We start from the raw sequence: 56,444 nt of genomic DNA, 5'->3' as shown, positions 1-56,444 counted from the left end.
GAAACTTCTTTCCGCTTGGCGAAATTTTGCCTCGGCCACAAAGTCGGATTGTGGATGGTCATCCACTAAACTCGCCAAAACAGCTTCCGACTTATCTGTATCGCCATCCAACGCGTGTGCTTTAGCCAGCTGATACAGGAGTTGATCGCGCGCTTGAACATCGTCAGTGTCGCTTGCACCTTGCTCTGTGTTAGCAATCAGTTCTTGGTACAAACCAATGGCTCGATCAAAAAACCGACCGGCCACTTCGCTGGCCAACATCATCTCTTGGGCCCTTTGCATTTCAAGATCCGCAAGGCGAATGCGAATTTGTCGCTGGGTGCGGGGGTCTTCCGTCACCTCCAATGCCTTTTGATAGCTGTCAGCTACTTGTGCCAATTGTACTTCTGGCACGGGGTAACTCACGTCCGGCAGTCGTGCAGGTTCTAAGGCATTTAGTTTTGGCGATGTATCAAGGGGCTCATCCGGCATAAAACTACAGGCGCCAAGACTGCAGGCCAAAGTGACACTCAAGATCAACTGTCTGCTTGGGCGCATCATGATTCCTGCGCCCTCAGCGCGGCATCCAACAGGCGAGCAATCGCAAGTCGTGTTTGCGCAAGGTATGATTTCAAGTGTTGCCTCTGCTGCTTAAGTGCTGCCAGTAGTTCTTGGCGAAGCGCTCCTTCAGCACGGCTAATGGCCCGCTCAACACGGGCGTTGTGCTCATCAATGGCTAGGCTCTTTTGATCGAGCTTATCAAGCCAAGGGAGAATATCAGGTGCTTCGGTCAGTACCTTGTCGATGGTTTGTTTTCGCTCTCCCAAACTCAACAAGGCTTGATCCAGACCACGAAGGTGTTTTTTCGCCATCCAAACTTGTTCGCTGTAAGTTTCACTGGCTCGCCAAAGTAAGATTCCGCGATAACGTTGGTAGGCTTCCTCCTCATAACTCACCGATTCACCCGCCGCCTTCAATGTCTCAATATTGCCACGAGCGCGATCCAAGATCTCGAGAAGTTCTGCGGTTTCGCCGCTGGCTAACGCAAGATAGTCTTTCTTCGCCAGTATGTTTTCCAGCTGTTTCTGTTTCTCATCACGCTCCAGCGTGAGTGTTTGTTGACGCTGGTCGACACCCAAGGTTTGCAGGCTGTCACGCTGTGCCAAACGTTGCTGTGAGCGCTCGTTCACCAGCGCTTTGTACAAAGCAATTTTTTCTCGCCATGTGTGCAGACCGATGCGCATTCGCGATAGGTCACGCAGACCTTGCATCTTTTCTCGCACCACATTGCTGCTGAGTACTTGTTGCAGAGTTTGTAAATCTTCAGCCAATTTAGCCTGCAAAGGTAACAAACTGGGATCATCTAAATCTTGAATACGGCTATCAGCAGACTGCAACATCATGATGGCTGTTTTTACGTCATGTTCTAACCAAAGTTTGCGCCCAGCCATACGTACTAAATAGTCTGCTTCGGCCAATAACCAATCAGCCGGTCTACGACCCGATACATCTGCCAAATTACGTTGGTTTATTTGCACTTGTGCGCTAGTAAGTTGAAGCTCTTCCGTCAAGCTTTGTAAACTGCTCTGTAATCTTTGGTTTTGTTGAGCCAAATCACTTTTTGCCAGTTGAGTAGAAGCAAGAGATTCAGCGATGTTATTTTGTTGCTGATCTAGACTGGCTTGCTGCTGTTGCATACTTGTTTGCTGAGCAGCTATGGCATCAGTTTGTTGTTGATTTTGTGTTTGCCACTGCAACCAAACCCAATATCCTGCAGCAATGATACATGCCAGTAGTAATAAATTAATAAGGGTAAAAAACCACAATACACCTGTTTTGCTATTTGATTTAGTAGCTGGTTTATCTGGACGAACAGCAGCTTTGCTTTTATAGCTGCTTTCTTTGGTTAAAGAGTCATTAAAATTTGTCGAAGCTTTTTCAGCACTTTTATTCGCAGCCGCTGCCCCCTGCACTTTTTTTGCTGAGGGACTCACTACTTTTTCTTTGGCCAATTGTTTTTCTAACTCGGCCAGTTTTGCTTCATCTGAAGGGGTTAACTTGTCCTGACTATCTGCCATTTAGTGCTCCGAAGAATGTCTTACGCGATTAACAAAATGTTGTGCGCATTGAATAAGGGCCTGATCACTGGCATCACGGCTAATATCTATTTGGGTTACACCCAGTTTAGATGCAATATCTGCAGTTCGTTGGCTAACTACGATCCAGTTTAACGTTTTGAGCCAATCCGCTTCAAAAAAATCAAAGGCTGCCTGAATAACTTCACCACTAGTGGCAATAATGCAACGAATTTGCTCGACACGCCAGTCTTGTGTAGAAACTGGGGCGTCTAATTTAACGCGTTTATACACCTCCCACTCAGTTACTTTAGCACCACGGGTTACCAAGGTATCGTGGAGCAATTCTCGGCCACCAAAACCTTTCATAATAACAATACGTTGATTAACAATATGATTAAGTTGGGGAAGAGCAAGTAATCCTTCTGTTCTGGCTTCTTGTGGAACAACAACAGTCAAACCAGCCTTTTGTAACAAATCTCCGCTACTGGCTCCCACTGCAAAAAAGCAAACATTATTGGGCCATTGATTTACCATCAACACACATTGCTCGGCCGCCACTGTACTGGTCACAATAACGTAAACGTGGCTAGATAAATTGCCTATTTTTGACGGTAATTGGCCAATAGCATCATCATCTAAAACAGTAGCAATTAAACCACAAGCTACAGCAGACAATTTCGCTTGTTTAAATGCCTGCGCGCTTGCTTGGCATTTTGCTTGAGGCCTAAGCAGTAAAAAGGTCACAGGCTAACTAGCTTGTAACGCACTGAGGATTTCTCCCGCCCCTTGGGCAAGTAACAATTCTGCGACATGTTCCCCCAACTTTTCGGCATTTTCTAGGCTATCGGTCTGTTTAGCATGCAACATTACTTTACCGTCCACAGACCCCACCAAACCACACAGAGTGATATTTTGACCAGACAATTCAGCAAAACTGCCAATGGGCACTTGGCAACCACCGTTTAATTTGGCATTCATAGCTCGCTCTGCCCGCACTCGAATGGATGTTTCGAGGTGATTTAAAGGTGCTAACAAGGTAATCAAATCCGCATCATCGTTACGACATTCAATGCCCACTGCCCCCTGCCCTACCGCAGGTAGAGATAACTCGGCTGGGATTTCGGTTTGTATACGGTGTTGCATGCCTAGTCGGATTAACCCTGCTGCGGCCAAAACAATGGCGTCATATTCACCTGCATCTAACTTGGCTAAACGCGTATTCACATTGCCACGTAAATCTTTGATCACCAAATCAGGTCTGACTTTACGCAATTGGCACTGACGTCTTAAACTCGACGTACCTACCACAGCATTTTGCGGTAATTCTTCCAGTGATTTGAAGTGGTTCGAGACAAAAGCATCAAACGGGTTTTCTCTTTCACAAATGGCATGTAATCCAAAGCCTTCAGGAAAAGCGACAGGCACATCTTTCATAGAATGCACGGCAATGTCTGCCCGACCTTCGGTCATAGCCACTTCTAGCTCTTTAATGAATAAACCTTTGCCGCCAATTTTAGCTAAAGGCGTATCAAGGATCTTGTCGCCTTGCGTACTCATAGGCACTAGTTCGACTTGCAGATTTTTATGGGCGTTAAGTAACGCTGCTTTAACGTATTCGGCTTGCCATAACGCTAAGGCACTTTTGCGCGTAGCGATACGGATAATGCGTGTTGACATGAAAATTCCTGAACAAAAAATTACGCAGCATATGTTATCAGAAACATAAGGACTATGAGTGTTTGGCTAAAGACAAATTTCGAGTAAAGGTAAAAAACGCCCTGGAATACTGTTAGATTCCGTTTCCCCCACTTTGACTGCACCATTTGCTAGATAAAAATCCTCCGCAAAGGGATCGCCTTGTAATTTTATGCTTTTTGCTTTGTGTTCTTTTGCGACTGAAACTGCAGCATTTAACAACTGTTTACCCCAACCTTGGCCTATAAGAACTGGGTCAACAAACAAAGCTTCAAGCTCTGGAGAATCACTTTCTGAAAAGTTAAGCGCAAAAAATCCTGCGATAGTCTGATTACCTAATTCTGCAACTTTAAAGCAATACTGAGGCGAGGCGAGCTGACTTTCATTGTAGGTTAACTCTTCTTTGCAGCTGGCTAAAAAATCAGCGTCATACGGCCAATGCCCTTTTGAACATTGGGCTAACTCACTTAGCAACTGTGCTTCTTCTGGTTTCGCGAAACGAATCAGTGTTTTTCCCATCGCACTTTCCCCATCCGAACAGCGAAATAAGCACCCTAGGTTATAGGAAAAATGCTCTATTCTAATTAAATAATAGATGAAATAATTTTATCGGAACTAATTACTTTTTAACCATATTAGCTTGATTCGGTTCAATAGTTAAAATGCCAAACTCGACCTTTAGCGTTTCAATATATTTTTGGCGTGTTACTAACCATTGGTTGAACTGTTTGATAATTTCTGGGTGCTTCACAGTAGACAACCGGTAAGAAAAATCCTGCTTTGGAAGATGTTCGCTGATCACTAGCTTCTGTTGAAGATTTAATTTTTGTAATCCATCCTTTGCTACGGCAAGATCTACATCTAAACCATCAATAAGTCCGTTAGCAAGATATTTCACTAATATTTTAGGACTTGAATCTTCATAGATGCTGACTTTTCCTTGTTCGATTTGTTTCCCCCAGTGAATAGGGGTAAAGCCAGTAATTGAGCCTATGGTCTTAAAGAAATCTTCTTCTTTATGTTGGTTTTTAGCTAGTACTATAGTGCCTGCAGTCATAGCCACTGCCGGTTCACTAAAATGTATAGTTAATTGCTGGACGTTGCTTTGTTTTTGCCACTTTGCATTATCGGGAAACTTAAAATCAATATTTTCTTTATATAGCCATTTTGGAAACTGCCTAATAGGTAACGGAAGGTAACTAATCGTATGTCCACTATCTTTAGCAAACTGATCTAAAAGAGATTTTGCAAGCGTTGCTTTGTCTGAAGTGAAATCAAAATAGGGGTAGTATTTTATGTCTTCGACACCAATTACATAGCTACCAGCATGAGCCTGATGACCAGCACAAAGACAAAATATATAGACGTAAATGTAAGTCCAAATTATTTTTTTATTCTTGTTAAGCTTAAATACCAAAACAACCTACTCGAATTAAAAACTATACAATATTGATTATAATCAGTACGGCACAATTTGTTGAATATTTACTTATTTATATGAATAAAATATTGATATAAAACAATGCCAACTGGTTGATGAGTTGTCCTTTTCTAATCCAATACAAAAGTACATATTATGATTGAGAATAACTCACTTCGAAATGGTGGCTAATTAACATTAAATCACCATGCCATACTTGTACTTGCCATTTACCTTGCCAATAATTGGGTACACTTTTGCTCGAGTAAGTACGCCAATTATCACCACCGATATTCAAAGTCACAGCTGCTTTTTCTTCGCCTTGGTACAACCATCGATGGGTCACTTGCTGGTTAGCTAGCCCCACAATCTGGGTAAAAAAATAAACACGTTTCACTTCTCCGTTTTGACCTTGTACTAAACCTTCTAGATTGTCGGTGGGTTCCCTGTTTTCAATACTGCTAGTCAATTGGCTGCGTTCAACTTGTGCAAAAACAAATTGGTTATACACAGACAAGGATAAAATAATGAGTAGATGGGAAAGTTTTTTCACTGCGTCCTCCAAAGTTAGGTTATACCAAACAAGATAAAGTGTTACCTACATTCACTTTGCGCTATTTTTTGAACAAAAAAAAGCCCGAATGGAAGGGCTTATTGATTATTTAATACAAATTTAAAAACTGACTTTCTCTTTAGATGAATTTTATTGGATTGTAGGTGAATAATTAAAGGCATGTGGTGCTGTGCCAAGCATCTGCACAATAAGTGATTCAGCGCTGACTTTAGCAATATGGTCAATTAACTCTCTTTGGGTGTTGTCACCTAATTCAAATGTGATCCCATGTACATTATATTTATCGGCAATATATTGTTTAAACACCCCACGACCTGGACTTGAACTTGGTTTAGGCCTGACTACGAAAGACGCAACACTTTGGTTTTTTATTTTAGCCAACCACTCAGTAGCAAATTGTGCGGGGGCCACAGTGTAATCTGTTGGCATGGTGTAAAAAATATCTTGCTGAGTAGAATGAAAATCCAAAGCAAACACTAGGCGCTGCGGACCTTTTAGTAGGCTATCTAATTTAGCTTTAACTAAAGCCGTTTCAACTTGAGTGAACTTACCCCAATCTCGGTTTAAATCTACACCTTTGCTGTTGTGTCGCCAGTTCCCTGCAGCTACACCATCTGGATTTAGATTAGGTATAATCAGCACATTAAAACGTTGTAAAAACGCTTGTTGGGACTGGGATGTTTGTGCCAGCTCATCCACAAAACTAAACAGCGCCAGCGCACCTGTTATTTCTGGTGGATGTTGGCGGCCTATAATCAGCAACCATCCAGTACTATTAGGGTTTTGCGAAATTAACCCATCAATAGGTCGGCCTAATGTAGAGTTGCCTAGAGTGATCTTGGTAAAACTACTGACATTGGCTATTTCAGTCATCCAGCTTTGGTATTGGCTATTATTGATAATTTCTTGCCCTACAATATACAAAGCTTTGGAAAGGCTTATTTCAAACGTTAATAGATTGTCTTTATTGGTAAAAGGTAAGTTGTACCAAGTTTTACTGTCGGGACTCATTTTAGGTAGATATCTAGATTTGGCTTGCTCTGCTTGTACAGTAATTTTAATTTGCTGTGTTTTCACACCTTGCTTGGGTTCAACTTTAAAGGCATACCAAGGGCTGGGATTGATCGGACGATTTTCTGCATCGGTGGTTAATAAGTAGTGATGTTTAGACAGCTGCTTGCAACTATTTAGCCTACCAGTTTCAAAGTTCGTCATAAAACTGACTGTTTCAAATTCGCATTCTTTGGCATACAAATCACCACCAAACACACAAAATAATAGTACTAATAGTATGTAGATACTGCTTTTTATTTTCACCGGTTAACCCTTTGAGTAGAATTGTTGAGTGACTTGCCAACTGAGCTTTTTTAAAGCCAAAGCAGCGTCCTCTTCTAATTTTCCATTAAAGATCAATCCTTCGGGAGAACGTTGATATAAAGTCGAATAAAACACACAGGCAGCCAAATAAGTGCCTGCCTCACTGGGATGTTTCCAGTCTTTACGATAGGTGAGTTTTTGCGAACTATCCACGCTCAACACATCCGGCACAAATAGTTCGATATTGCTAAGTTCCCTTTCTGCCATCGCAAAAGCCAAACCAACCGGCACGACTAACACGTCTAACTGATTAGCCAATTTTGTATAAATATCAGCAAGCTCTATCCCCATTTTAGGTTGCTCTTTATATCCCCAAGTCATGAACAATATAGGCTGTACACCTTTAGCTTTGATTTGCTGCACCGCTAGAGATGTGGCTTTAACAAAATTGAGACTTTTTTTAGGGTGAAGGGGTTCGTTACTGTGACCCTGCAATACAATAGCTTGCCATTTTCCTGAGGGGTTATTTAACAGATCGTTTAAATCTGCACTGTGTTCGCTGATATGCCCACCGGATAACGTAGATAAACGTAATCGGTTATTTCTTTTCCACTCTCCAGAAGAACGAATCAAACTAGCTAAATGATTGTGAACACCATTGTTGTAGAAACTAAAACTATTACCCACAAACAATACGCGAGTTAGATTCGACGCAGGATGTATTTTAGGTGCAACAAGGCTATTAAAAAACGCCTCATTAATGGCTTGGTCTTTTGCCGCATAAACGTTTTGACCTATGCAAAAAAACAACAGTAACAAAGCCGATAATTTCACACTGGTTTTAGCTGAGCGCTTGTCCATTATAAAAACACCAACGGCGCTAACCAAATTGAGACGACAGAAAGTAGCAACATCCCAATCACGTTCAATACCGCGCCAGCTCTTACCATCTGCGGAATATTGATAAGCCCCGATGCAAATACAATAGCATTAGGCGGTGTAGCTACAGGTAACATAAAGGCACAACTTGCCGCCAATGTAATAGGAATACACAACAGTAATGGCGACACCCCTAATTCGAGTGCAACGGCAGCGACTACCGGTAAAAAGGTAGCTGCAGTTGCCACGTTACTCGTCAGTTCAGTTAGAAAAATCACTAAGCCTGTAGCAGCAATGACCAAAGTAAATACGCCAAATGCACCAAGAGGTGTAAGACTACTGCCTAACCAGGCTGCCAGCCCAGACGACGACACGGCAGCGGCTAAACTTAAGCCACCACCAAACAGAATCAACACACCCCAAGGCAATCGATTAACATCATGCCAAATCATAAGTTGCGGTTGTTTTTGATCACCACTGGGTAATAAAAATAGTAGTAAAGCGGCAGACATGACTATGCCCGTATCACTTAAAAAATCGATATTCAGCAAGTTGGATATCGGTCTTCTGACAATCCAGAATACAACTACTAGTGCAAAAAGAACCGCTACACGTTTTTCAGCAGAGGTCATTTTTCCTAAGTCATGTCTGAGTTCTGCTAAATGTTTGTTCACTTCAGGGTTAGCCGGAATATTTATCTTAAATGTCCAGCGGGTAAGCGATAACCAAGCCAATGGCAACATCACTAACATTACCGGTACACCTACCAACATCCAACTAGCAAAGGTTATTTTGATGTCATAATTTTCATTCAAAAATGCCGCTAACAGAGCGTTAGGTGGCGTGCCTACTAATGTGGCTAAACCACCAATTGTTGCTGCATAAGCTAGCCCCAGTAACATGGCAACTTGAAAAGATTTAGTTTGTTCTTGGCTTAAATGCGTGTTGTTTTCAGCAATCACTCTGGCGACAGATAATGCAATGGGCATTAACATCATGGTAGTGGAGGTGTTTGTCATCCACATAGACAACAAAGCAGCGACTAACATAAAGCCGCCAATCAGCCGAGTACCGTCTGTGCCGGTGTAAGATAAAATGCCTAATGCAATACGTTTGTGTAAATCCCACCGCTCTACAGCAAGGGCCAAAATAAACGCACCGAGAAATAGGTAAATGATGGGGTTAGCATAAGAAGCCGTTGCTTCTGCTAATGTAGTAATACCTAAAAAGGGAAAACACACAATAGGTAAAAATGCGGTAACTGGTACTGGTACTGCTTCGGTTGCCCACCAAATGGCCATCCATAAGCCAACGGCCGCCACGCGCCATGCAGCTGGATCCATAGTGGTTTGGGATCCACCAAAAAACATCATCAGGACAAAAACCCCTGGTCCCATAATCAATCCGATATCTTGGAATCGAGCACGGTGTTGATCGGTAATATCCGGTAAGCTATTACTCATTTTACTGCCTTATGTTTTAGTTCATAGAGGTGGGCCAGATCATATAAGAAAATCTGGCCCAAGTGTCGATAGGAGTTAAAACCTGGTTTTAAAATCCATGTAATAACTACGGCCATAATCTCGATGAGCATCAGAGAAAAATCCGAAGTAGCGGTCAGCAAGTGGCGCCCGTTCATCGGTTAGGTTACGAATGCCAAAACGTAAACGTGTACTGATGTCATTCACATCAAAGCTATAGTCAAAGGTAGCATTAAATGTGGTCATTGAAGGTATGACATAACGCGTCCCGTCATTGAGCGTTAATGAACTTTGGTAAAAGCTACCTATTTTATTACCACTCAAAGAAGCAGCAAGATCACCTTTACTCCACGACACACGCATAGATTCGCGTTTTTCTTGATTACCATCTTGACCAATTAAATCAGCAAATCCAGCGATAGGAATGTTAGCTGGCAATACTCCTGATTCTTGTGCTGCTACAAGCACTGCCGCTTGGCCACCAGCCACTTGCTCAAATTCTTCTATGAATGAGCCATTATAGCTAAACTTAAATTTACCCATTTCAGTTTTTACATCGTAATAAATACCAATGTCATAACCTGCTAAATTACGGTCATCTAAATTAGCATATTGATCATCTACAAACTGAATGTCTCCTCCGGCACATATGCCAGCGGCTTCGTATATGCTGACTTGATCATCATCTGGTGTTTGACGAGTGACAGCTGGATTAAACTGAGCGGAGTCACAATTACTCAAACCGTTTTCAATTCGTAACAACAAATCCAATACAGTGTGATTCTCTTCACCAAATAAACCTATAGTGCTTTCTTTTTCAATTGACCAATAATCGAAGGTCACGGTGAGTTCATCAGTAGGAGTCAGCACTATACCTATAGACGTATTAGTGGACTCTTCAGGTTTTAAAAAATCACTACCTTGGGCAATACGTTGTATAGAGTTTCTACAATCAAGCGTATCCTGATCTGGGTCACCGCCGTTTTCTGCGGCATAGATACAGGCATAATCGTTTCGATTATTGTTACGTGCAACGATATCTTCATTTACCGTAATTAGATTAGGGGCTCTAAACGCTTCTGACCAAGAACCACGTACCAACAACATATCTGCTGGACGCCAGCCAAAGGCTACCTTACCTACAGTTGTGTTACCGACATCAGAAAAATCTTCATAACGTATCGCTACTTGAGCATTTAAATTATCAAGAATAGGTACTTGCACCTCGGCAAATAAAGACGAAACATCACGCTTTCCGCTGCTGTCAGGAGTAGGACTTGAGTTAACCACATCAGATACATAGGGGTAAACGTCGCCTTCATAATCAGTGAACGTTATGGTGCCATCTAACCTATCATCGCGATCATCAATAAAAGACTCTTCACGATATTCAACCCCAACAACAAAACCCACGGGTCCGGCAGGTAACATAAATAATTCGGGATGTGAAAATTTAGCATCAAAGGTGGTCAATTCAGTTTCATTGAATCTCACTACGTCTATCAGTGCTCGTTCTATATTTGAATTCACCCCACCACTAAAGGGATTATACGCAGCGGCTGTAGAGTCAAATAATGCTTCGGCCATAAGGTTATTTGAAACACGATTATGGGTGGTATCTTCTTTTGTTGCTTTGGAATGTGAAAATGCGGTTTCCCAATCCCACTCTCCCATTTCACCTCTAAAACCTTGTAAGAAACGATAAGTGTCGCCATCGTTATCGACTATGTGTGGTAATTCGGCAAAGCGGTAATTATCAATGGTGAGTTCAAGACCACTACAAGGCACATCAGGGATTAATTCATCGGGCAGTCTATTAGGTGAGCCACAAGGACCAAATGGGTTGTAGTAATTTTCTGCGCCGACTCTGAGTTTTGAGGTAGAAAACGGTGCAGTGGCATGGCGCCTTAAATTGGTTTCAGATTTGTAAAAAGACATTTCAGTGAAGGCTTCAGCACCATTTTCAAATTCATGGTTGATGAACATAAAAAAGTTCATCCTTGTAAGCTCTGAACTTAAATCTCGGTCGGCATTGAGGTTTAATCGGTATGTACCCCCACCATCTATGCGCCCACAGGTAGTGGTATTCAGGTCGTATTCGCAGCGCGGTCACCAATCGGAAAAGTTTCAAATTCACCACTACCATCAGTAAACACATCCCTTACTCCGGCACCAGATGCACTGCTCACTAGATCATACTGGCCAAATAACGAGTTGGCCGAATTGTTGCGAAATGCGGTGCTACCGAACCAAGGAGAATCTTCAGGTACCCGTGATCGAAAATCAGAATCTGCCCAACGTTCATCATCTTGAGAGTTGACTCGGTCGCGAGAGAAATAATTGATAAAGGTACTTACATTAGTTCTACCTTCATTAAAATCTTTGCCCCACTCAAGGGTTAAGGTTTGTTGGTCACGGGGTAAATGTTCGTATTCCGCCCATCTTCCCGATAAGGTAAAGCCCACAAAATCAGATTTTAATACATGGTTTACCACGCCTGCTACCGCATCAGCGCCATAAATAGCCGATGCACCATCGCGCAACACTTCCACTCTATCTAACCCAACAACAGGAATGGTATTAACGTTAACCGAACTAACAGGTACAAAACTGCCACCCACTTCTTCAGTTTGATAAGACGCAGAGTTAACCATTCTTCGACCGTTTAGCAACACTAGGGTGTTGCCCGTACCTAAGTTACGCAGGTTGTATGTACCTACATCACCGCGAGCGGCATTTACACCACCACCGATATTTTCAGCTTCATTAAAAAAGTTTTGTCCATTTTCAGGAATAAGCTGTAATAAATCATCGATAGAATCAATCCCCAAGGAGCCAATTGCATCAGCGCCTATAACTGAAACGGCCAATGCCTCAGCGACTTGCCCACCTTTAATATGCGAACCAACGACTTGAATCTTTTCGATTGATTTTTCTTCATCATTATTGGTGCTGGCGTCTTGGGCAAACGTCGACAATGAAAAAAGAGAAGCCATGGTGAGTGAGAGAAGCTTAGGGGTAAATCGATGGTTTTTATTCTGAATAAAACAGTGTGTCATGTGTTTGCCTCGATAAATGAATTGTTATTCTTTTCATTACAAACGCATGAGGGCTGTAAAACCCTTACTTTTATTTACACAAATTTTACATAAGGCAAAAACAATACCGTTTTTTGTTAAACAAACTGCTGAATAATAGGCATGCTTAGACCAACAAAAATAAGACCGATGGCCAATGAATAAGCCCAGGCTGGACTACTTGAGGGGTGGAGGGATTCAGGTTGAGGCGCGGCTTTAATCTTTTTATCTGGAAAAGACACCACTTGGGACTTTTCGACCATATGCTCCATACTTTTTATGCAGGAACTTTTCGCCCACAACTCTGACAGTTCCAAATAAGCATGCTGATGTGAGGGGTGTGCTTGCAACCAATCGTAAAACGCTATTTGCCCATTTTCATCCAACGTTTTTGAATCGAGCGAGGCTATCCAGTTTGCCGCTTCTTCAAGCACAAGCTCTGATAGTTCATAACCTGACCACTCTTCGATATTCAATTTGAATTCGCTCGTAATTTGCTGTGGTCCACTTGTTTGGTTTTACGCACATATTCTCTACATAAGGCCAGCCCTTTAGCTAGATGACTTTCCACAGTTTTTGTAGAAATGCCCAGCATAGCTGCAATATCAGCATGACTTTTAGAATGTAACTTTCGTTGCACAAAAACTTGCCTACATATGGGTGGAAGCTGATTAATAGCACTTAGTAACAACGCTTCTTGATCTTGCTTGATTAACTCATACTCTGAACTTTGTGTTTGCAGAGTTTCACTTTCTTCTAAACAATTACCACTTTTTTGTAGATGCAAATTGACTACTTTTTGATGTCGAATATTGCTAATAGCGAGGTTTTTAGCGATAGAGTAAAGCATAGGTTGCAAAGACATCAATTGCTCTATTGGCTGGTCTTTATTCGGGTTTTTACTCACTAGTAAATACACCTTCAGGTAGGCTTCTTGCAAAATTTCTTCTGCTTCAGCCATACTCACCATATTAACCAATACCGCCAGTTGTTGCGGTTTAGTCTGAGCAATGAATTCTACCATCGCTCCTTCAAAGCTAAGTAAATGACTCTTATGCAAAATACCTTACCCTTACACGTATTGCTGTCATGTCAAAGGTTAGCCAGTGAAATCAAAAAAGTATAGAAAATATCTATGTGTACTAACATAACTTGTCTTGTAACCAGCTTGAAATATCGTTTAGTTGCTGCGCACAAACGTTATGTTGCATAGCGTATTCATGCCAAGTAGCTGGATAACCGTTGCTTTCTAAGACTTTAAATGCGGCATTCCCCATAAAAATAGGCACAACGTCATCATGGGTGCCATGGGCCACAAAAATAGGTGTATTTTTGTTTGCAGAGTGGGATTCATCATTCAATTTTTCAGGCTCACTCATATAGCTAGACATAGACATAATACCGGCTAATGTTTTTTCGTAACGTATTCCTAAATTAAGAGCAATAACACCACCTTGGGAAAATCCTGCTAGCACTATCTTGTTGGCTGGAATTCCTTGGGCGATTTCTTTTTCAATTAAATCGGCTACTAAGGCAGATGACTCTTTTACCCCTTGGCTGTCAGCTCTATTATTAAAATCTAGGCTAGTAATGTCATACCAAGCTCGCATCGACATACCATTATTAATGGTCACTGAACGCATTGGCGCATGAGGAAAAACAAATCGAATCGCTAATTCTGCTGGTAGTTTTAACTCAGGTACGATTGGGGCAAAGCCGTTACCAGAATCACCTAAACCATGTAGCCATATGACAGTGGCTTTTGCTTGATGACTGGGATTGACTTCGACATAGGGTAAAGCTTGATCACTCATGTACATTATCTCGTTGGGTTAAACGTTATTTTTTAAGTTTGATGGTTTGTTCAGCTTGCTTAGAAACCGCGTCGTCCAAAAACGACCAAAATTCAACACCTGTGCGTTCATCTATCCACAGTTCGTCCTGAAAATTGAAATGATGGCCATTAAACTTTGTGGCAACCCATAATTGATGTAACGGTGGTTGTTTATTAATAATGATTTTGGAGCCGTTTAGAAAAATCATCGTTAGAATACTGCTAGCAGACTCATAATCGATATCCACTTCACACTCGTCGAGCATTTCTTCTATGTCGATTAACAAGTCATCGGTCATTTGATGATATAAACTATCATTCATTTTGCATTACCCATTTTATTAGTCAGAAGCGAAATTTAACGATTGTTTAGTCGATGTTCCACTTCGGCATTTTTCGTACAGTGAGAATATGCTAACATTGCTAATCAATCGCGACACAATAATTAATCATTAAAAGATAAAAAAATGCCTCAAACTCTTGGAAATTTGTTTATTTTGGCGGCGCCATCCGGAGCCGGAAAATCTAGTTTAATCAAAGCGTTATTAGAAAAACATCCTTCAACAGATGCACATAATAATGCAATGCAAGTATCTGTATCACACACTACCCGTGAACCACGACCCGGTGAAGTTAACGGCGTTCATTATCATTTTGTCGATCGCAAAGACTTTGAGTTATTGATTGAACAAGGTGCCTTTTTTGAACATGCAGAAGTATTTGGCAATTATTACGGCACGTCTAAGGTAGTCATAGAACAAACGCTACGTCAGGGCATTGATGTGTTTCTGGATATTGATTGGCAAGGTGCGCGTCAGGTTAAGGCTCAAATCCCCGATACCGCGACCATTTTTGTTGCTCCGCCTTCAAAAGAAGAACTGAAAAGACGCTTAACTGAACGAGGGCAAGACTCGGCTGAGATCATTGAACAACGTATGACTAAAGCAGTCTCTGAAATTTCCCATTATCATGAATTTGATTTTGTTGTGGTAAATGATAACTTTACCGCTGCTCTATCTGAGCTAGATGCGATAGTAACCACTCGCAGACTACGTAAAGAAAAACAGATTATTCGCCACCAGAAGTTGTTTGATAATTTATTGGGATCATAATTACCACTTGATTGATCAAATAGCTTTTAAACTTGCGCATTAGCCAGTACACTATGCGACCTTTTTTTCATATTACCACCCGACGGAGATCATCATGGCCCGCGTAACAGTTGAAGATGCTGTAGATAAAATTGGCAACCGATTTGATTTGGTTTTAGTGGCTGCTCGTCGTGCTCGCCAAATTGCTATTGAAGGCAAAGAACCTTTGGTAGAACGTGGCACAGATAAGCCTACCGTAATTGCTTTACGAGAAATAGAGCTAGGTTTAGTGACTGCTGATACACTTGATGCTGAAAACCTGCATGACCAAGAAGTACAAGATCAAGCTGAATTTGCTTCTGTAGCAAATATTCTGCAAGAGCAATAAATAGCTCTTTTTTTAACGGCTTTACATCAATCTGATGTTTAGCCGTTGGCTTCACGCCAAATTCCCCGTATTCTTAATCAATATTAACTATTTATAAGCGTTTAGTGTGTATCTTTTTGAGGGTTTAAAACAAAAGCTTGAAGCCTATTTACCGCCCGACAAGGTAGCGGATGCTCAGCGAGCCTTTATAGTAGCCAGAGATGCTCACAGTGGACAAATGCGTTCCAGTGGCGACCCCTATATTACCCATCCAGTTGCTGTAGCAGGCATTTTAGCCGACATGTGTTTAGATCATGAAACTATCATGGCAGCCTTATTACATGACGTAATAGAAGATACCCATCACAGTAAAGAAGACTTAAGCGCACAGTTCGGTGAAACCGTAGGCGATTTGGTTGAAGGTGTCAGTAAACTAGAAAAAATTCACTTCAGTAGCACCCAAGAAGCCCAAGCAGAAAACTTTAGAAAAATGATGATGGCCATGGTCCAAGATATCCGTGTCATCCTTATCAAATTAGCTGACCGTACGCATAATATGCGGACGTTAGGCTCGTTACGACCAGATAAACGTCGCCGTATCGCTCGTGAAACATTAGAGATTTATTCGCCTATCGCCCATCGTCTGGGGATCCATGACATCAAAAATGAGTTAGAAGATTTAGGTTTTCTAGCCATGTATCCAATGCGCCATAGAGCACTGAAAACTGCGGTTAAACAAGCTCGTGGCAATCGCAAAGAAATCATTGAAAATACTCGAAAAGAAGTCGAAACACGTCTCAAGTCGGTTGAAATAAATGCTGCCGTATCTGGTCGCGAAAAACATCTTTATTCTATTTATCGCAAGATGAAAAACAAAGAATTGCTGTTTAATGAAGTCATGGATATCTACGCTTTTAGAGTAGTAGTTGACTCGGTTGATCACTGTTATCGAGCCTTAGGTGCAATGCATGGCTTATACAAACCTATTGAAAGCCGCTTTAAAGATTACATTGCGATCCCTCGCACCAATGGTTATCAATCTTTGCATACATCATTAATTGGTCCACACGGTATTCCAGTCGAAATTCAAATTCGTACCAAAGACATGGATCACATGGCCGACAAAGGTGTGGCTGCGCATTGGGTTTATAAAGATAACAAAGACAGCAACGATACGACTGCCCAAGTGCGTGCGCGCAAATGGATGCAGTCTTTAATTGAATTGCAACAAAGCGCCAGTTCTTCATTTGAATTTATTGAAAACGTGAAAACGGACTTATTTCCTGATGAGATTTATGTCTTTACCCCAGATGGTAGGATCATTGAATTACCATTAGGGGCCACAGCCGTCGATTTTGCCTATGCAGTGCATACTGATGTGGGTAATTCCTGCGTAGGGGTAAAAGTTGAAAGACGCGCGTTTTCACTGAGTAAACCGCTAGAAAATGGACAAACTGTGGAGATTATTACTTCTCCACGAGCAAAACCCAATGCTAACTGGTTAAACTTTGTGGTCAGTGCTAAAGCCAGATCTCGGATCCGCCATTATCTGAAAAACCAAAGATCAGAAGAAGCTGTAGTAATGGGTAATCGATTACTCAGACATGCTTTAGGCAAAGTGAAATTAGATAAACTGCCGCAGGCAGATATTGATCGTGTAGTGCTCGAAACCAAACATGATAGTTTCTCTGAATTACTGGCTGATATAGGTCTAGGTAATGAACTGAGTGCAATTGTCGCTCGACGTCTATCCGGTGAAAGTACTAAGCTGTCTGATAAGCAAAATAAAGTGGCGATTCGCGGTACAGAAGGTTTATTAGTCACCTACTCCAGATGCTGTCACCCCATTCCTGACGATGAAATTGTTGCTGTATTAAGCCCAGGAAAGGGCATGACTATTCATCAAACGGGTTGCAGTAATATTCGCAAATTAAGCAAAGAAGAACCCCATCGAGTGTTAGTTATGCAGTGGGGCGATGATGTACACGGTAATTTTCATGCCGCGTTGCGTATTGAGCTAATTAATAATCAAGGCACCTTAGCAACATTGACGAATACAGTTGCCAGTTGCGGTTCAAACATTGTTGGATTACAAACCGAAGAAAAAGAAAGCAATATTTATTATATTGATATTGAACTGACTATTAAAAACCGACTGCAACTAGCCAACGTCATGCGTAAAATCCGCACCATGTCGGAAGTTCAAAGAGTATCTAGGCATAGCCAAGCCAAACAGTACTAACCTATAATCTAATTAATCTATTCAAACACACATACAAAAGGTAACTATTATGTCTAAGTCTGTCATTCATACCGACAAGGCGCCACAAGCTATTGGCACTTATAGCCAAGCAATTAAAAGCGGCACTACAGTCTATCTTTCTGGACAAATTCCACTAGTACCAGAAACCATGCAGGTCATATCTGAAGATTTTGCAGAGCAAGCTCATCAAGTATTTAAAAATGTGCAGGCTGTTTGTGAAGCAGTAGAAGACGGCTCATTGAATCACTTGGTAAAGGTGAATATTTTCTTAACTGACTTATCCAATTTTGCCGTAGTGAATGACATTATGAGTCAATATTTTAAACAGCCTTACCCTGCCCGAGCTGCCGTGCAAATCAGTGCCCTACCTAAAGGTGTGCAAATTGAAATCGACGGAGTAATGGAATTACCTGAGTAGGGATCTATTATGTCCGCAGAGATCTTCATGACTCCCGAGCGTTATGCTCGAATTAGGCACTTTCTTAGTCTACGTCAACCTAGCTTAACCTTATGTTTAGAACAGTTGAATAAACCGCACAATGTTTCTGCAATTGTGCGCAGCTGTGATGCTGTCGGTGTCAATGAAATACATGCCGTTTGGAATGAAAAGCCGCACATTCGCAAAAGCACCGCTATGGGCAGCGAAAACTGGGTGTATACCAAAGAACATGCAAACATCGAGGACGCGGTAAGCCATCTAAAAACAAAAAACATGCAGATACTGGTAACCAACTTATCTGACAATGCGGTAGATTTTCGAGAAATTAACTACACCCTACCTACCGCTATTATTCTCGGCCAAGAGAAACACGGCGCCACCCAAGAAGCCGTGTCGGCTGCAGATCAGGATATTATTATTCCTATGGTCGGCATGGTGCAATCACTTAATGTATCGGTAGCTGCTGCACTGATTTTGTATGAAGCTCAACGACAAAGGCAACTTGCTGGTATGTACAATAGCCAACAATTACCAGAGCAAGCCTGTCAAAAAATGTTATTTGAAGCGGGTTTTCCAAGACTAAGAGAAGTCTGTGATCGTAAAGGACTGCCCTATCCTCATATCGATAACAAAGGATATATTGATGCCGATGATAAATGGTGGCAACAGGTACAGTTAACAAAATAAACGTCACTTTGTTTCTAGCTCACTTCTAATTACCCTTTTATCCGTACAATTTGAAATGTATCTGCGAAGTCATAGGTCTACTTGGTTTAATGATAAAGCCCTACTCTCGGCTAATTGGCCCATAACTAAGAGATACCCTATGAATTTTCTAAAAATCGGACTGACATTTTTTTTAATAACCCTGACGTTGCACACTTATGCGTTAGATAGAACACAAATAGCCGACTCAGCATATAACGTCACGCCGCTTCTAATTGGTCAGTCAGCGCCTAATAGTAAATTACAAACTGTTGACGGCGATCCAGTCAGTCTAAAAGCCTTAACCATGCAAAAACCTACAGTGTTGATTTTTTACCGTGGCGGTTGGTGTCCTTACTGTAATCGTCAATTGGCGGGGTTAAAGGATATTGAAGGTCAACTTGACGAATTAGGTTATCAAATTTTAGCCATTTCTCCTGAAACACCGGCTCAATTACAAGCACAAAAACTGCAAACCAAATTTAGCGTTCGGTTGTTAGCCGACCCAGATTTAGAAGCAATCAGTGGTTTTGGTATTGGTTTTTATGTAGAAGACGAAAAACGCACTACCTACAAATCTAAATGGGACATTAACTTAACTAGTGATAAAAAAACCGGCAGTGCTGTTTTACCTGCACCCGCAGTATTTATTTTAGATACTCAAGGCAAGGTAAAGTTTAGTTACGTCAATCCCGATATTAAAATACGTATTTCACCTGAGTTACTTTATCAGGCAGCAAAGCTGTCTTTATAAATGGCGCTCTTTATAAACGGCATTTTGTTTATTCGCGAGTTGATTACAGTCAACTCGCGAAACCTTGCGTAATTCTGTCAAATCTTCGAGTATACTTAGCAACATAAACTTGTGAAAACTCGGACCTCTATTTGTTTGCCAATCTCACTGCTGCTGTAATTGAATATCACTCAACCTGGATAGGGAGTGTGTTATGAAAGGTCTAGCCCAAACAGCAATCACCGAACTCAAAGGTGTAGGCGCCAAAGCAGCAGAAAAACTAGCAAAGTTGGCCATTGTCTCTGTGCAAGATTTATTGTTTCACTTACCCCATAGATACGAAGACCGCACCCGTATTTATCCTATGTCAGATTTACAACCGCACTTACATACCAGTATTCAAGGTGAAGTGATGTCGTGCGATATCCAATTTGGCCGTAAACGTATGTTAGTCGTCAGACTAAGTGATGGAACGGGCAGTGTGACTCTGCGATTTTTTCACTTTTCAGCAGCACAAAAAAACAATCTTGAAGTGGGCACCACTATTCGCTGCTTTGGTGAAGTAAAGGCTGGAAAGTATGGCCTTGAAATCATGCATCCAGAATATAAATCGATTAATCTCGACAGCCCTCAAGTTATGCAAGAATCACTCACGCCTGTTTATCCTGCGACAGAGGGTATTAAACAAATCACACTGCGAAACTTAACTGAGCAAGCACTTCAATTGCTCAAAAAAGGCGGGTTAGCGGAACTCTTGCCAGAAGGTTTATATCAACAACAAATTTCATTAGTTGATGCGTTACACCTTGTCCACAGACCGCCACCCGACCTTACCTTGTCATTATTTGGGGAAGGTAAACACCCAGCTCAACAACGTTTAATTATGGAAGAGTTGCTGGCGCACCATTTAAGCGTGTTAAAAGTGCGCCAGCAAAGCCAACAGCAAGCTACCTTCCCCATCAAACCGAGTGCTGATTTACTCAATCAATTTCTGAAAAATTTACCCTTTAAACCTACAGGCGCGCAACAACGTGTAGTAGGTGATATTCAACACGATATGCAACAAAACTGCCCCATGATGCGTTTAGTTCAAGGTGACGTAGGGTCAGGTAAAACATTGGTGGCAGCAATGGCAGCAATTTCAGCCATCGCTGCAGGGTATCAAGTAGGGCTAATGGCACCCACAGAGCTATTGGCAGAACAGCATGCCAGCAACTTTCGCCAATGGTTTGAACCACTTGGCATTCAAGTAGGTTGGCTAGGCGGAAAAATAAAAGGTAAAGCAAGAGAACAAGTACTTACTCAATTAGCCAATAATGAAATTAAAATGGTGGTTGGCACCCACGCTATTTTTCAAGAATCCGTTGTTTTCTCATCATTAGCATTAGTCATCGTTGATGAACAACACCGCTTTGGTGTTCATCAACGATTAGCGTTGCGTGAAAAAGGCGAATCTCAAGGTGCCTTTCCTCATCAGTTAATTATGACTGCCACACCTATACCGCGCACGTTAGCAATGACCGCCTACGCAGATTTAGATACCTCAGTGATAGACGAATTACCGCCGGGCAGAACACCAGTAAAAACCGTGGTTTTACCTGACACTCGCCGAGACGAAGTGATTACCCGAGTGCGTAACGTCAGCGTTGAGCAAGGCAGACAAACCTATTGGGTGTGTACCTTAATTGATGAGTCTGAATTTTTGCAAAGCCAAGCCGCAGAAGACACCGCAATATTATTACGTACTGCTCTACCAGAACTAAAAGTAGGGTTAGTACATGGCAGGTTAAAGTCCGATGAAAAACAACAAATCATGGCTGACTTTAAAGCGGGCTTATTAGATTTGTTAGTGGCCACCACTGTGATTGAAGTGGGCGTTGATGTACCTAATGCCAGCCTGATGATCATCGAAAACCCAGAACGCTTAGGACTGGCGCAATTACATCAATTACGCGGTCGTGTGGGTCGTGGCTCAGTAGAAAGCCATTGTGTGTTGATGTACCAAAGCCCTCTATCCAAAACAGCTAATAAACGTCTGGCTGTGCTTAGAGAATCTAACGACGGTTTCTATATCGCTCAACAAGATTTAGAGATTCGTGGCCCAGGTGAATTATTAGGCACTAAACAAACGGGCTTAGCCGATTTAAAAATCGCTGATCTGATTCGTGATGCAGAACTGATCCCTCAAGTACAAAATATTGCTAACCATTTATGGCAGCAGTATCCGGCAAACGCACAAGCCATAGTCAATCGATGGTTAGGCAACAAAGAGCATTTTGGCCATGCCTGATTCAATTATCCAGCACATTCCAGTCACCGCTTTGCAACACCCAGTCCCAGAATTGGTCATGCTAGCGCAAAAATCCGCGGCAAAGTGGGGGCTGACTTATCAAGACAATGTCGATTCTGGTTTAGCGTTAATACAACAGGCTTCTCACCTTGAATTACGCCAATTGGACGAACCTAAAGTAGGGGCAGTAAAAGTCGATTTTACTTCAGATGCACTTACGTTCAGACGTTTACATGGCGGCGGAAAAAAAGAGTCCATTGCCAGAGCCATTGGTTTAAAAGGTAAAGACAGCTTACACGTTTTGGATGCTACAGCAGGATTGGGCCGAGATGCATTTGTACTCGCCAGTTTAGGTTGTGTGGTTGATATGATTGAACGTTCACCGGTTGTTGCTGCATTACTACAAGATGGCTTAGATAGAGCGGCGATTGATCAACAATTATCTAGCTGGCTACCTGCTCGCATGAGGCTATACCATGGTGTCGCCAAAGACCTACTAAACAACTGGCAGGGAACACATCCAGATGTGGTGTATCTCGACCCCATGTTTCCTCATCGTAAAAAAAGTGCCGCAGTCAAAAAGGAGATGCGTTTATTCCAGCAGTTACTTGGCCCAGATGAGGATGCAGACCTATTACTCGCACCCGCTTTAGCACTGGCGAAGAATCGGGTAGTCGTTAAACGTCCTTCTGGCGCACCGTTTTTAGCGGGCAAAAAACCACAAATTGAAATGTTAGGTAAAGCCAATCGTTTCGATGTTTATCTGACCCAAAGTGGAAACTAACACAAGCTTCACCGACTTATTTGCAATCCTAAGCGCCCACTTCCCCTCCTTTTACCCTCCCTTTTAATCTGTTTCTTATCGGGGCTGCTATAACCAAAGAGCGCGGGTTTGTTGACACTGACATGTTCATCACTTTTTTTGCTCTTTAAGAACAAATTAATTTGTTTTCCAATTGAGCCAATCGACCTAATAATAAATACGCGGTCTACGCATAATTTTATTCACCACTCTTTTGGACAAGGTAATGAGCAAAAATTTTCATTCAAAAAAAGATGATTACGGACAATTTAATGGGTCTGCAAAACACAGATTTAATGCTGAATATAGTGATGAGCTAGCGTTTAATGCTAAAAAAGATAAAAAAGTATCCCAGCGAAGAGCCAATGAGAAACGACGTCAATTCGACGAATTGCACTAATAAATATTCACAAGTTGAGAATGTAATGAAAAAAGTATTATTCACATTAGGTTTATTATTTACAACAGCGGTAATAGCTGACGATCGTCCCGTAGCTGACAAAGATCTTATTGCAGAGCTGACACAATATTGTACTGAATTAGCAGAAGAAGATGGGACTGACGGCAAAGAATTAAAAGTATTTTTGTTGGAATGTATCAATGAGGAATTAGAATCAGAAGATTATCAACCTCTATCCAAGTTGAACTAATTTTATCTAAGTACCCACTCAAGAGAAGGGCGCATTAGCGCCCTTTTTTGTTGCTACTTGCAAAGTAAAAGCATCAATAAACTGACTTAACTTAGCATTTTTAGTTTGTTTCAAATAAATCAAATAACACTTAGCTGACAGTGGTGCTAAAGACTCCAAGATAACCAACTCGCCTTTATTCACCAAAGCAGTGGCAATTTGTTCAGGCAAGACAATGGCACTTTTGTTAGTCGCCAGATAATTTAAAGCTACCTGTAATGAGCCGGTACGAATACCCGCTTGTTTAATTTCCGGATAAGTTTTCTCTATCGCTTCGTTGTTTTTTTGCCCCCAGTCGAGCCAAATATTCAGCTGATTAACAGCTTGTTCAGACAACTCAACCGACCTACAAAGGCACAACACCGACTCACTTAATTCGAGTATTTGCACATCGTCAGACTTAAAAGGCACAGTAGTCAGCGCCAAATCGATACTGTGCTCGTGCACCATTCGACTAAGCTGCTCATTACTACAAATCTCCGCTCTAATCGAAACATCATCAAGGTGACCGTTAATCTCATCTAAACTTTGTTGCAGATACATATCCCAAGCATTAGGGGTGCTGGCGATACTCAAGTATTGAACACTTTCTTCATTCATTGCAGTGCGAGCTTGTTCGAGGGTTTCGGCTAGTGAAGCCGCGAAGGGCAGTAATTTTTCACCTGCGGCCGTGAGTTGCAAACTATTTCTGTTGCGTACAAAAAGTGCCGAGTTGAAATACTCTTCAAGCTGTTTGATACGGGCACTGACTGCTGACTGGGTTAAATACAAGTTTTCAGCCGCTTTACCAAAATGCCTGGTTTTCGCCACTTCCATAAACGTTACTAAAAATCGAATATCCACGTTACTACCTGTTATCTTGCGTGCCTTAAAAACACGATTGAAATTAAATTATTAACCGACCACTGGATATAAGGCCGATAATAAGACAAATAAAGCCCACTAACATACCTAAAATATTACCCCAAAATCCACATAACCTCTGTATTTGTCGAGTACGTTGTTGTTTTTGATTAGCCGGAGGTTGAGCGTAGATTTCTCGTTCAATTAGCTTATGCATTTTCCTTACTTGATACATAACACCGTAAGCAAAAACAATATAAGCACTGACCGGCCCCCACCACCCTTGGGTGAACTCATAACCGACAGTGAGTAATATAGCGCTAAATATTATCCATATAGTCATACTTTTTCGATAACTTAACACTTGCTGTTTTGCTTGTTCATTGGTTAACTTTTTCAAAAGAGCAAGGGTACTGAATCTCACTGCTAAAACAGCAATAAACGCCCCTATCATTGCGCCACCAAGCAACAAACCTACTTTGTGCATAATCCCAGATTTGCTGCTTACAGCGGTCGAACTGATAGCTGCGGCTGCCACAGGGCTGCTAGTCGTAATAGCACCCAGCACCAAACTACTGAAACCTAAAGCAGGGGCAGTGCTTAACAACAATCGACCATGTTTACCTAATATCTGCTCGTGCAATAATTGCCTTACGCGGGATAATTTTTGACGAATATTGGCTTCGCTTTGCTCCAACATACGCGCGACTTGTTGAGTCGATTGTTCTTCGCGGTAATAAAGCAGCACAATCTCTCGGCTTTCTTCTGGTAATTGGCTGATAAAGTCCTGCAAAATCACATTCGACTGCTTTCGCTGCATGCTGATATCTAGGTCTAACGTAGGATCGCAAAATTGCGCTAAAATAATATCGGCTTGCTCACCATCGACTTTTTGCCGGGTTTTATTATCACGTAAGAAATTCAGCGCTTTGTAGCGAGTCATCTGCCTTAACCACGGCAAAAAACTACTGGCGTTTTTTAATTCAGACATATTTTGCCACGCACCAATATAGACTTGTTGCGCAACGTCTTCGCTATTATCTAAGTCTTTAACAATTGACAACGCAATACTCGAGACTAAATTTCGAGTATGGGTAACCAGCCGACCAAACGCTTGTTGGTCACCACCTTTTGCCAAATCAACATCGTCGAATAAATGCTGTTGTTGAGCAATTGCAGTTGAATTAGCTGAAGTGTTCATAAGTGTTTTCCTAAGAAAGTCAGTACCTGTTTTTCAAACCACTTAGGATCATCCAACATAATAAAATGTCTCGCATGGGTATTCATTTGTAACGAAGCGCTGGGCAACGCCTGTAATTGTTGTTTATACAATATTTGCATCGCAGTTTTTTGCTCATCAGTGCTAAATCCGCCTGATGCCCCTAACAATAAAACAGGTGATGTGATGTTAGCAATATCTTGCCTTAAATCATGCTTCATTAAGGTATAGATAGCCTGACCTACTGTTTTTGGCTCTGAAGTCTGCACCATGCTCATAACTTTCGCTTTCGCCTCATCACTGCTGGCTTGTATCGATAAACCGTAACGGGATTGGTCAACAAGTTGTTGTTGGGACATGTTGCTGTACATGTTTTTTATCTGCTCGGCCTGTGCAGCCAAATCCTCAACGGTTGTTGAATTGCTGCGGGTAAACACCGGCCCTACAAAAGGTAAACCATCCACAGAGATAATCGGCCCCACTGCTGTCGGAGTATTTGAGGCTAACCAAAACCCCATAAAACCACCCAAGCTATGACCTATCACCGCTGGTTTGTGCAGTTTATGTTTGGTTATATAGGCAAATAACTGTTGTTTCAGCGTGCTAAGTGAAGGATTGTCTATCGCTGGAGTGCGAGCAAAACCAGCAATGTTAATCGTATGCACTTGATAGGTTTTTGCTAACGAACTGATTAATTTATCCCACACCCGACCATCAGACATTAACCCAGGTATTAAAATCACCGGCTTGCCTGAACCAGAGACTTGGCTGACAAACTGCTTATTTGTGGCAGAACTTTCTGCGGCAAAAACACCGTTAACAGCCATCTGAAAAACAATAGTACCTATAAAAATAACAACAGATAAAACAGAACATAAAGAATGTGATTTGATTTTTTCTAACATAACAGTGCGCCTCTTAAGCTTAATTAATTTGACCGACATAACTAAGGCACGGCGAGTTGGAAAATTGTGACAATTTTTTTGATTATTTTTTATTTGTATAACCATCCCACCTCAAGACGGGTGTTTCAGGTGGTATACATATACAAACATGACAAATGTCATGACCTATTGGTGATAGCTGTCTCTAACCAACAACTTCTACTTGGCGCATAGTTGACCTACGGTTTAGCCACTCGAAACAAGACACACCCATGCAACCACACAGTAACCAACAGCAAAATATTCACTCCAGCGTCATTGCCTCTGCGTACGGGCTGACTAAATCATTTGCCGGTAAAAAGGCCCTAGACAATATAGATTTGGAGATTAAGTCAGGACAAGTCTTTGCCATTTTAGGGGCAAATGGCGCAGGTAAAACCACCTTGATTAATATCTTACTTGGACGTCTAGACGCTGATTCGGGTGAGGTCAGTGTATTTGGTGTTAAAGCCGGTTCGTTGCAGGCAAAGCGTCAAGCTGGTGCGATGTTACAAGTTGCTAATTTACCCGAAACCTTAAAGATAAAAGAACACATCCAGCTATTTCAAAGTTATTACCCCCATCCCATGGATTATCAGCAAGTTATTCATTATGCAGGTTTGCAAGACATGCAAAATCGCTATTCTAAAAAATTATCTGGTGGTGAAAAACAGCGGCTTTTATTTGCTTTAAGTATTTGCGGTAATCCCAAATTATTATTTTTAGACGAACCTAGCGTGGGCATGGATGTTGAAGCCAGACAAGGATTATGGCAAGCCATTCGTGACTTAAGATCCGCTGGCACGGGCATAGTATTAACCACCCATTATTTGGAAGAAGCTGACAATCTAGCCGATGACATTGTGCTGATAAAACAAGGCACAATCATTAAACGAGGCAGTAGCGAGCAGTTAAAAGCCAGCATCAGTCACACCACTATTCGTTTTATTAGCAATGAAAAACCAGAGGTTTTCCAACCGTTACCGTCGGTAGTCAGCGTGCAACCTAGTGGTAAATTTATCCAGCTACACACCGATAATGTTAATCAAACTTTGACGGCTTTGTTAACCACCTACCCTAATTTGCAAGATCTCACTGTGTCTAGCGCTGGCTTAGAACAAGCCTTTTTACAATTAAACAACTCGGGAGAAGAGGCATGAATAATTCTCAGATCATAAACAACGCTCAACTTATGCACAGCTCTAAGTCCATGAACCACTCTCAATCTATGACAATGGGGCAAACCCTCAATATTTACTACTTAGAAACTAAGTTTGAATGGCTTAAAAGTATCCGTAATCCTGCCTTTGCGTTGCCGGCGATATTGTTTCCTGCGTTGTTCTACATATTTTTTGGGGTGCTGATGAATCAACATAACTCTCAAGCGGCTACCTACTTGTTATGTACCTATGGCACTTTTGGTATCATTGGCCCGGCCTTGTTTTCCTTTGGCGCTGGCCTAGCTGTAGAACGAGGACAAGGATGGTTAGATATTAAAGATGCGTCTCCTATGCCGGCGGCGGCACAAATTGTCAGCCGTTTGTTTGTGTCTATGGGGTTTTCAGTAATGGTCTTGATCAGTTTAGGTGTTGTTGCCTTTAGCATGACAGACGTGAGTTTATCGTTAATCCAAGTACTGACGTTATCAACCATTCTAGTGTTCGGTGGCTTACCCTTTTGTTTGTTAGGTTTAACCCTTGGATTGTTGTTAAAAGCCGAAAGCGCACCCGCGGTGGTTAACTTAGTCTACTTGCCCATGTCATTTTTATCGGGTTTGTGGATACCTATCACTATGCTGCCCAATTTCTTACAATCTATGGCAGAATTTCTACCGCCTTATCATTTGTCGCAACTTGCATTAAAAGTAGTAGCACTAGATGTAGGTGGATCTGTAGCTAAACATTTAGCTATATTGGCGTTATTCACAGTCATATTTTTTGTATTGGCAATTTTAGTTTCTAACAAAAAGAGTGTTAGATAAAAAGGAAACGCAATATGGGTATTTTTCGAAAAATAGATTTTTGGTTATTACCCAGAAACCTCAACGAGCAGTTTTCGCCTTATGTATGGCTGATTTATCTTCCACTTTTTTTTGTTCCCGTAGTGTTTCTGCATCAAAATCCAATGGATTTACTGTGGACTTTCCTGGCGTTGATTGTATTTTTGGGCCTGTATTTCCACTCCTATTGGGTTAAAAGCCAAGATGTTATTTATTATATTGTTGGCATTATATTGTTGGGTACTTTGGCCGCACTTATCACGCCTACGGCTAGTACCTTATTTATCTATGCAGGGGCTTTTTGCAGCAGGTTAAAACCTCTTAAGTATGCCGTTTTTGTTTTGCTTGTTTTGTTGATATGGATTGCCGCAATCAGCTGGTTCTTTAGATTCGAATTCTACTTTTATATTCCCACCTTGGTATTTAGCTTGATCGTAGGGGTGTTAAATATCTATCAGTATGCATTGCATCAAAACAAACAAGCGTTGATTTTATCTCGCAAAGAAACTCAGCGCTTAGCGAAAGTAGCAGAAAGGGAGCGGATTGCTCGAGATTTACATGACCTAATTGGCCATACGTTTTCAGTGATTACCCTAAAGGCCGATCTTGCAGGACGGCTATTGGATAAAGGCCAAGACCAAGATTTCGAAAAAGCCCGCACCGAAATAAAACAACTCGAAGAGATATCTCGCAATGCCCTTAGCCAAGTGCGCGAAGTAGTATCGGGTTACCGCACCAGCGATTTACTCAGTGAACTGGCTAACGCAAAAAATGTGTTTGCTAGTGTTGATATTGATTTCAAATATCAGTTTGAAAATATCGATGAACAACAAATCGAATTAGACTCAGCCAGCAATAAAGAGCTGGCAATAGTGCTTCGGGAACTCGTCACAAACATTATTAAACACGCCCAAGCCACCCAAGTAACCGTTACTATCAAACATGAAAATGACAAGATTGTATTAGCCATGCAAGATGACGGGCAAGGTTTTGAAAATAGCCAACACAAAGGGTTCGGTATCAAAGGTATTGAAGAGCGCATTCAAAAGCTCAAAGGGTTTGTTAACATCAAAACCGGCGGCCAATACACAGGCACATTAAGCGAAATTGGTTTGCCCATGACAGCTAGAGATTAATCAAGATGAACAAAATCAACATTTTACTGGCTGAAGACCAAACGATGTTACTCAATGCATTAGCCACTATTTTAGACTTGGAAGATAATTTACATGTGGTGCAAAGCTGCGCCAATGGCAAACAAGCCTTTGACTATATTCAATCCGCCGAAAGCGAACGAGTGGATATTGTACTCACCGATATTGAAATGCCTGATATGACAGGTTTAGAACTCGCACAAAAACTGTTTGAATCAAAATCTCTCCATAACAGCCATTGCAAAACCATTATTTTAACGACATTTGCTAGAAGTGGGTACTTACGCCGGGCTATGGACTCAGGGGTAAAAGGTTACTTATTGAAAGACTCGCCCTCCCAAGACTTAATCGACGCCATTCAAAAAGTGCATACTGGCGGAACAGCCATAGCACCAGAATTAATGGTCGAGTCATGGATGGAAAAAGACCCACTCTCTGATAAAGAACGCCACGCACTGCGCTTAGCCAAAGAGGGGCTTTCAACCGAAGATATTGCCAAAAGGTTATTTTTATCTACCGGCACAGTGCGTAATTATCTTTCTTCTGCCTCGAGTAAATTAAACGCTAAAAACAGAATAGAAGCCGCCAGAATCGCCCATCAAAATGGTTGGTTGTGATACCAATCAGCATAAAGACAATATTAGTCTTCGATTACTTGGGCAAAAGCCCGAACAGGGAAAGTACCAACGCCTGTTATCTTTGGCGGTACAGCAAAGAATCTCACTCCTGTACTGGGTAATTTATCTAGGTTAGTCATATGTTCACAAATCAATACGTTATTGCCTAATAAATGTTTATGGACTGGACGTAATTTTCCTCGGGTATCATCAATATTATGCGAGTCAATACCCACTAGTTTTGCTCCGCGCTTAACTAAGAGTCTTGCGGCCTCTTCAGTTAAATAGGCATGATTTTCAAAGTATTGCTCAGTATTCCAATGTTGGCTCCAATTGGTTTTGACTAACACCGCTTTGCCCATAACATCTACATCATTGAAGTGCTGCACACCTACCTCAATTTCATCAATGACATCAATCACCACAGCAGGCAGGTCGGCTAACATGTCTAAAGTTAAATCAGCTAGATCGTTGCCTTGTGCATCAAAATGAAAAGGTGAATCGAGATAGGTTCCAGTATTTGTCACCATCTCAATTTTACCAATTTGTACTTGGTATTCGTCGCCATACACTTTTTGCGATTGTTCTCGGCTAAGGTAGTCACAAATAATCGGTGCGGGTAACCCTTTATAAGTGACCAACCCATCAAAAATGTTGTGGCTTAAATCGATGAGTCGGCTTGCGTTAAACTGTTTGTTTGACATGGATTTTTCCCTTATAAATATCAAAACTTCAGTTTATATAGGGTGTTATCAGCTTAACTTTGGCTGCCCTGTAGAAATTTTAGTTCGATAATGTTCAGTACTTTTTAGCTTACTAAATAAGAGCCTACAACCTAATAATTGCGCTTTCAATAATAACGAATTTAGCAAACACACAACGTTAAATAATCGTTAAATTATATCGAAACTTTTGTTTGCTTTGCGTAAAAAACCACCCACTACAAACTTGCTTTTTAATTTCTAAAGGTGTTATATGGATAGCCGAACCTATGTGGTCTGAGGTTTGACCAGGCAAAAATACTTACCGAAACAGCATGACACTGCCTACATGATTAAATAAAAACTATAAAAACGTGAAGGTGTAAAAATATGATAAAAAAAATAACATTAATACTCTTAAGTAGTATCTTGCTAGCGTTTCCAGCAATCGCGGCTAAGGGATTAGCTTTTGTACACGGAACCGGCAATCAAACTGATGCTTACAGTGACTACTGGACAGGTAACTTTGTCAATTCAGTTAAAGCGGGTTTACCAGACAGCAGTAAATACACAGTTATAAATTGCGATTTTGACCAATATATGTGGAACACCAATGCCTCTGGGTGTCTAGCAGGCCAACTCACAACATTTATTAATAATAATAATATTACCGACCTTGTTTTATTAACACACTCTAATGGCGGTAATGTCGTACGCTGGATCCTATCAAATCCAACTTGGGACAGCCGCTATCCGGCAATCATTTCTAAGGTGAATAAAGTCATTGCTGTTGCTCCTTCAAGCTTAGGTACTCCTCTTGCGGATGCAGTACAACAAGGCAACTTTTTTGAATCAGCTTTAGGTTGGCTTTTAGGCTATGACTCAGATGCAGTAAAACAGCAGCAAACCAGCTGGATGTCTTACTACAATCAAAGCTGGCTACAAGGTACCAGCGGACGCCCTGCACTTCCTGCCACGTTTAAAACGGTTGTGGGCAGTGATGTTGAATCGGCAATTTGGGATGGTGATAGTTATTGCGCGGGTTACCACAATCAAGTGGCGCTTGAAACTACTCAAAATTGGTTAGATTCATGTTCCGATGGTTTTTTGAATTGCTCCTCTCAAAGTGGCGCCGGAAGTGTTTGGTTTTATGATACACAATGGACCAATGGCGGTGAACCTTTAAGCCACCAGCAAAGCCGTCGCGATTGCTTTAATTTAGACGTCATCATTAGAAACGACATTTAGGAGCCCATCATGAAAAAAATCACAATAACACTAGGCATTTTGAGTACTACATTTGTCGCTAGCCAAGTACTTGCCACGCCATCTCAAAGTAATAATGTGGACAACTTTGAAACAATTAGAATGGCAAAACCATCAAATCAAATACTCGCTATTAAACCAGCGACACCATTAAAGACTATGATCGCAGTGCAAACAGGTGATTTATCTAGTATAGATTTACCAGATGGATTTATTGAAACTAAAGCGGTGCACTTCAGCCAAAAAATACCGCCCTCTAGCCAAATTGCTCTTGAGCCTCAAGGTTATCAAGCAGAAAGTGATGAGTATTGGTTTGAGGTAACGGGTAAACAATTAAATAAAGGTGTTGAGTTAGCAATAAGTTCACCAGGAGCGCTTATTCGTTTATCTGGCAAACACGTTAAAGGGCAGTTTGCCCCAGCAGCTAAAGCAATTGATCCGGCACAAATTGAAGTGTCTCAAGGCAATAAGCGATTGTCCAAAGCAATTCAACAAACGGTAAGTCAAGAAGCATTAGCTACAGCTAATATTTTTCCCAACAGCAGTGCCATCAAGCTCAATAAAAAAATTGGTACAGGTGACTTTAAATTAAAAGTAAAACAAAACCTTATTGCCGACCAACGTTACATTGTTAATGTTAAAGAAAAAGGTAGTCAACATAAGTTAAATTTAGCGCTACCTAAACAAAGCTACATGCAAGGTGAAAGCGTTAACTTTACTGCCGCAATAAGTAGTAAAAAAGGTGATGTAGCTAATGTGGCTAATCATGCTTTTGTTAAAATGCCTTCTGGTGAAAAACAAGCGGTGAGTTTTACCCAAGTAAATGACCAATATCAAGTTGACGTTCCCACTAGCTTTTTGACTGCAAAACGAGGTGAATTGTACGAATTACAAATAGAATCAAAAGCTAATGATAATGGCTTAACCATTCGTCGTAATGCCAAGGTTGCTTTTTCCTTAGCGCAACCCACTGCTCGAATGCAAGGCGAATTAGCCATGTATTCAACCAAAGCAAAGGTAAATTTAGATGTTGCTAGCGAAGGGCGATATGAAATTAGTGGTTTAGTGTTTGGTACTGACAGAAGAGGTAAACAAGTGCCTATGATGTTAAGCCAATCGGCTTATTATTTAAAACCCGGGCAACATGACATAGAGTTACATTTTGATAGCAAGATTATGCAAAACTCTGGTTTAACTGCGCCTTACGCGCTTAAAAATGTGCGCTTAAAAGACCAAAGCCGAATGACAATAATTCAAACTTTATAAGCACAACCATAATTAACGCCATATTTTTAATAATATGGCGTTAATGTATTTCAATGCTTTTTGATTAACTGAATGCCTGAAGCCCAGTAATAGCACGGCCTAAAATTAAGGCATGAACATCATGGGTACCTTCATATGTATTCACAGCTTCAAGGTTCATCACATGACGAATCACCCCAAACTCATCACTGATACCATTGCCACCGTGCATGTCACGAGCAATACGGGCAATATCAAGAGACTTGCCACAGTTATTGCGTTTCATCAGAGAAATCAATTCAACCGGACATTGGTCAGCGTCCATTAATCGACCCATTTGTAAGCAGCCTTGTAAGCCAAGGGCGATATCGGTTTGCATGTCAGCCAATTTCTTTTGAATTAACTGATTGGCAGCCAAAGGACGACCAAATTGTTCACGGTCTAAGGTGTAAGTTCTCGCAGCATTAAAGCAAAACTCCGCAGCACCTATCGAACCCCATGCAATGCCATAACGGGCTTTGTTTAAACAACCAAAAGGTCCGGCTAATCCTTTAATGTCTGGGAACATATTTTCGTCAGGTACAAAAACGTTATCCATTACAATTTCGCCAGTAATCGAAGCACGCAAAGAAAACTTGCCTTCAATTTTAGGCGCTGACAAACCTTGCATACCTTTCTCAAGCACAAATCCACGAATTTTACCTTCGAGTTTTGCCCACACCACAAACACATCAGCGATGGGTGAATTGGTGATCCACATTTTATTACCTGTTATAGAGTAACCACCCTCCACCTTTTTGGCGTGAGTGGTCATAGATGCAGGATCACTGCCTGAGTTAGGCTCAGTTAAACCAAAACACCCCACCCATTCACCAGAAGCCAGTTTAGGCAAATACTTCATACGTTGTGCTTCAGTGCCGTAAGAATATATAGGATGCATTACCAATGACGATTGCACACTCATGGCGCTGCGATAACCACTGTCTACGCGCTCTACTTCACGAGCAACCAAACCATAACTAACATAATTAACGTCACTGCCACCATATTGGGCTGGCAAAGTTGCACCCAACAGCCCTAACGCACCTAACTCAGTCATAATTTCGCGATCAAAATGTTCGTGCCTATTGGCCTCAAGCACACGTGGCAAAAGGTTTTGTTGGCAATAATCATGAGCGGTATCACGTATCATGCGTTCTTCTTCGTTCAATTGATTATCAAGAAACATGGGATCTTGCCAGTTGTAAGGGGTTAACTTTTGGCTCATAAGGTGACTCCGTTTAAATACTTGTATAGGTAATAGTCTAATTTATCGGATTACTCTATGCTTAAAAATATAATAAATATAATATATAGTTTATATATTTTTAATAACTTTTAACTATCGACCTTAATCATATGAATTTGAAGCGTCTTGAATATTTCTGCCAATTAGCCGAACTAGGTAACTTTACTCGGGCAGCTCAGGCAGTGGGCATTGCGCAACCGGCTTTAACCGTTGCAATTCAAAAGCTAGAGCAAGAAGTGGGATTAAAATTAATTAATCGTGCAGACAAAAATTCGCTACTAACAGCCGAAGGTGAAGTCTTATACAAACTGGCTACTCAACTATTAAGCCAAGCCAAACAAGTTGAATTAGAGTTAGAAGAACTAAAAGACCTAGAAAGAGGTACTATCCGTTTTGGTGTGTCGGCGATGATGGGCTCATATTACTTTCCGAAAATATTGACCGAATTTAAGCAAAAATATCCCAATATAAAAATACACTTAGTTGATCAAGGCACAGCAGCCCTTGAGAAAATGTTACTGAATAGTGAATTGGATTTAGCTTTAGTACGGGGTGACTTAGAAAATCCACAACTGCGATACACTGAACTGATAAATGAAGAAGTCGTCGCTGGCATGGTTAGTTCACATCCCCTCGCTGCTGAGCAAACCATATCTCTAGCGCAATTTTGCCAACAACCCCTAGTGTTATTTCATGAAGGTTATTTTTTACGAGAAGTGGTCAGTCAATATTCCAAAAAACATCAATTAGCGTTAAACATTTGTATGGAGACTAATCTTATTGAGCTGCAAAAGTCTTTGGTGCGCAATGGTGTAGGTATTACCACCTGTCTTTCGCGTATTTTACAAAACGAACAACAAATGACATCCACCCCCTTTGAGCCAAAAATTGAATTTAAGTTAAGCTTGGCATGGAAAAAAAATCATTACCTTTCTAAAGCCAGTAAGGTGTTTATGACTTATTTAAGCTCAACTGTTGAGCCTACAAACTAAATAAAGATGGCGCATAAACGATAGCGTTACACAGATTAACTCACCTCTTTTGATGGAGCTTATAAGGCGCTAAAAAATCAAATTAGCAAATCTTGGATAGCTTATTCCTCATTACCTTTACTGGTATGTATCAATCTATAAATTTTATGCATAAACCTATGTATAATGCTCTTTGTTATTGAAAATAATCAGATTATTATTTTAAAAACGTAGCGGCAATTCCAACCAGCCAATACGCCTAACGTGATAAACAATTGAGTAGTTCAAAATGAATACATTGACTGGTATGCCAAGGGATAAAAAGGACGAAGTAGATCGTAAATTTGTCGAAGCTCTTGCCAGAGGATTAGATATATTACGGGCATTTAATCCAGGCGACGGATTTCTTGGCAATCAAGAAATTGCGCAACGAACTGGATTGGCCAAATCGAGTATTTCACGTTTAACCTATACCTTAACCAGTCTGGGCTACCTGACTTATTCAAAACGCTTAGAAAAATACCAACTTGGCGCTGGCGTATTAGCCTTGGGTTATGCCTTTGTTTCTAACCTTGCCATTCGCCAAGTGGCGAACCCCCTAATGAAAGAACTTTCAATTGCAACAGGCACATCCGTAGGCCTAGCCGACAGAGACCGGTTGGATATGATTTACGTTGATCATTGTGCCCCAAAAGACATTGTCACCTTTAAGAAAGAAATCGGCGATAAAATTCCAATGGCCAATACCGCAAGTGGACGCGCTTATTTAGTCGCCTTGTCACAAGAAGAGCGAGACTTCTTCATGGGTCATTTCAAAGAAAAATTTGGCGATAAATTCGAAGCGATCAAAGCCGGTGTTGATCAAGCCTTAGAAAACTATGAAAAATTTGGATATTGTTATTCATGGGGCGACTGGGAACCGGATACCACAGCCATTGCAGTGCCGTTAAAACTCAGCCAAGGGCAAATCTATGTATTGAATGCCGGCGGCCCCGCGTTTAGATTATCCCAAGAATTCTTAAGCGGTGAAGTTGCACCACAATTAAAAAGCATGGTGCGAAATATCGAAGCCACCTTAATTCGGTTTTAGCGTTTTATTGTTTTATTGTTTTATTGTTTTCACGTTCTTAAACCAAACAACCATTTTATCGCTAAGCTCTGACCTGTTTGGGCTTAGCATAATCTTTGCTAGCATTCCCGCTAAAAAGCATGACCAAAGACAGAATAAGGCCTCGCAAGCCTAAACAAATAAATCCCCTATCAAAACTTTACAACCCCTTGGCTTTACCTGAATTTATATACGGCATGATTTCAAATCTGGAAAACGCTATAGATTGTAATAACTTAAGCTGTATGCCTAAAATAGGAGCAAATTTATATACGGCAACAGCCCGTATTATTAGTATTGTTTTGCATTTTAGGAAATATCATATTTAGCCATGAGTTCAACAATAATTTTGTTTGCCAGTTCAAGAAGGAATGGTAATACCGGCCAGTTAACTGATTCAGTTGCAAAGAAACTTGGGTTAGAAGTAATGGATCTTGGTGAAACTGATATTTCGGCCTTTGACTATGAGCATCGAAATAGGAGCGATGATTTTGAACCTCTAATGGAGAAAGTATTGAGTGTAGAAAATATCATTTTTGCATCGCCTATATATTGGTATTCAGTAGCACCACCGATGAAAATTTTTATAGATCGTATTTCAGATTACCTTGCGTTGCCAGATTTGCTTGAAAAGGGGCGCAAGCTACGAGGTAAAAAGGGGTATGTGATTTGTACCTGTATTAGCGACTCCCCAGATGAACCTTTCATAAATGCATTTAAAGAAACATTCTCGTATCTAGGGATGGATTTTGGTGGTTTTATTAATGCTAATTGCATCGATGGCTATAAAGCCGAACTTTATGAGAACGACATCAAGGCATTCATTGAAAAACTCTAAATTAGCATTCAACACGAAATACATAACAAGCGCATGTATTCGGGCACAATGGCTGCTGATGCGAAGCGTTAAGTTCTAGGAGGAAGTTTGAAAAAAGTTCTGTCATTGTTTTTAGTTATTTTGATAACTGTTTGTCTTACCTCTTGTTCAACACAAACAAGAGACGAAGTTAGTTACGGAGATTTGTTTTCAAAACTTGAGACATTGTCACTTGTGGCTGCAAGATGCTTAAAAGATAACTCAGCGAATTCAAACTCATGTCGTACTTTCGTAAAAATGTATAAGTCAGGCGGTTCGGAAATAATCAAACAATTCAGCAATAGAGCTGGGGAGTTTTTAGAAAACGATTTAGAAGGTTCTCTCATTGCAACAGAGCAGGTCATAACCATTTCAAACGCAGTTCTATTTTTGGTCGAACATCAGAAAACGCATAAGTCGTAACCCGCAGGAGCGGATTATTGGGACAACAACATTGCGCTATACTTCACTAGCAATAGTGCAAAATTTTCCACTCCTTGGTTTAGTGTTAGAATTTAAAAATCATTAATATCGACTTTAAAATACACATCTCAAAAAATCGCTACTATTTAACGCTTCACCCAAATACCCCCCCTACATCATAAGGTTCGGCAGTAATAATGAAAGTATCGGGAAAGCGATAATTGCAATCAGTACCAATACATCCATTACCAAAAATCGTGCAACGCCCATAAAAATGTCATATACCGCAATTGAGGGTTTGGTGACGCTGGCAATGACAAACACATTTAAGCCTACTGGTGGAGTGATTAAGCTTATTTCAAGTAATTTGATGATTACCACGCCAAACCAAATTAGGTCTAATCCATAACCATCCACCATTGGGATCAAGAAGGGTAAGGTCAGCACCATAATGCCCAGTGGGTCTAAAAACATTCCCAGTAAGAAGTATACGCCGGCGATCATGACCATCAGTTGCCATAGTGATACATCGGCCCCTTCTACTAGCCCAACCAACGCCGGTGCCATGCCTGTTAACGCAACAAAACCGACGAAAATTTTGGCGCCAGCAGCGATAAAGAAAATAGAGGTGGTCTGGGTACAGGTTTCTTTAATGGATTGAACAAACTGCTGCCAGTTAAGCCTTTTTTGCAAAGAGCCTATGATAATGACCGCAAATGCACTGATGGCTGCGGCTTCGGTAGCCGTGAACAATCCGCCATAAATACCGCCGATGATAATAGTGAAAAGCAGCATGGCCGGCCAACATCTTATGGCGGCTTTGCGACGATCTCCTTTAAAAAGTGCGGTGTTGTCTGTTGGCGCGGCCTGTGGATTACGTTTAACCCATATATAGATAACCACTAAAAACCCCATTAGGGATATCACCCCAGGGATCACACCCGCCATGAAAAGACGACTGACTGACATTTCGGTAAAAATGCCATACACAATAAATAACACACTGGGCGGGATCAGCGAGCCTAACGTGCCACCAACCGCCACGGTTGAGGTTGCTAGGCGTTTGTCGTAACCCATACGTAACATTTCTGGCACGCAGATTTTACCCATTGCCGAAGCACAAGCGATGCTAGAGCCAGTAATAGCCGAGAATCCACCACAACCAAAAACAGAGGCCATGGCCACCCCGCCAGGCAGGCGTCTTAGCCACACTCTTGCTGCATGATAAATATCAGTTGTGATACCTGTGTGGTAGGCAATATGACCTAAGAGTACGAATAGCGGGATCATGCTTAAGTCATAAGAATGTACTAAATCAAAGGTGTTAGATGAGACCATCGACAAGGTGGGTGCCACCGCACCGGCCATATCAAAACCACCGTATCGCATAGCAAAAAACAAAAAGATAAACAGCGAAGACACACCTGCCAAACTAAAAGCAATTGGTACTCGCAACACCAGTAACAATAACGCACAGGCAAAACCTAGGAGCCCAAGAATCAATGGATCCATAGATTAACCCTCTTCAACAATGTTCTGTTCAGCATCAGTGCGCTGTACCAGGTATTCAGTATTACCACTAATAGCCGCTTTAAAATCGGCCACTAAAATGATGGATAAACGCATGATAAATAGTGCGGCACCGGCGAAAAAAGCAAATCGCCCTGGCCATTCTGGTAGTTCTAACTCGCCAAAAAAATAAGCGCCACTTGAGGCAGCATGTGAAAACCCCTGCCACGCTGATAATGCCAGTGGGATCAATATCAACAAACTGATGAGAGTGCCCATGGCTAACATCCATAATTTGCCGTGTTTGCCCAAACGTTTAAATAAGAATTCTATAGTGATGTGGCTATAATCAGCAGTGACATAAGCCAATGGCAGAAAAACCGCGCCCACCATGAGTTCTCTAACGATAACAACATCGTCAGGCACACCCCAACCAAAAAGGTTACGAGTTACAACCGTTAGGGTGATCATTAGGCCAAGAGCAACAATACACACTCCGGCTACCAACAGCGCCCCTTGTTCAATTTTTTTCAACATAATATTAAAACTCTAGGATGTTAAATTAGCGAGCCCATGGGTAGCCTTTTTCATCTCGCTCTTGGCTGTATTGGGTCAGTGAGGCTTTGTAGTTTTCAACCATGGCTTTACCGTCCAGACCACTTTCTATGGCTTCGGATTCCCATTTGCTGATGTGATGTTGACTAGCAGAATATAATTTAGCTGACTCTGTAGCTGAAAAACTAATGATCTCCAACTTACGACCATCAATGCCTTGGGTAAACCGTTGCTCAGCAGCAAGGTCAGATGTCAGTACATTTTCACCCAAATAATTAATAAAGTCGGCGCCTACTTCATGCAGAATTTGGCTCTGAGACGGGGTTAATCTGGCCAGTGCATCTTTATTAATAAAAATACCTAATCCGGTATAAATTCCCCAATTAAGTTTGGTCAAACTATTAGTCACTTCATGTTGTTTTAGGGCCATTGAAGCGTTCATATAACCCAGACTACAATCTATCAAACCGTTGTCTAATCCTTAATAGGCCTTATAAATGCTCATACTCACTAGATTGGCACCATAATCGCCAAATATTTTTCCGAAGGTGCCAATGCCCCGTACTTTTTTGCCTTTTAGGTCCTCAAGTGAACGTACCGGATCACCCGTGCACAACATAATAACGCTCGACAACATGTATGACGTAACAAACACCAGGTTTTGTTTGGCCAAATTGTCTGTTACCGCAGGGGATGTCATATGTGCATAGTTGGCTTTAAGCCCAACCCAAGGATCTAGATTTTCAAAGGGTAAGTTAGTCAGTGAAAAAGCCACCAGCTCTTTGGGGAAATAATCAGGAACAATGGTGCCTATGTCGACCACACCGGCAGCAATAGATTGGCGGGCTGCATTTGCCTTAAATAAAACCACCCCACATAATTTTGATTTTTAAGTCACCGCCAGAACGTTTCTCAACTTGCTCAGCAAACCATTTAGTGGCTCCAGCCCGGGCGCCACGGTTGGGCCCAGGTTCACCATAGGTGAGAACCGTTTCAGCGAAGGCAGAACATGCACTCAAAGTGATGAGTGTAAGTATTAAGGTCCTAAAAAATTTGCTAATGATGTTCATTGCTTTACTTCTCACAAGAGTGATAACGATTTCGCATAGCGGAACAATAGAACTACTACTTTTATTACTTTACATTAACAAAGATAGTGCTGCAAGGGGCTTGTTGGCCACACCAGATAAGCTCTCAGCTTGGATTTTTGTGAGTATCAGATTTTTCTTTTCTATATCGAAAAACCCCTTGTCCAGAGGCAATAAGGTTGTCCAAAGAATCGAATACCTCGGCAGAGGCATAATAGATATTGCGACCAGACGCAGTCACTTTTCCAATGGCATACAGCTTGTTTGTTTGGGCTTGGCCTAAATAATTAATGTTTAAGGATAAGGTTAGTGCTTTTCGATAATCATCAGGGTCGTCACTGTATGCTCCAGACAAAGCAGTGGCCGCATCCAATAAGGTCGATATATACCCTCCATGAGGAATATCTGAACGATTTAGGTGTTCAGGTTTTAGCTCGGCACTCATTTTTATAAAATTTTCTTGCCATTGTTCAACCACAAAACCTAAATGGTTATTAAATGGCGGCATTGGTTTATTGGCCCAAGATGTCATTTTACGCTCTTATTTTCTTTTTCTGGCGGCTTGAGATTCATCACTTTGAAGTAACTCAGCAAAAACCACTAGTTCATTCTGAATAATAGTATTAAGCAATGTTTGCTGCGGCTCTTTCAATAATCGCTTGGTGGTACGCAAGGCGTTTTGCGGTTTAAGCGATAATTTTTTGGCTATGCTTAAGGCAAAATCAAATACCTCAGCTTTGTCTATTTGCTGATTAACTAAACCCATATCAATCGCGGCTTGAGTATTAAACGCATCACCTAACATCAATATTTCAGCAGCTTTACGATGGCCCGCTAACTGAGGAAAAAGCAGGCTTGAACCACCTTCAGGGCACACACCTAAATCAACAAAAGGCATTTTAAAATAGGTTTCTGCTGCATACACAAAATCAAAATGCAGCAGCATGGTTACGCCAATTCCTATCGCCACCCCAGATACTGCACCAACGATTGGTTTGGGGTAATGATGTAATTGATACAATAATGCCGACGCGGGTGAGGGCTGATTAACATCACGATTATCAAAATCGTTTAGATCATTGCCTGCTGAAAAGGCATCTTCAGTGCCGTATATCAGCACTACTTTAATACTGTCGTTGGTCACGCTGTCTTTTATTGCATTTGCCATGGCCATATACATTGAACTGGTTAAGGCATTTTTTTTCTGAGGACGATTAATGCCTATATGTAAAACACCACTATCCTGATGAATAATTACGTTTTCTGCGGATTGCATATTTATTCTACCTATTGATTGTTCAAACGGTTTAAGCGAGATAATGCCAAATCATATTCAGTTTTAAAACGTCCAACAATAGTAGCTACATCGGTAATATCGGCAATACTGCCTAACCCTTGCCCTGCGCCCCAAATGTCTTTCCAAGCTTTAGATTTGCTGCCGCCTTCTGAGCCAAATTTCATTTTGTTTTTATCTCCCTGCTCTAAATTATCAGGATCTAAACCGGCGTTAGTAATACTGGGTTTGAGGTAATTACCATGTACGCCAGTAAACAAAGAGCTATACACAATGTCTTTGGCGCTATGCTCAACCAACATGTTTTTATATTCTTGTTCAGCATTTGCTTCTTTAGTGGCAATAAAACGTGTGCCTATATAGGCAAAATCAGCGCCTAATGCTTGGGCCGATAATATTGATTCGCCATTAGCAATCGAACCTGATAACGCAATAGGCCCATCAAAAAATTGTTTGATTTCACTCACCAAAGCAAAAGGACTTAAGGTTCCCGCATGGCCACCAGCGCCAGCACACACCAAGACTAAACCATCTACGCCTGCTTCTATGGCTTTTTGGGCATGACGCACATTAATAACATCATGAAAAATAATCCCACCGTAAGTATGAATACGTTGCACCAATTTAGGATCTAAAGCCCGTAAACTGGTGATAATGATTGGCACCTTATGTTCAATACAGGTGTTCACATCATCTTCTAAACGGTCGTTACTTTTATGCACAATTAGGTTTACGGCATAAGGGGCAACAATGGCGTCTGGGTTGGCGGTTTGATACTCAGCTAGCTCAGTTTTAATGGTGTTTATCCATTCACCAAGCAGTGGTTGTGGACGGGCATTCAGAGCCGGAAAAGACCCAACAATGCCAGCCTTACACTGAGCGATGACTAACTCTGGCCCCGAAATAATAAACATAGGAGCACTGATAACAGGCAAAGATAATGTATTCTGTAACGTCTTTGGAATTGACATACTCACTCCCTAAAAAATGTGTGATGTGCGCAACTAAAAAATTAGCTATTCGCCCACTGAGTTAAAGTTTTGCCTTGTTCGACAAGTTGTTTTAATAACGCAGCAGGTTGCCAAAACTCTGCACCGTAGGTGTTGGCAAATTCACAAATGCTTTGATAAATTTTATCTAAGCCAATGCTATCTGCATAAAACATTGGTCCACCTCGATAAGCAGGGAACCCATAACCAAACGCATAAACCACATCAATGTCACTAGGACGTTGGGCAATGCCTTCTTCGAGTATTTTGAAACATTCGTTTATCAATGCAAACGTTAAACGTTGTAAAATAGTATCGTCAGTTATTTCCTTACGCACCACGCCTCTTTTATGAGCTTGGGCTTCAATCACCTCTAACACTACTGGGTCAACATTTCGCTGTCGGGTTTTGGGATCGTATTGGTAATACCCTGATCCCGTTTTTTGACCCAAACGGCCCATTTCATATAACGCATCGGCAATACAATAGGTTCTAACATCACCTTTTTGTTCATCGGTTAAGCCTTCACGGGCTTTATATCCAATGTCAATTCCGGCTAAATCGCCCACTGCAAAAGGCCCCATTGCCATACCAAACTTTTGCATAACGGCGTCTATATCTTGCGGGGTTGAACCTTCAAGCAAACATAATTGCGCTTCACGGGCATAGTGGCGCAACATACGGTTGCCAATAAACCCATAACAAACCCGAGACAATGCGGGGACTTTTTTGATCGACTTAGCAATAGCCATAGAGCTAGCCAGCACTTCATCAGAGGTCTCTTCACCACGCACTATTTCAAGTAATCTCATGACATTAGCCGGACTGAAAAAATGTAAACCAATCACATCTTGTGGACGAGAAGTAGCCTGAGCAATAAGGTTCACATCTTGATAAGAGGTATTAGTGGCTAAAATAGCCCCTTGTTTACATACGTTATCAAGTTTGGCGAATACTTGTTTTTTAATGTCTAGATTTTCAAACACCGCTTCAATCACTAAATCCATGTCAGCTAAATCATGGTAATCAGTTGTACCCGTTATCATAGCTTGACGCTGGGCTGCAAGCGTTGCAGTCAACTTGCCTTTACTGACGGTCATTGCATAATTTTTGGCGACCAGATCTTTGCCTCGCTGCAAGGCTTCTTGGCTAATATCCAACAAGGTAACTGGGATACCCACATTCACAAAATTCATTGCAATGCCTCCCCCCATCAAACCACTACCAATAATACCCACTCGTTTGATATCTTTTAATGGCGTGTCTTTGGGTAAACCTTTAATTTTTGAAGACATTCTTTCGGCGAAAAACATATGCCGTAATGCAGCAGACTGCGAAGATTGCATACACTCTACAAATAAACGCCTTTCTTCTTTTAAGCCTTCATCAAAAGGTGTATTTAATGCCGCTTCAATACATTCAACAATGCGATGTGGTGCTTCTTGCCCGCGAAAACGTTTGTTTAGTGTTGCTCTATATTCGGCAAAAAATTCAGTTGACGTGCCTGCCTTATCAACCTCTAAATCCCTGACTCGTTTAAGCTCAGCACCTTGTGCAACCACCTCTGTGGCAAATGCCACTGCACCACTTAGCAAATCGCCTTCCACTACTTTATCAATTAACCCAATACTCAGTGCTTTAGCGGCAGCAATGGGGGCACCAGTGGTCATTAAATCTAATGCGGCTTTAACCCCAGCTAGTCTAGGAACCCGTTGAGTGCCGCCTGCGCCAGGTAACAAACCTAATTTCACTTCTGGCAAGCCCACTTGAGCACCAAGCAAGGCACAACGATAATGACAAGCCAATGCGGTCTCTAAGCCACCACCCAACGCGGTACCATGAATTGCCGCAATAATCGGTTTTTGCGACGCTTCGATAACAATCAGTAGTTCAGATAACGACGGTAACATTGGCGGTTTACCAAATTCGGAGATGTCTGCACCGGCAATAAAAGTGCGCCCTTCACAGATTAAGACCAAGGCCAAAGAGGCGTCGTTTTGGGCTTGTGTTACCGCCTCAAGAATACCGCTACGCAAAGCATGCGAAAGGACGTTAACTGGCGGGTTATTTAAACGAATAACACCGATATCACCGTTTAATTGATAACTAACAACCGACATACACTTATTCCTTATTTAGAAAATTAAACACGCTCAATGACAACAGCGATACCTTGACCAATACCAATACACATAGTGGCTAATGCATATCGACCACCGGTTTTTTCGAGTTGACGTAGTGCGGTCAGCATAATTCGCGTACCGCTGGCCCCCAGAGGATGACCTATAGCAATCGCACCGCCATTTTGATTAACCCTAGGGTCGTCAAAAGCAATGCCGAGTTCTTTCATGCAGCCTAAGGCCTGAACAGCAAATGCTTCGTTAAATTCTAAAACATCCATATCCGCTAGGGTTAAGCCCGCTCGAGCCAAGGCTTTTTGCGAAGCAGGCACCGGCCCTAAGCCCATCACTCTGGGTGGTACACCTGCAATCGCGCCGGCGATAATTCTGCCGCGAGGTTTAACCCCCGATTTTTCGCCTACTGCTTGACTGCCAATAATCATCGCAGACGCACCATCGTTAATGCCCGAAGCATTACCCGCGGTCACCACACCATCAAACAATGGGCGTAATTTACCCAGTTCTGCAACGGTCGAAGAGGGGCGTGGATGTTCATCAGTGGTGACTAAAAGTGGCGGCTTTTTGCGGCCTTGAGACACTTCGATGGGAATGATTTCGTCGTTAAAAAATCCGGCAACACGGGCCTCTTCATATTTAGATTGAGACGCAGCGGCAAAAATATCGATGTCTTCTCGGCTTATATCTAAATCACTGGCAATGTTATCAGCCGTTTCAGGCATGGAATGCCCACCAAACTGTTTAATGATTTCTGGGTTGGTAAAACGCGCGCCCATTGTGGAATCAAACATTTCTTGCTGCCTTGCAAAGGCTGAGGTGGCTTTGGCTAAAACAAAAGGAGCGCGACTCATAGATTCAACACCACAGGCAACAAACAGCTCACCTTCATTGGCCTTTACACACCTAGCTGCATCTAACGCCGCAGCCAAACTGGAACCACACAAACGGTTTACGGTTAAGCCACCTGTTTCAATCGGCAAACCTGCTAAAAGCCCAGCAGTTCGTGCAACGTTGCGACTGTCTTCACCTGCCTGATTGGTGTTACCGGCAATCACATCTTCGTATAGGCTGAGATCAAAGTTGTTACGTTGTGCTAAGGTTTTAATAAGGTGCGCCAGCATGTCATCGGGACGAACAGAAGACAAAATGCCTGCATGGCGTCCAAATGCGGTTCTTGCTGCGTCATAAATAAATGCATCTTGCATAATTTTTCCTTATAAATTGCTGTAATTAACTAAGACCGGAAAAGCCACCAGTAACTTAGCCGCTTGTTGTTGGTCTTGTTTGTTTGATAACTGAATGTGCACAACTTGGCCCTTTTCTGGGTCAAATTCCGATTTAACTTGAGCGCTAATATCATGGGTTTTGAACAAAGCATTCACGCTAAACTCTGTAGCACTATTACGTAATAAGGGTTTAAACACTTTGCCAACAGCGGTGATGGGTAAACTATCGAGTATTTCGATACGTTTAGGAATGGCTGCTCTTTCGCTAATATGTGTTTGACAATGTTTTAGTAATTCAGACGAGATGGTTTGCTGCTTACCTGTTAACACTACATAGGCAACTGGTATCTCTCCAGAATGCACATCAGGTTGGCCTATAGCCACCGCTTGAATAACCCCAGAATGGGCCATCAAAGCATCTTCAATGATTTGTGGATCGATATTATGACCGCCACGGATAATCAAATCTTTTGCTCGGCCCGTCAGCTGAATATGACCTAGTGCATTTATCACACCTAAATCACCTGTGTTAAACCACTCATCATCTACCCACGCGCCAGCATTATCACTTTGGTTTAAATAACCTTGAAAGATATTAGGGCCTTTCACCAATATAACGCCAGGTTCATTAGTGGCGCAAACACGGCTGATTTTATTGTCGATAACTTCGGCAGCTATGACTCGGCTGTAAGGTATGCCATTGCCCACTGACACCCCTTCAACATCATAGTCAGGCAATACTCTGGCTATCAAACAGGATGATTCAGTCATGCCGTAACCATTGGTCACATTACAATTAAATTTTTCTGCAAAGGATAACTTTAACTCAATAGGCAAAGGCGCAGATCCGCAAGCCGCATGTTTAAAACACCTGAGATCAATTTTTTCTTCGGGTTGCTGCAATAAAATAGACATGATGGTGGGCACAGTTGGAAACCAACACACTTGGTACTGATTCACAAAATACCACCAGTTCTTGACTGTATTTGGATTTCTAAATCCTTGTGGAGTCATAGTCACCACAGTGCGACCTGCAATAAACATGGCTAAACTAGCGGCAATTACACCAAACACATGGAATAGAGGCAATGCATTGAGTACTGGAGATTGACCATGATAAGCATTAAACCCTGCATACACTTGCACCACAAAACTAATATTGTCATGGGATAGTTTGGCAATTTTAGGGCGACCTGTTGTACCTCCCGTATGGAAATACATGGCAATGTCTTCACCCTCAGGTTGTAAGGGTTGCGCTAACCTATCACTAGATTGCGTCGCTATTGCACTATTAAAATCAGTCACCGTTATCTTTTTGTTACTGATTTCAGCCATACTTCCATCAACTAAAAGTACATGTTCCAAAGAAGGCACACTTTGAATAATTTCATGTACTTTTTTACCTAATTCAGTTGTTTCATCTAGTGAAACAGTGATTAGCACTTTTGACTTAACCTCGTTCAATATTTCAACGATATGCTCAACTTGCAGAAGGTAGTTTATGGGGTTGGCAATGCCTACAGCTTGAGATGCCCATATACTCAGATGAGTTTCAGACATATTAGGTAATAAAATAGAAATCACATCGGTACGTTCAACGCCGAATGATTGATATAGGTTAGCTGTTTGATTGATTTTTTCGACTAAGGAATTAAAAGTGAGTTTTTTAGGGACTTCATCTCGAGTAGCAGTAACGTGTTCAACTATGGCTATATTAGACGGGTATTCATCTGCCCCATGGCAAAAAACATCGTATGTGGTTTTACAAAGATAACGCTCGTGATAGCTTATTTTTTCTAAGTCAGCTAATAACTCTAATTCTGTTAGTTTCGACATTAATTCCATTCCGCATAGATAATTGGCCACCCAGGAAGCACCTATCCAAAATGGTTTAAGCACTCATTCTAATACAAGTTGTCATTATTTATTATTGCCACGACAGTAATTAGCGTAGTAAAACAGCCTGTCAATTCTGCATTGCGGAATTTAATTTTACAATGTTTTTTTAGGCTATTTGCAGGTAGCATCAAATGTACTCGACAAAGGTGATTGTTATCCTATTGGCTAGTTTCTCAGTAACTATTAGCTCCAGCCTTTATCTTTCAAACTTAGCAAGTTTAAGACCCAAGATACATTGCAAATGTATATAAAGGTCGAACCCGATCATCTTTAGCAGAATATCTAGGGAATTAGTTATGATTGCATCTTGATATTTTTATGGTTTTTTGTTCCACTGTGCGGAATACAGTCATTTTAGTGAGGATTAAAGTGATTCGCGATACAGAAATGTTGAATCAATTTCTGCACAGTATTTCAAAATTCGTTAGAGAGCGTTTAGTCCCTGCGGAAAATGAAGTAGCAGAAAACGATGCTATCCCAGATGATATTGTTCAAGAAATGAAAGAGATGGGTTTGTTTGGTATGACGATCCCAGAAGAGTACGGTGGTTTGGGCCTGACCATGGAAGAAGAAGTCTTAGTGGCCATGGAATTAGGCAGAACATCTCCGGCTTTTCGTTCCCTTATAGGTACCAACAATGGTATTGGTTCAGCCGCCATTGTGTTTGACGGTACAGAAAAACAAAAACTCACTTACCTACCTAAATACGCCTCTGGTGAGCTTATTGGATCTTTTTGTTTAACCGAACCAGACGTAGGTTCTGACGCCGGCGCAGTCAAAACCAGCGCAATTAAAAAGGGCGATGAGTATATTATTAATGGAACAAAACGTTTTATTACTAATGCACCCAGAGCAGGCACATTTACCGTGATGGCACGAACCGATCCCTCTATAAAAGGTGCTAAAGGCATATCTGCTTTTATTGTAGACGCGTCTACACCGGGCATTACATTGGGTCCCAAAGATAAAAAAATGGGTCAGCAGGGTTCACATACCTGTGATGTGATTTTCGAGGATTGCCATGTGCCCGCCGAAAATATTATTGGTGGTGTAGCGGGTAAAGGTTTTATTACCTCAATGAAAGTATTAGACAAAGGTCGCTTACATATTTCAGCCTTGAGTGTGGGTATTGCCGAACGTTTAATTAACGATGCATTAAGATTCGCTATCGACAGAACACAATTTGGTAAACCCATTGCTGAACACCAAATGATCCAAGTTATGTTAGCTGACAGTAAAGCCGAAGCTTACGCTGCAAAATGTATGGTACTTGATGCAGCAAGACAAAAAGACTTGGGCAACAAAATTACAACTGAAGCTTCGTGTTGTAAATTATTTGCCACTGAAATGGTGGGCCGAGTAGCGGATAAAGCCGTACAAATACATGGCGGTGCAGGCTACATTTCCGAATACGCAGTAGAAAGGTTATATCGTGATGTCAGATTATTTAGATTGTACGAAGGTACAACACAGATCCAACAAATGATAATTGCCAGAAATATGGTCAAAGATTTTCAATAGATTAAGTACAAAGAAGGGTTTGCAAAATGAATTTAGATTTCACCGCTGAAGAAAAAGACTTTCAACAAGAAGTGCGCCAATTTTTGCAACAAAAATTGCCAAAAGACTTCGCCATAAAAACAAAAAAAGCCTTACACCTAACAAAAGAAGAATATGTTCAGTGGCAACAAATACTGTACACCCAAGGCTGGGCCGCGACTAACTGGCCGGTCGAACATGGTGGAACGGGGTGGAGTAGCACTCAAAAATATATTTTTGCCAATGAATGTGCCAAAGCAGGCGCCCCTGATGTGATCCCATTTGGTTTGAAAATGGTTGCACCTGTTATTTATACCTTTGGTAATGACGAACAAAAACAGCGCTTTTTGCCAGATATATTGGCCAGTAAAGTATGGTGGTGTCAGGGTTATTCAGAAACTGGAGCAGGCTCTGACCTTGCAGGCGTTCGCACCACTGCGGTAAAAGACGGCGATGAATATGTGGTTAACGGCACAAAAACTTGGACGACCTTAGGCCAACATGCAGACTGGATATTCTGCTTAGTACGAACAGGACCACCCAGCGCAAAAAACCAAGAAGCAATCAGTTTTCTACTCATTAACATGCACGATCCCAAAATTACGGTCTCACCGATTATTACTATTGATGGTAAACATGAAGTGAACGAAGTGCATTTTGATGAAGTACGTGTGCCAGCAAACAATCTAATTGGCGCTGAAGGCCAAGGTTGGACTTACGCTAAAGTTTTATTAACCCATGAGCGAACGGGTATTGCACGCGTGGCCAATTCTAAGGATCGCTTAGTACAATTAAAAGAACTGGCTGAATCATCTGATGATGGCGTGAATAAATTACTCGACGATCCTATTTTTGCGCAAAAAGTCGCGAATGTAGAAATTGATTTATTAGCCTTGGAATATACTGAATTGCGCACACTCTCTGCAATCAGCACAGGCCAAGCACCTGGACCAGAGTCTTCAATCTTAAAAATTGTCGGTACCCAAATTATCCAAGCTATCGATGAATTATTTGTCGAAGTGGCTGGTTATTACTCAATGCCATTTGTTCCTCATCAATTTAATGATGAATTTGACGGTCAGCATATTGGTCCTAAGATGGCCGCTAACAGTGCATTACGTTACTTCAATAACCGCAAAGCATCCATTTATGGTGGCAGTAACGAAATTCAAACTAACATCATTAGCAAAGCCGTTTTAGGCCTTTAAATTAGTATTAGGAGTTTATTATGGACTTTTCGTTAAGTAGCGAACAACAAATGATTCAAGACAGTGTTTCGAAGTTTATCCGCAGTGATTACGATTTTGATACACGTCGCAAAATTCTTGCATCAACAGCCGGTTACAGCCAAAAAAATTGGCAGCTATTTGCAGAGTTAGGCTGGTTAATGCTGCCATTTTCCGAAGACAATGACGGATTAAGTGGCTCTATGACCGACCTTGCTCTCGTCATGGAAGAGTTTGGCAAAGGCATTGTAGTTGAACCTTTTATTGCCACTGCCGTTATGGCTGGCGGGTTAATTGCCTTAGCGGGTAATCAACAGCAAAAAGACGAGTACTTACCTAAGATCATGGCCGGTGAATTACAAATGGCTTTTGCCTATGCAGAGCCACAAAGTCGTTATCATTTAAACAACGTAAAATGTAGCGCAACCGAAAAAAACGGTGAAAAGGGCGAGTTTGTGCTTAATGGCCATAAATCTGTGGTGTTAAATGGTAACCATGCAGAAACACTAGTGGTGGCAGCGCGTACCTCGGGTGACACCAGCGACAACAATGGCATTAGTTTATTTCTTGTTGATGCGAAGCATGCCAGTGTTAAACGTGAAGGTTATGCAAATGTAGATGGCCATCAAGCGGCTGACATTTGGTTTGATAACACCCCTACCCTTGGATTGTTGGGTGAGCAAGATAACGCTTTGCCTGCCATCAACACTATTATCGACAAAGCGACATTAGCCATTTGCGCCGAAGCGGTAGGTGCGATGCAAATCGCCCACGAACGCACCTTAGAATACGCAAAAACCCGTAAACAGTTTGGTCGTACTATTGGTTCATTCCAAGCTCTGCAACACCGCATGGTGAATATGTTTATCGAACACCAACAAGCTAAATCTATACTATTAATGGCAGTATTAAAAATGGATAGCAATGACGGTCTTGATGCCAAAGCATTGTCAGCGGCGAAAAGCCGTATTGGAAAAGCGGCCAACTTGGTGGGTCGTGAATCAATTCAAATACACGGTGGCATAGGCATGACTGACGAACTGGATGTGGGTCATATATTCAAACGTTTAACCACTATTCAATATTTGTTTGGCAGCACTGATGTACATACAAAACGATTTGCGTCTTTGTGACTTGAGCGTGGTTATACCAATCAGCATTAAAAATCCAACAATGGGATCTTATTAACCACGGGTTTATACCCTATAATCCAGCCCTGAACATGGGCTGTGGTAACTAGTAGGTAAGTAATTGAAAAACGTAGATGTGATTGTAATTGGTGCCGGAGCTGCGGGTTTATTTTGTGCTGCACAAGCCGGCAAACGGGGTCGTGATGTGGTGGTACTCGACCATGCCAAACGCCTAGGTGGCAAAATCCTGATGTCGGGTGGTGGTCGCTGTAACTTCACCAACATGTACGCCAGCCACGAAAATTTTCTATCAGACAATCCCCATTTCTGTAAATCAGCTTTAAGCCGTTATACCCAATGGGACTTCATAGGTTTAGTGGCCGAATACGGTATCGCCTACCACGAGAAAACCCTAGGCCAACTGTTCTGTGATGACAGCGCCAAAGATATTTTAAATATGCTGTTAGAAGAATGCAAAAAAGCAGATGTCACAGTAACCAATCAATGCGAAATTTTATCAATTGAAAAAACTGAGTCTGGCTACACACTCAACACTGCCAAAGGCCAGTACCAGTGTGAGTCCTTGGTGATTGCCACGGGTGGGTTATCTATGCCAAAACTCGGTGCTAGCCCTTTTGGTTACAAAGTGGCTGAGCAGTTTGGCTTAGATGTGAAACCTACCCGAGCCGGTTTGGTGCCATTTACTTTGCACGAACAAGACAAAAAAGTGTTATCCGAACTAAGTGGTATCTCACTGGATGCCAGCGCCAGTTGCAACAACACCAGTTTCAACGAAAACATTCTGTTTACCCATCGAGGTCTAAGTGGCCCTGCGGTATTACAAATATCCTCATTTTGGGAGCCAGGCCAAGCCGTCGAATTCGACTTATTCCCAAATGGCGACCTATTCGCTGACTTACAAAAAACACTACAAAGCCAACCAGACGTGCAACTCAGTACTGCGCTGGCCAATCACTACCCCAAACGTTATGTGCAAGCGGCTTTACCTTACTTAGGCATTGAAAATAAACCCCTTAAACAATACCAAGGCAAACAACTCGAACAAGCAGCCCAGGCCTTTCACCAGTGGCAACTCAAACCCAACGGCACCGAAGGTTATCGCACAGCAGAAGTCACCCTTGGCGGCGTAGATACCGACCAACTCTCATCCAAAACCATGATGGCGAAAGACATTGAAGGCCTATATTTTATCGGCGAAGTGGTAGATGTGACAGGTTGGCTAGGTGGCTACAATTTCCAGTGGGCTTGGAGTTCAGGTTGGGTAGCTGGGCAGGTTGTCTAAATTCTGTCTTTGGCAGCAAAGTTTGAAAACAACAACAAGCCCCGCAAATACGAGGCTTTGAATTCAAATAAAGCGTTAGGCATTAGCCATCTGCATTGTGTCATTTGCCGTCATTGAGCAGAAGTTGTCTGACAGGCAGTTTCGAGCCTAAATATAGTTATTCAACCTTAAATATTCATCGATTATGATGATTAAGGTTATGTGCTTGTTGCATACGAATTTCGAGCCTATATTACTTGATAATTCCCGGTTTGCTTTCGATGCAACAGGTTCTTTTACTTACAACGAATCCTCAGGGCGTGCTTCAAACAAGACTGTCTATATTTGCTTCGAAGAGTAAAGGGTACATAACAGATTTCACTAGTAGGAGATTTGTCATGAATGATATGAAGGTTAAGTTTGCCGCTTATGTTGGGTTGGATTGGGCGGATAAGAAACACGACGTATGTGTTCAGGTTGGCGAGGTTGATGAGCGTCACTATTACGTTATTGAGCATACGCCTGCAGCCATTGAGCAATGGCTAGTCGACTTACATAAACAAGTGAAAGGTAACATCGCCGTTGTGCTTGAATTGAATAAAGGTCCAATTGTGTATGCCTTGCAGAAGTATTCATTTGTCACCGTCTTTCCTATTCATGGTTTAACACTTGCTCGATATCGACAAGCCATGTTTCCAAGTGGGGCGAAAGACGATCCGTCTGATGCAGAGCTTGCTTTGGATATGATGATGCACTATCCAAAGCAAGTAAAACCACTTAAACCCAACAGTGATGAGACTCGCATGCTCAATCATTTAGTTGAGCAACGCCGGTCGTTGATTGATGATAAACGTCGTAATGCCAACCGATTGATTAGTGCTTTGAAGCAATATTACCCCCAGCCTTTAGACTGGTTCTCACATCGTGATACTCAAATGTTTTGTGATTTCCACCTCTTACCAGGGGAACTCCTCCAAAACTTTTGATAATTGGTGTTACTGTTTCTGCATATTTTTTTAAATTATCTTGATTTTCAACTTTGACATATAAACTGATCCAATACGCTTTCATTATTTCTCCCTTTTAAAATTTTTTAGTTATGATAGTAAAATTCATGGCTGACAAATTAATTATCACTTTTGATGAGTATAACAAAATTGTTGAAAAGTTAGCAATTGAGATTTATGAAAAATATAAACCTACAGTTTTAGTAGGAATAATGAGAGGTGCTGCTCCAATTTTGGACATCCTTTCAAGAATTTTGAAATTACCAACCGCATATATAGTTATCCAAAGTTACTCTGGAGAGGGCATGGAAGATAAACAAGGCCAACTAATGTTTGCAAGAGAAATTAGCTCTTTAGCTGAGAGCAAAGACTATAATAAAGTGCTTTTAGTTGATGATCTTTCGGATACAGGGTTAACATTAAATAAAAGTATAGAGTGGTTAAAAAATTATGGCCCAACTAAAGATTACATTAAAGAAGTTAAAACAGCTTGTTTGTGGAAAAAGAAATCATCTACTTTTGAGCCAGACTTTTGTCCAATAAGATTAGATACAGATCCATGGATTGTGCAACCCACTGAGCACTACGAAGAATTATCTATTGAAGAAATTATTAAGAGAAATTAATGAATAGGGCTAGTTTACACTAGCCCTATTAAATATTTTTAAGCAACTGCAAAACTAATAACACTTAGTATTGCAATAACAAATATCGCTGGTGAAGTTGTTGAGAACTTACCAGTAAATATTTTAATTAAAGCATAAGATACAAATGCTAAAGCAATACCATTACTAATACTGTAGGTTAAAGGCATTGCAATCATAGCTAAAATTGCTGGAGCAGACTCTCCAATATCGTCCCATTCGATATCAGTAATATTTCTAACAAATAAAACTGAAACAAATAATAAAGCAGCACCATCAATTTGTTTTGGTAAACTAGTTGCTAAAGGAGCAAAAAATATACATGCTAAAAATAACAATCCAATTACAAGAGAGGTCATTCCTGTTCTACCACCAGCTTTTACACCAGCGCCAGACTCTACATAACTTGTAACAGTTGTTGTTCCCATCATTGCACCTGCAACTGTACCAACACTATCAGATAACATAGCTTTATTGATGTCCTGAAGTTTACCTTGTTTATCAACTTTACCAGCAACGTTTGCAACTGATGTCAACGTTCCTGCAGTGTCAAAAAAGTCAATGAATAATAAAGTAAATATTACTGTAGACA

Annotated in this window: 56 protein-coding genes and 3 pseudogenes; 26 read left to right on the top strand and 33 right to left on the bottom strand. The window is 41.4% G+C overall.

The features are described from left to right. The 16 genes from QZ488_RS04665 to cyaY form a co-directional block, all read right to left on the bottom strand. On the bottom strand, nucleotides 1–537 hold a 537-nt coding region (locus QZ488_RS04665; RefSeq protein ID WP_293746640.1), incomplete at its 3' end, for a hypothetical protein. Beyond that, nucleotides 537–2,057: a uroporphyrinogen-III C-methyltransferase gene (locus tag QZ488_RS04660; protein WP_293746639.1), complete on the bottom strand. Its 1,521-nt coding sequence runs from the start codon at nucleotides 2,055–2,057 to the stop codon at nucleotides 537–539. The genes QZ488_RS04665 and QZ488_RS04660, both read right to left, overlap by 1 nt. Beyond that, nucleotides 2,058–2,801, bottom strand: a complete 744-nt coding sequence (locus tag QZ488_RS04655) for a uroporphyrinogen-III synthase (RefSeq protein WP_293746638.1) — start codon at nucleotides 2,799–2,801, stop codon at nucleotides 2,058–2,060. A gap of 3 nt (nucleotides 2,802–2,804) precedes the next feature. Beyond that, entirely contained in the window at nucleotides 2,805–3,734 is a 930-nt protein-coding gene (gene hemC, locus QZ488_RS04650; protein WP_293746637.1) for a hydroxymethylbilane synthase, read from the bottom strand. 66 nt (nucleotides 3,735–3,800) lie between these two features. After that, the gene (locus QZ488_RS04645; RefSeq protein WP_293746636.1) at nucleotides 3,801–4,271 is read right to left on the bottom strand and encodes a GNAT family N-acetyltransferase; all 471 of its coding nucleotides are present in this window, start codon (nucleotides 4,269–4,271) and stop codon (nucleotides 3,801–3,803) included. A 100-nt stretch (nucleotides 4,272–4,371) separates the two neighbouring features. Beyond that, entirely contained in the window at nucleotides 4,372–5,169 is a 798-nt protein-coding gene (locus QZ488_RS04640) for a hypothetical protein (RefSeq protein ID WP_293746635.1), read from the bottom strand. A 157-nt stretch (nucleotides 5,170–5,326) separates the two neighbouring features. Continuing rightward, nucleotides 5,327–5,725 carry a DUF2914 domain-containing protein gene (locus QZ488_RS04635; RefSeq protein WP_293746634.1) on the bottom strand — a complete coding sequence of 133 codons (399 nt, stop codon included), beginning with the start codon at nucleotides 5,723–5,725 and terminating at the stop codon, nucleotides 5,327–5,329. 150 nt (nucleotides 5,726–5,875) lie between these two features. After that, on the bottom strand, nucleotides 5,876–7,063 hold the full coding sequence (locus QZ488_RS04630; RefSeq protein WP_293746633.1) for a M14 family metallopeptidase: 1,188 nt from the start codon (nucleotides 7,061–7,063) through the stop codon (nucleotides 5,876–5,878). A gap of 3 nt (nucleotides 7,064–7,066) precedes the next feature. Continuing rightward, entirely contained in the window at nucleotides 7,067–7,924 is an 858-nt protein-coding gene (locus QZ488_RS04625; RefSeq protein ID WP_293746632.1) for a hypothetical protein, read from the bottom strand. Continuing rightward, complete coding sequence (locus QZ488_RS04620; protein ID WP_293746631.1) at nucleotides 7,924–9,405, bottom strand: DASS family sodium-coupled anion symporter; 1,482 nt, start codon at nucleotides 9,403–9,405, stop codon at nucleotides 7,924–7,926. Before QZ488_RS04620 ends, QZ488_RS04625 begins: the two co-directional genes overlap by 1 nt. 75 nt (nucleotides 9,406–9,480) lie before the next feature. Further along, a complete protein-coding gene (locus QZ488_RS04615) occupies nucleotides 9,481–11,409 on the bottom strand; it encodes a TonB-dependent receptor (protein ID WP_293746630.1) in 1,929 nt (642 codons plus the stop codon). 101 nt (nucleotides 11,410–11,510) lie between these two features. Continuing rightward, on the bottom strand, nucleotides 11,511–12,482 hold the full coding sequence (locus tag QZ488_RS04610) for a TonB-dependent receptor plug domain-containing protein (protein WP_293746629.1): 972 nt from the start codon (nucleotides 12,480–12,482) through the stop codon (nucleotides 11,511–11,513). 116 nt (nucleotides 12,483–12,598) lie between these two features. Continuing rightward, on the bottom strand, nucleotides 12,599–12,976 hold the full coding sequence (locus QZ488_RS04605; protein ID WP_293746628.1) for a DUF4880 domain-containing protein: 378 nt from the start codon (nucleotides 12,974–12,976) through the stop codon (nucleotides 12,599–12,601). Continuing rightward, entirely contained in the window at nucleotides 12,973–13,560 is a 588-nt protein-coding gene (locus tag QZ488_RS04600) for an RNA polymerase sigma factor (RefSeq protein WP_293746627.1), read from the bottom strand. Before QZ488_RS04600 ends, QZ488_RS04605 begins: the two co-directional genes overlap by 4 nt. An 82-nt stretch (nucleotides 13,561–13,642) precedes the next feature. Continuing rightward, nucleotides 13,643–14,314, bottom strand: a complete 672-nt coding sequence (locus tag QZ488_RS04595; RefSeq protein ID WP_293746626.1) for an alpha/beta fold hydrolase — start codon at nucleotides 14,312–14,314, stop codon at nucleotides 13,643–13,645. A 25-nt stretch (nucleotides 14,315–14,339) separates the two neighbouring features. Beyond that, on the bottom strand, nucleotides 14,340–14,657 hold the full coding sequence (cyaY, locus tag QZ488_RS04590) for an iron donor protein CyaY (protein ID WP_293746625.1): 318 nt from the start codon (nucleotides 14,655–14,657) through the stop codon (nucleotides 14,340–14,342). Nucleotides 14,658–14,801: 144 nt separating this feature from the next. On the opposite strand from cyaY, the gene gmk reads away from it, so the two are divergent. The 10 genes from gmk (at nucleotide 14,802) to QZ488_RS04540 (ending at nucleotide 23,674) form a co-directional block, all read left to right on the top strand. Further along, nucleotides 14,802–15,446 carry a guanylate kinase gene (gene gmk / locus QZ488_RS04585; RefSeq protein ID WP_293746624.1) on the top strand — a complete coding sequence of 215 codons (645 nt, stop codon included), beginning with the start codon at nucleotides 14,802–14,804 and terminating at the stop codon, nucleotides 15,444–15,446. Between the two features lie 94 nt (nucleotides 15,447–15,540). After that, complete coding sequence (gene rpoZ / locus QZ488_RS04580) at nucleotides 15,541–15,813, top strand: DNA-directed RNA polymerase subunit omega (RefSeq protein ID WP_293746623.1); 273 nt, start codon at nucleotides 15,541–15,543, stop codon at nucleotides 15,811–15,813. 106 nt (nucleotides 15,814–15,919) lie between these two features. Beyond that, the gene (gene spoT / locus QZ488_RS04575; RefSeq protein WP_293746622.1) at nucleotides 15,920–18,034 is read left to right on the top strand and encodes a bifunctional GTP diphosphokinase/guanosine-3',5'-bis pyrophosphate 3'-pyrophosphohydrolase; all 2,115 of its coding nucleotides are present in this window, start codon (nucleotides 15,920–15,922) and stop codon (nucleotides 18,032–18,034) included. Nucleotides 18,035–18,083: 49 nt separating this feature from the next. Next, nucleotides 18,084–18,473 carry a RidA family protein gene (locus QZ488_RS04570; protein WP_293746621.1) on the top strand — a complete coding sequence of 130 codons (390 nt, stop codon included), beginning with the start codon at nucleotides 18,084–18,086 and terminating at the stop codon, nucleotides 18,471–18,473. A 27-nt stretch (nucleotides 18,474–18,500) separates the two neighbouring features. Continuing rightward, a complete protein-coding gene (gene trmH / locus QZ488_RS04565) occupies nucleotides 18,501–19,181 on the top strand; it encodes a tRNA (guanosine(18)-2'-O)-methyltransferase TrmH (RefSeq protein ID WP_293746641.1) in 681 nt (226 codons plus the stop codon). 139 nt (nucleotides 19,182–19,320) lie between these two features. After that, the gene (locus tag QZ488_RS04560) at nucleotides 19,321–19,953 is read left to right on the top strand and encodes a peroxiredoxin-like family protein (protein WP_293746620.1); all 633 of its coding nucleotides are present in this window, start codon (nucleotides 19,321–19,323) and stop codon (nucleotides 19,951–19,953) included. A 193-nt stretch (nucleotides 19,954–20,146) separates the two neighbouring features. After that, nucleotides 20,147–22,222 carry an ATP-dependent DNA helicase RecG gene (gene recG, locus QZ488_RS04555; protein ID WP_293746619.1) on the top strand — a complete coding sequence of 692 codons (2,076 nt, stop codon included), beginning with the start codon at nucleotides 20,147–20,149 and terminating at the stop codon, nucleotides 22,220–22,222. Beyond that, nucleotides 22,215–23,006 (top strand): class I SAM-dependent methyltransferase, encoded by a 792-nt coding sequence (locus QZ488_RS04550; protein WP_293746618.1) that lies wholly within the window; start codon nucleotides 22,215–22,217, stop codon nucleotides 23,004–23,006. Before recG ends, QZ488_RS04550 begins: the two co-directional genes overlap by 8 nt. Nucleotides 23,007–23,250: 244 nt before the next feature. After that, entirely contained in the window at nucleotides 23,251–23,424 is a 174-nt protein-coding gene (locus tag QZ488_RS04545; protein WP_293746617.1) for a hypothetical protein, read from the top strand. 25 nt (nucleotides 23,425–23,449) lie between these two features. Next, nucleotides 23,450–23,674 (top strand): hypothetical protein, encoded by a 225-nt coding sequence (locus tag QZ488_RS04540; RefSeq protein ID WP_293746616.1) that lies wholly within the window; start codon nucleotides 23,450–23,452, stop codon nucleotides 23,672–23,674. Nucleotides 23,675–23,692: 18 nt separating this feature from the next. Here the strand turns inward: QZ488_RS04540 and QZ488_RS04535 are convergent, their stop codons facing one another. Genes QZ488_RS04535 through QZ488_RS04525 form a run of 3 tightly spaced genes read right to left on the bottom strand, consistent with a single transcriptional unit; the run spans nucleotide 23,693 to nucleotide 26,680 of the window. Beyond that, nucleotides 23,693–24,556, bottom strand: coding sequence for a LysR family transcriptional regulator (locus QZ488_RS04535; protein WP_293746615.1), 864 nt, complete (start codon nucleotides 24,554–24,556; stop codon nucleotides 23,693–23,695). A gap of 43 nt (nucleotides 24,557–24,599) precedes the next feature. Further along, a complete protein-coding gene (locus QZ488_RS04530) occupies nucleotides 24,600–25,757 on the bottom strand; it encodes a sigma-70 family RNA polymerase sigma factor (protein ID WP_293746614.1) in 1,158 nt (385 codons plus the stop codon). After that, nucleotides 25,754–26,680: an alpha/beta hydrolase gene (locus QZ488_RS04525; RefSeq protein WP_293746613.1), complete on the bottom strand. Its 927-nt coding sequence runs from the start codon at nucleotides 26,678–26,680 to the stop codon at nucleotides 25,754–25,756. Before QZ488_RS04525 ends, QZ488_RS04530 begins: the two co-directional genes overlap by 4 nt. Nucleotides 26,681–26,931: 251 nt before the next feature. Here QZ488_RS04525 and QZ488_RS04520 point away from each other — a divergent pair, with 251 nt between their 5' ends. The 4 genes from QZ488_RS04520 to QZ488_RS04505 are packed head-to-tail and all read left to right on the top strand — an operon-like array spanning nucleotide 26,932 to nucleotide 30,468. Then, the gene (locus QZ488_RS04520; RefSeq protein WP_293746612.1) at nucleotides 26,932–27,858 is read left to right on the top strand and encodes an ABC transporter ATP-binding protein; all 927 of its coding nucleotides are present in this window, start codon (nucleotides 26,932–26,934) and stop codon (nucleotides 27,856–27,858) included. Continuing rightward, nucleotides 27,855–28,679, top strand: coding sequence for an ABC transporter permease (locus QZ488_RS04515; protein ID WP_293746611.1), 825 nt, complete (start codon nucleotides 27,855–27,857; stop codon nucleotides 28,677–28,679). Before QZ488_RS04520 ends, QZ488_RS04515 begins: the two co-directional genes overlap by 4 nt. Nucleotides 28,680–28,693: 14 nt before the next feature. Continuing rightward, the gene (locus QZ488_RS04510) at nucleotides 28,694–29,833 is read left to right on the top strand and encodes a sensor histidine kinase (protein ID WP_293746610.1); all 1,140 of its coding nucleotides are present in this window, start codon (nucleotides 28,694–28,696) and stop codon (nucleotides 29,831–29,833) included. A 5-nt stretch (nucleotides 29,834–29,838) separates the two neighbouring features. Next, nucleotides 29,839–30,468 carry a response regulator transcription factor gene (locus QZ488_RS04505; RefSeq protein WP_293746609.1) on the top strand — a complete coding sequence of 210 codons (630 nt, stop codon included), beginning with the start codon at nucleotides 29,839–29,841 and terminating at the stop codon, nucleotides 30,466–30,468. Between the two features lie 23 nt (nucleotides 30,469–30,491). Here QZ488_RS04505 and QZ488_RS04500 read toward each other — a convergent pair whose 3' ends face one another. Beyond that, nucleotides 30,492–31,172, bottom strand: a complete 681-nt coding sequence (locus tag QZ488_RS04500) for a cyclase family protein (protein ID WP_293746608.1) — start codon at nucleotides 31,170–31,172, stop codon at nucleotides 30,492–30,494. 387 nt (nucleotides 31,173–31,559) lie between these two features. Here QZ488_RS04500 and QZ488_RS04495 point away from each other — a divergent pair, with 387 nt between their 5' ends. Continuing rightward, nucleotides 31,560–32,417 (top strand): hypothetical protein, encoded by an 858-nt coding sequence (locus tag QZ488_RS04495; protein WP_293746607.1) that lies wholly within the window; start codon nucleotides 31,560–31,562, stop codon nucleotides 32,415–32,417. A gap of 9 nt (nucleotides 32,418–32,426) precedes the next feature. Beyond that, on the top strand, nucleotides 32,427–33,701 hold the full coding sequence (locus QZ488_RS04490; RefSeq protein WP_293746606.1) for a DUF4785 domain-containing protein: 1,275 nt from the start codon (nucleotides 32,427–32,429) through the stop codon (nucleotides 33,699–33,701). 64 nt (nucleotides 33,702–33,765) lie between these two features. On the opposite strand, the gene QZ488_RS04485 is transcribed toward QZ488_RS04490, so the two are convergent. Continuing rightward, complete coding sequence (locus tag QZ488_RS04485; RefSeq protein ID WP_293746605.1) at nucleotides 33,766–34,947, bottom strand: acyl-CoA dehydrogenase; 1,182 nt, start codon at nucleotides 34,945–34,947, stop codon at nucleotides 33,766–33,768. A 131-nt stretch (nucleotides 34,948–35,078) separates the two neighbouring features. Between QZ488_RS04485 and QZ488_RS04480 the strand changes: the two genes are divergently transcribed. The 4 genes from QZ488_RS04480 to QZ488_RS04465 all read left to right on the top strand — a co-directional run bounded on the left by QZ488_RS04480 (nucleotide 35,079) and on the right by QZ488_RS04465 (nucleotide 38,326). After that, nucleotides 35,079–35,960: a LysR family transcriptional regulator gene (locus tag QZ488_RS04480; protein WP_293746604.1), complete on the top strand. Its 882-nt coding sequence runs from the start codon at nucleotides 35,079–35,081 to the stop codon at nucleotides 35,958–35,960. Between the two features lie 268 nt (nucleotides 35,961–36,228). Beyond that, nucleotides 36,229–37,029, top strand: a complete 801-nt coding sequence (locus QZ488_RS04475) for an IclR family transcriptional regulator (RefSeq protein ID WP_293746603.1) — start codon at nucleotides 36,229–36,231, stop codon at nucleotides 37,027–37,029. A 349-nt stretch (nucleotides 37,030–37,378) separates the two neighbouring features. After that, complete coding sequence (locus tag QZ488_RS04470) at nucleotides 37,379–37,885, top strand: flavodoxin family protein (protein WP_293746602.1); 507 nt, start codon at nucleotides 37,379–37,381, stop codon at nucleotides 37,883–37,885. An 87-nt stretch (nucleotides 37,886–37,972) separates the two neighbouring features. Further along, entirely contained in the window at nucleotides 37,973–38,326 is a 354-nt protein-coding gene (locus QZ488_RS04465) for a hypothetical protein (protein ID WP_293746601.1), read from the top strand. A gap of 171 nt (nucleotides 38,327–38,497) precedes the next feature. Here the strand turns inward: QZ488_RS04465 and QZ488_RS04460 are convergent, their stop codons facing one another. The 10 genes and pseudogenes from QZ488_RS04460 to QZ488_RS04415 form a co-directional block, all read right to left on the bottom strand. Then, nucleotides 38,498–39,838, bottom strand: coding sequence for a TRAP transporter large permease (locus QZ488_RS04460; RefSeq protein WP_293746600.1), 1,341 nt, complete (start codon nucleotides 39,836–39,838; stop codon nucleotides 38,498–38,500). Between the two features lie 3 nt (nucleotides 39,839–39,841). Beyond that, entirely contained in the window at nucleotides 39,842–40,372 is a 531-nt protein-coding gene (locus QZ488_RS04455) for a TRAP transporter small permease subunit (protein WP_293746599.1), read from the bottom strand. A gap of 25 nt (nucleotides 40,373–40,397) precedes the next feature. Next, nucleotides 40,398–41,213: pseudogene (gene dctP / locus QZ488_RS04450) on the bottom strand (TRAP transporter substrate-binding protein DctP). Nucleotides 41,214–41,247: 34 nt separating this feature from the next. Beyond that, nucleotides 41,248–41,460 carry a hypothetical protein gene (locus tag QZ488_RS04445; RefSeq protein ID WP_293746598.1) on the bottom strand — a complete coding sequence of 71 codons (213 nt, stop codon included), beginning with the start codon at nucleotides 41,458–41,460 and terminating at the stop codon, nucleotides 41,248–41,250. 124 nt (nucleotides 41,461–41,584) lie between these two features. Then, nucleotides 41,585–42,010 carry a PaaI family thioesterase gene (locus QZ488_RS04440; protein ID WP_293746597.1) on the bottom strand — a complete coding sequence of 142 codons (426 nt, stop codon included), beginning with the start codon at nucleotides 42,008–42,010 and terminating at the stop codon, nucleotides 41,585–41,587. A gap of 9 nt (nucleotides 42,011–42,019) precedes the next feature. Continuing rightward, nucleotides 42,020–42,754 carry an enoyl-CoA hydratase-related protein gene (locus tag QZ488_RS04435; RefSeq protein WP_293746596.1) on the bottom strand — a complete coding sequence of 245 codons (735 nt, stop codon included), beginning with the start codon at nucleotides 42,752–42,754 and terminating at the stop codon, nucleotides 42,020–42,022. Between the two features lie 11 nt (nucleotides 42,755–42,765). Next, entirely contained in the window at nucleotides 42,766–43,743 is a 978-nt protein-coding gene (locus QZ488_RS04430; protein WP_293746595.1) for a nitronate monooxygenase family protein, read from the bottom strand. A 41-nt stretch (nucleotides 43,744–43,784) separates the two neighbouring features. Then, nucleotides 43,785–45,881, bottom strand: coding sequence for a 3-hydroxyacyl-CoA dehydrogenase NAD-binding domain-containing protein (locus QZ488_RS04425; RefSeq protein ID WP_293746594.1), 2,097 nt, complete (start codon nucleotides 45,879–45,881; stop codon nucleotides 43,785–43,787). A 23-nt stretch (nucleotides 45,882–45,904) separates the two neighbouring features. Then, the gene (locus QZ488_RS04420; protein WP_293746593.1) at nucleotides 45,905–47,104 is read right to left on the bottom strand and encodes a 3-oxoadipyl-CoA thiolase; all 1,200 of its coding nucleotides are present in this window, start codon (nucleotides 47,102–47,104) and stop codon (nucleotides 45,905–45,907) included. Between the two features lie 9 nt (nucleotides 47,105–47,113). Next, entirely contained in the window at nucleotides 47,114–48,961 is a 1,848-nt protein-coding gene (locus QZ488_RS04415) for an acyl-CoA synthetase (RefSeq protein ID WP_293746592.1), read from the bottom strand. A 432-nt stretch (nucleotides 48,962–49,393) separates the two neighbouring features. Between QZ488_RS04415 and QZ488_RS04410 the strand changes: the two genes are divergently transcribed. From QZ488_RS04410 to QZ488_RS04390, 5 genes and pseudogenes are all read left to right on the top strand, one after another. After that, a complete protein-coding gene (locus QZ488_RS04410) occupies nucleotides 49,394–50,545 on the top strand; it encodes an acyl-CoA dehydrogenase family protein (RefSeq protein WP_293746591.1) in 1,152 nt (383 codons plus the stop codon). Between the two features lie 26 nt (nucleotides 50,546–50,571). Next, nucleotides 50,572–51,771, top strand: a complete 1,200-nt coding sequence (locus QZ488_RS04405; protein WP_293746590.1) for an acyl-CoA dehydrogenase family protein — start codon at nucleotides 50,572–50,574, stop codon at nucleotides 51,769–51,771. Between the two features lie 20 nt (nucleotides 51,772–51,791). Then, nucleotides 51,792–52,922 (top strand): acyl-CoA dehydrogenase, encoded by a 1,131-nt coding sequence (locus QZ488_RS04400; RefSeq protein WP_293746589.1) that lies wholly within the window; start codon nucleotides 51,792–51,794, stop codon nucleotides 52,920–52,922. Nucleotides 52,923–53,040: 118 nt separating this feature from the next. Beyond that, on the top strand, nucleotides 53,041–54,222 hold the full coding sequence (locus QZ488_RS04395) for an NAD(P)/FAD-dependent oxidoreductase (protein WP_293746588.1): 1,182 nt from the start codon (nucleotides 53,041–53,043) through the stop codon (nucleotides 54,220–54,222). Between the two features lie 386 nt (nucleotides 54,223–54,608). Next, nucleotides 54,609–55,165 (top strand): annotated as a pseudogene (locus QZ488_RS04390) (IS110 family transposase); the annotation flags it as partial. Between the two features lie 23 nt (nucleotides 55,166–55,188). Here the strand turns inward: QZ488_RS04390 and QZ488_RS21475 are convergent. Further along, nucleotides 55,189–55,272 (bottom strand): annotated as a pseudogene (locus tag QZ488_RS21475) (hypothetical protein); the annotation flags it as partial. Between the two features lie 43 nt (nucleotides 55,273–55,315). On the opposite strand from QZ488_RS21475, the gene QZ488_RS04385 reads away from it, so the two are divergent. Continuing rightward, on the top strand, nucleotides 55,316–55,834 hold the full coding sequence (locus QZ488_RS04385) for a phosphoribosyltransferase domain-containing protein (RefSeq protein WP_293746587.1): 519 nt from the start codon (nucleotides 55,316–55,318) through the stop codon (nucleotides 55,832–55,834). Nucleotides 55,835–55,872: 38 nt separating this feature from the next. Here the strand turns inward: QZ488_RS04385 and QZ488_RS04380 are convergent. After that, on the bottom strand, nucleotides 55,873–56,444 hold a 572-nt coding region (locus tag QZ488_RS04380; RefSeq protein ID WP_293746586.1), incomplete at its 5' end, for an NCS2 family permease.

This window comes from uncultured Paraglaciecola sp. (assembly GCF_913020055.1).
GTDB lineage: Bacteria > Pseudomonadota > Gammaproteobacteria > Enterobacterales > Alteromonadaceae > Paraglaciecola.
Note: the sequence above shows the minus strand (reverse complement) of the source record. Positions and strands in the feature narration are given on the sequence as shown.

Coding starts and splice junctions, on each gene's coding strand:
- recG (WP_293746619.1), top strand. CDS start 20,147: ATGAAAGGTCTAGCCCAAACAGCAATCACCGAACTCAAAGGTGTAGGC.
- QZ488_RS04400 (WP_293746589.1), top strand. CDS start 51,792: ATGGACTTTTCGTTAAGTAGCGAACAACAAATGATTCAAGACAGTGTT.
- QZ488_RS04560 (WP_293746620.1), top strand. CDS start 19,321: ATGAATTTTCTAAAAATCGGACTGACATTTTTTTTAATAACCCTGACG.
- QZ488_RS04405 (WP_293746590.1), top strand. CDS start 50,572: ATGAATTTAGATTTCACCGCTGAAGAAAAAGACTTTCAACAAGAAGTG.
- gmk (WP_293746624.1), top strand. CDS start 14,802: ATGCCTCAAACTCTTGGAAATTTGTTTATTTTGGCGGCGCCATCCGGA.
- QZ488_RS04415 (WP_293746592.1), bottom strand. CDS start 48,961: ATGTCGAAACTAACAGAATTAGAGTTATTAGCTGACTTAGAAAAAATA.
- QZ488_RS04620 (WP_293746631.1), bottom strand. CDS start 9,405: ATGAGTAATAGCTTACCGGATATTACCGATCAACACCGTGCTCGATTC.
- QZ488_RS04460 (WP_293746600.1), bottom strand. CDS start 39,838: ATGGATCCATTGATTCTTGGGCTCCTAGGTTTTGCCTGTGCGTTATTG.
- QZ488_RS04525 (WP_293746613.1), bottom strand. CDS start 26,680: ATGTTAGAAAAAATCAAATCACATTCTTTATGTTCTGTTTTATCTGTT.
- rpoZ (WP_293746623.1), top strand. CDS start 15,541: ATGGCCCGCGTAACAGTTGAAGATGCTGTAGATAAAATTGGCAACCGA.
- QZ488_RS04470 (WP_293746602.1), top strand. CDS start 37,379: ATGAGTTCAACAATAATTTTGTTTGCCAGTTCAAGAAGGAATGGTAAT.
- QZ488_RS04495 (WP_293746607.1), top strand. CDS start 31,560: ATGATAAAAAAAATAACATTAATACTCTTAAGTAGTATCTTGCTAGCG.
- QZ488_RS04625 (WP_293746632.1), bottom strand. CDS start 7,924: ATGGACAAGCGCTCAGCTAAAACCAGTGTGAAATTATCGGCTTTGTTA.
- QZ488_RS04445 (WP_293746598.1), bottom strand. CDS start 41,460: ATGAACATCATTAGCAAATTTTTTAGGACCTTAATACTTACACTCATC.
- QZ488_RS04595 (WP_293746626.1), bottom strand. CDS start 14,314: ATGAGTGATCAAGCTTTACCCTATGTCGAAGTCAATCCCAGTCATCAA.
- QZ488_RS04645 (WP_293746636.1), bottom strand. CDS start 4,271: ATGGGAAAAACACTGATTCGTTTCGCGAAACCAGAAGAAGCACAGTTG.
- QZ488_RS04490 (WP_293746606.1), top strand. CDS start 32,427: ATGAAAAAAATCACAATAACACTAGGCATTTTGAGTACTACATTTGTC.
- QZ488_RS04420 (WP_293746593.1), bottom strand. CDS start 47,104: ATGCAAGATGCATTTATTTATGACGCAGCAAGAACCGCATTTGGACGC.
- QZ488_RS04500 (WP_293746608.1), bottom strand. CDS start 31,172: ATGTCAAACAAACAGTTTAACGCAAGCCGACTCATCGATTTAAGCCAC.
- QZ488_RS04540 (WP_293746616.1), top strand. CDS start 23,450: ATGAAAAAAGTATTATTCACATTAGGTTTATTATTTACAACAGCGGTA.
- QZ488_RS04660 (WP_293746639.1), bottom strand. CDS start 2,057: ATGGCAGATAGTCAGGACAAGTTAACCCCTTCAGATGAAGCAAAACTG.
- hemC (WP_293746637.1), bottom strand. CDS start 3,734: ATGTCAACACGCATTATCCGTATCGCTACGCGCAAAAGTGCCTTAGCG.
- QZ488_RS04515 (WP_293746611.1), top strand. CDS start 27,855: ATGAATAATTCTCAGATCATAAACAACGCTCAACTTATGCACAGCTCT.
- QZ488_RS04435 (WP_293746596.1), bottom strand. CDS start 42,754: ATGCAATCCGCAGAAAACGTAATTATTCATCAGGATAGTGGTGTTTTA.
- QZ488_RS04615 (WP_293746630.1), bottom strand. CDS start 11,409: ATGTTCATCAACCATGAATTTGAAAATGGTGCTGAAGCCTTCACTGAA.
- cyaY (WP_293746625.1), bottom strand. CDS start 14,657: ATGAATGATAGTTTATATCATCAAATGACCGATGACTTGTTAATCGAC.
- QZ488_RS04385 (WP_293746587.1), top strand. CDS start 55,316: ATGGCTGACAAATTAATTATCACTTTTGATGAGTATAACAAAATTGTT.
- QZ488_RS04425 (WP_293746594.1), bottom strand. CDS start 45,881: ATGTCGGTTGTTAGTTATCAATTAAACGGTGATATCGGTGTTATTCGT.
- QZ488_RS04455 (WP_293746599.1), bottom strand. CDS start 40,372: ATGTTGAAAAAAATTGAACAAGGGGCGCTGTTGGTAGCCGGAGTGTGT.
- QZ488_RS04510 (WP_293746610.1), top strand. CDS start 28,694: ATGGGTATTTTTCGAAAAATAGATTTTTGGTTATTACCCAGAAACCTC.
- QZ488_RS04505 (WP_293746609.1), top strand. CDS start 29,839: ATGAACAAAATCAACATTTTACTGGCTGAAGACCAAACGATGTTACTC.
- QZ488_RS04550 (WP_293746618.1), top strand. CDS start 22,215: ATGCCTGATTCAATTATCCAGCACATTCCAGTCACCGCTTTGCAACAC.
- QZ488_RS04570 (WP_293746621.1), top strand. CDS start 18,084: ATGTCTAAGTCTGTCATTCATACCGACAAGGCGCCACAAGCTATTGGC.
- QZ488_RS04545 (WP_293746617.1), top strand. CDS start 23,251: ATGAGCAAAAATTTTCATTCAAAAAAAGATGATTACGGACAATTTAAT.
- QZ488_RS04430 (WP_293746595.1), bottom strand. CDS start 43,743: ATGTCAATTCCAAAGACGTTACAGAATACATTATCTTTGCCTGTTATC.
- QZ488_RS04485 (WP_293746605.1), bottom strand. CDS start 34,947: ATGAGCCAAAAGTTAACCCCTTACAACTGGCAAGATCCCATGTTTCTT.
- QZ488_RS04475 (WP_293746603.1), top strand. CDS start 36,229: ATGAATACATTGACTGGTATGCCAAGGGATAAAAAGGACGAAGTAGAT.
- QZ488_RS04610 (WP_293746629.1), bottom strand. CDS start 12,482: ATGACACACTGTTTTATTCAGAATAAAAACCATCGATTTACCCCTAAG.
- QZ488_RS04520 (WP_293746612.1), top strand. CDS start 26,932: ATGCAACCACACAGTAACCAACAGCAAAATATTCACTCCAGCGTCATT.
- trmH (WP_293746641.1), top strand. CDS start 18,501: ATGACTCCCGAGCGTTATGCTCGAATTAGGCACTTTCTTAGTCTACGT.
- QZ488_RS04440 (WP_293746597.1), bottom strand. CDS start 42,010: ATGACATCTTGGGCCAATAAACCAATGCCGCCATTTAATAACCATTTA.
- QZ488_RS04530 (WP_293746614.1), bottom strand. CDS start 25,757: ATGAACACTTCAGCTAATTCAACTGCAATTGCTCAACAACAGCATTTA.
- QZ488_RS04480 (WP_293746604.1), top strand. CDS start 35,079: ATGAATTTGAAGCGTCTTGAATATTTCTGCCAATTAGCCGAACTAGGT.